We start from the raw sequence: 57671 nt of genomic DNA, 5'->3' as shown, positions 1-57671 counted from the left end.
GGCAAGCCTGACGATTAACCCTATACTGGCCAAATCATGACTTCAAAACTCTCCATCACGCCATTTATTCCCTAAAAATCTGCGCTTCAACGGCATAGAATTTTTGACATGGTGAACCAGTTAAATCGTCAATCAGCATAGCTGGCAAGGATGGCGCCCGCCGAAAATGCCAACACAATCTGGCGTCACATGGCCGTGACACCTATGATATAGGGAGCGGCCATTACCTATTCTTTGTCCGAAGCCGGTGATGGTTGATCTCGATTTTCCATAAAATCGTCTGAGACGCCTTCGGTTAATGGTTTGCGGAATGCATGGCATCAGGCCACAGCTGCCTCCTTATCCTTCAGCGTCAGCTCTACGTGGAAGTTCGCCGAACCGGTCAGGTTGACCAAGGCGTCGAGGCCAAACTTGTTGATGCGGCCGTTCAGCAGGTCGTTCAGGCGGGGTTGGGTGACACCCAAGCGCTGCGCCGCATCTTTCTGGGTGACGTCTCACTCCTTCACGCGCCTGGTGATCTGAATCATCAGCTCGGAGCGCAGGCGCATGTTCAGGGCTTCTTCAGGGGTGTCTTCAATCGCATCCCACACACTTTCGAATCGTTCGTCTGCCATGTCTGTCACCTGGTTGGTATGATTTGGGACGTAAGATTTTATCCTTGTTTTTTCCGGGGTCTGCCCCCCTTGAGGCCATTCGCTCTGGCGGCGTTGCTCTTGGCTGAGCTACGGCTTTTTCCGCCTGCTGCACCAAGTTCGCGAGCCATCCACTCCTTGGTGCCAAACTGCCCCTCTAGGAGCGCTGGCACATAGAGATCAACATCGAGTTGAGGCCAGTGCAGCCCGAGCCCAGAGGGCGATATTTCGATCTCGGATAAGGCATCCGGCGTCGCATCGGCAAGCCCTTCTACCAGGTGCGGGGGAAGTGCGAGCTCAAGCCCTGTGTGAAGGCTGACAATTACTCGATTGTTACGGCGATTGTATCGGGCTGCCGTGGCGTGAGCATGGCTGCGTTCGGCGGCCATACGGTCTTCTGCCTGCTTGATGACATCATCAGTCATAGCCATGAAATTCCCTCCATTTGGCGCATAACGCCAACAGTTCTGCCGATAGTGCAGGCGCAATACGTTTGAGCTCGGGTGAGTTGAAGCGATAGCTTTCGCGCAACTCCGGTGGCCCACTGTGGCAGTTCAGAATAAATACTGCCTCACCGCCTTTGCCGATGACATGGACGTGCGCCGGTCGATGGTCGATGGTCGTTGGGATAGATGACGGCCCTTAAACCATCGAAGCGGATGATAGTTGGCATGGCGACAGCATAGCATAAACCCAAGCGGTTAGGTTTTAGGCCAGTGGTCGCAGAATGTCTGTTAAGTAACTTGTATGTAAGCAAAGTTATTTCTTGGGAATGTCTGCGAGGCGAGCATCGTAGTTAAAATCCATCACATCACTGGTGGTGACTGCGTGGAAGTCGGGATGTTCGGGGGATATAAGAATGTTGCGCTCTCCGGGAATCAGGGCACTGGGTACCGACAGGGCTAGGGATTTTCCGGATTCAATCCATTGATCTCCAATAGCCTCAGCATCTTTACTAAAAGGCTCATTCCAGCCATCGCCCAGGGCGCTATCATCTAGCACCATTATCAACTCTTCAGGGACATAAATCTCTATGCGCTTGAACGGCTGCAGGACGCTGAGAGGTACGTGAACAAGCTGCTCGTAAGCCGCCAGTGAAAGGCTCTGAGAAAGATAGATAACGTGATGGCCGGGCGTGTTCCAACGCCCCCCGTGAAGGTACGAACCCTCGCCGGAGAGCATCTGGCGGGGGTTCTTAGCGTACTCAGGATCGCTTATACGGTGAAAAGTCTCATCACTCATGTTGGGATGCCGTGGCGTATCCGGCCAGTCAGCTGCTCGACCTGGTCAGCACCGTATTCTGTTCTGGCTCGCTCAAGGGGCGTTTCACCTTTGAAAGCATGGGCCGGCGTCTTCAGCCAGCCCCGGGCGGCTTCCTTATCACCGTGAAACATCTCGGCCGCCAGTCTGGATAGCTTTGCGTAGCGATAAACCCGATCAGATTCCGTTGAGTCCAGCTTGCCCTTCACCTTTCTTCGACTGTAGGTGGCAGAGGTCAAGCTTAAAAGATGAAGGCCCTCAGCGTTACTCACCCCGAGGAACTTGAAGAGCCGTTCGATTGAACCGACAGGCAGCCCTTCCCGGAAAAATGCTGAATACTCACCTTGCTGCTTGCGGATCTCAGCTCCACGACGAGCACCGAAAATGATGACGGTCTCAAGTTTGAGCTCGGACTCATCCTGATCAGGTCGAAAAACTTCTTTTTCTAACCTTTTTTCGCTACGCCCAATAGTTATCATTTGATAGGCCTTAGATTTTCATTTGAAACCATTGTGCGCCGGAAGGTGTGCCCAAGGCAACACGCAGGCGGAACGTGTCAACCTCATTTGAACCAACTCGTTGCTAATTAAATTGCTTTCAGTATAGCTCTCTGCAGCGTCGGGAAGTTTACTCCTTGCTCAGCAACAGATGGTTCGGCATCGTCTGGTATTGGGTTGATAGCCACTTCTTGTGGCGGTAGTTTGACGAGGGGTCGTCCTCGACTGAACCGTTCTGGATGTATGGCAAAGGCTTCATTCAGAGCGTCTTGACGCACTCGGGCAATGTCTACATATTGGCCTGTAAACACCTGTGCTGGCGTAAATGCGTATTCCGGCGAACGTGAACACTCATTCCGGCTGAACGTGAACACCTTTTTTCTTAACGCATTACCCACCGAGGTTTGTACCCCGGGTGTTCACGTTCAGTCAATTTCCTGAAGTCGTTTTCTCATCGATTCTCCATTTAGTGCCCAGCGATGGGCGTTATGCATCAGCCGATCCAGGATCGCGTCGGCCAGGGTGTTGTCACCGATCGCGGCATACCACTGATCGATGGGCAGTTGGCTGATGATCAGGGTTGAGTGGGTGCCGTGCCGATCATCCATGATCTCCATCAGGTCGTTTCGGTGCGCGGGGTTCAGGGCTTCCAGCCCCCAGTCGTCCAGGATCAGCAGGTTTATTTTGGCCAGCTGGCTCAGGGTCTTCTGGTAGGTACCATCTGCTTTGGCCTGAGTCAGTTCCAGCATTAATCGGGAGATTCGATAATACCGAGCACTGAGACCGTTCAGACAGGCCTGATGGCCGATGGCACAGCCCAAGTATGTTTTGCCGCTCCCGCAGGGGCCGGTGACCAGCAGGTTCTGTCCTCGTTCCAGCCAATTGGTCTGGGCCAACTGTGCCACTTGGGCTTTTTTGAGATTGCGCGGGTGCTGGTAGTCGATGTCCTGGACTGAGGCCCGGAGCTTGAAGCGAGCTTGGCGAACCAGGCGATCCTGCTTTCGGTGCTCCCGTGTCTGGAACTCCCGGTCGAGTAACAGTTCCAGGCGTTCGGTGAACGATAGCTCGTCATAGGTGCCTGGCTGGTTTTGTTGATGTTCCAGGGCGGCGGCCATGCCGCCCAGCTTCAGGTCTCTCAGTCGTGTCAGAGTCTTGAGGGTGCTCATGGTGGTGTCTCCTAGTGGAAGCTCTTCGGGCCACGGATGTTCTCGTGGTGCTGGGGCAGTTCTGCGTGCAAGGGCAGTTGTTCCGGCAGCTTGTCGCGGTTGCTCTGGAGAATGGCCTTGATGTGTTTCAGCCGGTTCAGGCCCTCCCGATTAGCGATACGGCAACTGGCATTCAGCCGTGGACTGGGGTAGGCCTTGCTCAGGTTCAGCAACCCGAGGCAGACCCGGTAGGCCTGCTCCGGATGCTCCCGTTCATCCAGTCGGTCACTGACCCAGATCAGGGTGTCTGGCCCGATATCCCGTGCCCAGTTCTTGAGGCGTCCGGGCGTCCACTGTTGTTGCTTTCGGTGGCGGGTGGGCATGTGTCCTGACTCGGTGGTGATACCGAACTGGTGACTGCGAGGATGGCTGGCGATCTGCCGTTGCCGGAAGTAGATCTGCACCAGACGCTCACTGGCATGGATATCCACTCGTTCGCCCACATACTGGTGCGGCACCGAGTAGTGATGCTGCTGGAACTCGATGTGGTAATCGATGTTGACCCGGCAACGCCGGATCTCGACGTACTCATAGGGGTGTTTGGGTAGTGCCCTTAGAGCGGGCTGATCGAGCGTCTTGAAGGCTTCCTGCCGGTTCCCCGGAAGTCGTTTGAACGGCCGGCTGTTCAGGTCATCCAGCAGGGACCGGATGCACTGGTTCAGGTCGGCCAAGGTGAAGAAGGTGTGGTGACGTAATCGGGCCAGGATCCAGCGCTCAACGATTTGTACGCCCACTTCCGCCTTGGATTTATCCTTGGGCTTGTAGGGCCGTGCGGGTAGCACCGCGACCTGATAGTGCGCCGCCAGTTGCTGGTAGCTGGGATTCAGGTCCGGATCGTATCGACAGGCTTTGCTGACACCGCTACGGAGATTATCGGGGATTACCATCTCCGGAATGCCACAGAAGAATTCAAAGGTGCGCACGTGACTCAGCAGCCAGTCCTGCAATCCCTGGCTCCAAGTGGCTTCCGCGTAGGTGTAATTAGAGGCCCCCAGCACGGCGACAAACACCTGAGCCGTGCGGATTTCGCCGGTTTGCGGGTTGATGATGGGTACGGTGGGGCCGCAATAATCCACGAAGCACTTTTCACCGGCCTTGTGGATCTGGCGCATGGAGCGCTTTTGCTGCTTTTGCCAGTGCCGGAAGCGGTCACAGTATTGAGAGTAGCTGTAACACCGGTTGGGGTAACGAGCGGTGTACTCCTCCCACAGCAACTGCTTGGTGACGTCTTTGCGCTTGAGTTCCTGGTAAACCGTCGTCCAGTCAGGCACCTGATAGCGTGAAGATGAGGTGGGATCGGAGCCGGGATAGAACATGGCCGCCAGGCGGCCATCGTCCACATCCTCTGGCAATGGCCAGGTAATCTCTAAGGCATTGGCCCGAGACAAGAGCTTCTGGATGGCTCCGACACTGGTCTTGGTGCTGGCGCTGATCTGCCGGATCGAGAGCCCGGCTTCCAGCCGCAGACGAAGTACTTCTCTGATTTTGCGCATTGGCATTCTCTTAGCTGGCATGACTCCGATCCCCAAAAAAGGACTCAGAGTAGCAAGCGGTTGAATAACAATGCGTTAAGAAAGGTTCTGGTTGAACGTGAACACCGATTCCGGAAATGTGAACGCTGATTCCGGAAAATATCCCAAAAGTGTTCATCTTCAGCCGGAATAACTGTTCACGTTGAACCAGAATAGGTGTTCACGTTCGCCCGGAATGGGTGTTCATGATGGGCCGGAATACGCAGTAAATCCTTCAAGACTGCTGTGGTGGTGCATATGGTTGTACCACTCCACGTAATCGTTACACCAGCGCATGGCATGGTCATAATGATCAAAGCGTCGCGGGTAGTCTGGCTGGTACTTGAGTGTTTTAAATTGTGCTTCACTCATTGGGTTATCATTGCTCACGCGGGGCCGGCTATGACTGGCGGTTATGGCCAGCTCGGAGAGCAAGTCTAGGTAACAGTGGGCGGTCATGGGAGCACCACGGTCTTGGTGCAGCGTAAGATGGCCAGGCACGATGTCGTAGCGATGCGCGGCTTCGTCCATCAGTTGTGATGACAGGGCGCTATTTTCCTTGCGGGACAGCATCCAGGCGACAATATAGCGACTGAACAAATCCATAACTACGTACAGAGACAAGTACTCACCGCGCTTACGCGTCGGCAGTTTGGCAATGTCCCACGTCCAGACCTGATTGGGCTCTGTGGCCAATAGGCGCGGTATCGGATTCGATTGTGGTGCGCGCTGAGCGCGTCGTTCGCCCTGCAGGTTTTGTTTACGTAGCAAGCGATGCATGGTGCTTACCGAACACAGGTATCGGCCTTGTTGAAGCAGGTTGTGATAGACCTGTATGGGTGGCTGATTGCAGTGGCTTTCGCTGTTCAACACATCGAGTACCTGCTGCTGTTCTTTCGCGTCCAAGGCCTTGGGTTGCCTGGCGTCTTTTCTGCAGCGCAAAGGGGGTTCCTGAGGGCCGGTGAAGCTCAATCTCTGACGCACTGACCGAACAGTATTGCGACAAAGGTTCAAGACCTTGCAGGCCAATCGTTCTGTAAGGCCGTTGGGTAATGACGCTGCCATCATCACGACTGCGAGTTCTCTTGATCGAAAGCTTCGATGAGTGCCAAGGCTTTTTTTTGGAGTGAGATACAGCTGTCTTTAACGTCAAGCTGACGGCGCAAACGTCCAAGTTCTTTTTCGAGCTGCTCAATGCGTTTTTGCTCAGCCGTTTTGGAGGCCGCAGGTCCTGGCTGAGACTTGTTCAAACCCGCAACGCCTTGTTCAGCGAACTCTCGGCGCCACTGGGCAAGCTGGTTTGAATAAAGCTTCTCACGCCTTAACAGAGGGCCTAGCTCCCCATGCTGGCAGGCATCGGCTTGCTGTAGGACAGACAACTTATACTCTACAGTGAATGAGCGACGCCCCCGCTTTTCCAGCTTGGGATTAGGTAGAATTTGTGTCATCGGCTTTGGCATAACGGTCTCCTAAAGCACCCTGATTTCTATGTTAACTCAAAATCAGTTGGTTCATGCTTAGGTTGGCACACAGGGCAGGTACATTACGTATAAGGAGTTGCCCGAGTAATAGGGAAGAAAAACGTTTATGGATTTACTCATTTATCCATTGATTGACCAGTTCGTTAATTTTCCGACCTTCTTGCGCAGCCAATTGCTGATTATCACTAAGGAGAATACACAATGACTCGTAATGGTATGCGCCCTATTCATCCGGGGGAGATTCTTCGAGAAGAGTATTTGAGTCCGCTGGAAATGAGCGTCAATGTACTCTCCATGGCGCTGCATGTTCCGGCAACTCGCATGAATGAAATTGTCCGAGAAAACCGAGGTATTACTGCGGATACAGCGCTTCGGCTTGCGCGCTACTTCGGCACCAGTGATCGCTTTTGGCTGAATCTGCAAACAGAATATGAGCTTCGCCGAGCCCAGATCAGCAAAGCGGAGCAAGGCGGCCCTGGCACAAGCAGACTATCCGAGGCAGGGTGCCAGTGATGGCCGTGGCCCCTTGAGCCAGGAGCGCTTAGCACTGTTCTGCAAATTTATGCTCAAAACCGCTCTGGGTCAGATGAAACACATTGGCCTGGAAAACCAAGAGCTGACAGCCTTGGTGAAGGAGCGAAGTGCAGAGCTAAACATTCGGGTCGATCTGGACAAGCTTTAAATATTCGCCTTCATCCAAACCATCAACCCTAACGGAATGTGAAAACTCCCATCGGCGAGATAGATGTAGGATCATAATGAAGTCCGTAACAAGGTAATCAAGTTGGTAACTCGTTCCACTGGGAAACGCGAAGGATGAATGCCGCAAGTGCAGCTTTAAGCGCCGCCCTTCGAGTGTTACTATGTACTTTTCTTGTAACACACGAGGGATAAGCTATGAATGAAGCAACAGCAACCTTCACCTTCCGAGTAGACGAAGGTCTAAAATCAGAGTTTTCCATTGCGGCCAAATCCCGCGACCGTACCGGAGCCCAACTCCTGCGCGACTTTATGCGTGATTTTGTGCGGCAGCAAGAAGAAGCCGCCGCACATGACGTTTGGTTTCGTCGCCAAGTGCAAGTCGGCTTGGATTCAGCCAATACCGGCAATTTGGTTCCCGCCGCCGAGGTAGAAGCCAAGTTTGCAGCCAGGCGAACTGCAACGCGCCGTCGGCTTGAAGCATCTAAATGATGGAATTATTCTGGACGCCAGAGGCGATAAAAGACCGCGATGATATTTATGATTACATTGAGGCCGACAATCCCGCCGTCGCCTTAACGCTCGATGAGTTGTTGTCGGAGAAGGCTTCGCGCTTGGTCGATCACCCGAACCTTGGTAGGCCCGGTCGTTTAACTGACACACGTGAGCTGGTTGCGCATGAAAACTATATCCTGGTCTATGACCTAGCCGGAGATCTGGTGCGCGTGTTGCGTGTCCTGCACGCGGCCAGGCAGTGGCCATAAATTAGTTACCGACTTTATTTTTATTGTTCTGAGCTTTGAGGCAACAGAATGCGGCCTGTAGAGATGTTTAGTTACCGATTTTATTAAGACCCCACAATAGAAATTCTGGTAGTTGATTGGAAGTTCATTTCTGTAGTTCTTACCTAAAGTCTTCGGTTTCTAGCCAGGCTCGCATGGCAGGCCCTCGCCTCAGTCGGCCAGATTTCTCCCAGTCTGATACCCAACCCAGGACGCGACCGAAGTCCACAACGTCATTAATATCCGACGGCTGCACGTTTGGCACCACTTGATTGTTCAGTTCAATGTGGTTGTGCAGAAAATCGAAAACGGCTCGCTCGTAGCTGGCACTGATACACAAAGGCGTCTCAACGTCCCATTTAGCCAGGATTTCGGACACATCAACCAGCTCTTGACCCCCAAAAAAGGAAGAGGTATCCGGGTAATTCTGGCCCGCAATGTGCCATTTATCCGGTGATCCGACAGGATGCCAAAACGGCTTGAACCGACGCCCCGGATGGATGAGGCACAGAGCAGTGACACTTGTGATGTAGGGAGTGGCCATTACCTATCCTTTGTCCGGATCCGGTGATGGTTGATCTCTATTTTCCATAAAATCGTCTGAAGCGCCTTCGCCGGACTCAAAGTACTCGTCCCAAACGGGATCGGTTGGCCTGTCATAGCGTTTGACTGACCCTTTGAGTCGTTCCAGAGGCGTAAGCTCCTGCGACAGGAGTTCTGCAAGCTCATCCGAGTGTGAGGTTTTTGCATCGAGTCCTTCCAGCAGTTCCTGTTCAGTAAATCGCTCAATGGACATACTTCGCTCTCCTCAGCAGCATGAATAATCAGTGCTCCTGCTAATGTAACAGCTAGTCAGCTTCGGCAGTTATTCAGAAAAGCCTGCATCCACTTATTTTTAGCAGGCGGCGGCCTGTACAAAAATTAGGCACTGAACAACCGAAACACTTAGACCCGGATACAAAAACCGCTCAGAGTCACACGCCCATTAATAGAGATTTGAGGTCCGAATTATCCAGCCGTCAGCAGCCATCACCGATGGAACTTCCTCGTAAGCGCCCGCATGCTCACCTATTACTTGAACGACAGACTGCGTCACATCTATCATCTTTTCAGCGGTCAGCAATATCATTGTCCAAGTTGCGTTCGGATATGCTGCCTTAAACTGGCTACCCGTGTATTTTAAAACGCAGAGCCTTTCATTTTCAGACAGGTAGATGCTTGGATCATTGCGGCGAGATGACTTCACTTCTACCAGCAGCAATCGAAACCCATCATCATTGTGCTCAAAATCTAGATAGTCGTAACCTAGTCCATCCCAGCGACTGGCGAGGTGTAGGGCTTCATACCACGTTGCTTCGGTGCAGGGAGCCTCCGGCAACTTCAAAAGTTCACCGATTGCTCTAGGGTATTCTTGCGTAATTCGAGCATATTCACCACGTACTAGGCCCAAGAGCTCTTGCTGTTCTTCTACTTCTAGGGCTGCTGCACGCCTTGCTGCAGGGAACACAGTTAGCTTTTCCGCGAGGCGCCCACTCTTAGATCTATTCACCTGGTCTTTAATTCGATCTTCCTCTGACATGGCCTCAAATATCCGTCCAGGCGAGCGAGGAATCTGAGGCGACCACTTGATCAGCGGAGCCTTCAAATCAGAAACAGCACCCCTGGGGATATGCAAACCCATTCGCTCGGCTTCCCGCTCCGCCTTTCTTAGCTCTCCATTTAACCGGCCCTTTAAGCTGTTGAACTGCTCCTCAGTCAGAGACAAGGCATCCAAGACCCACTGGAAAGGCTCAAAATTATAGCTAAGCCTAACACTGTCTTCCTGAAGCAACGTAATCCAGTCATCGTCATCGTAATCACCAAATTTCTCAGTCGCTGCAAGCTGCGATTTGTGCTGCTCTACGAACTCGAGCAATCGCGATTGATTGGTGAACTTTGGATCTAAGGGGCCCAGATAACCTTTCAATTCATCGGGTAATTGATGAGTGATTTGATCAAAAGATACTTGAAGCCCCTTCAACAAGTTTTGATCGCGCCAATTGGTTTTGCTGAACTCAATACCTGTGATTGCAGAAAGTTCGCTGACGAGCGCATCAAGCTTAAGGTCGGGGAGCCAGTCGCGAATCAACGCACTCGCATCGGCAACCGCATTTCTGGAGAGATCGACGGTTTCTGTCGACATCGACGATTCAACCAATTTTTTGAAATGAAGAGCTAACTGAGGTCTACGGAAGACCTCTTCTGAGAACCAATCACATAACTGATATTTAAATTCAGGAGCGGACTGGTCTGCTCTGCTCCAAATGTAGAGAGCCAGATTACGACTAGAATCAGCTCTTAGTGGCTCCCATAACACTCGCTTCTTGGAAAGCATGGTTGATGTAGACTGCACCTCAACTTGGTTGGTACCTATCCTCTCATCTTGTTGTGCGTGCTCCCCCCGCAGCACTACCAATGTCTGCCAACGCTTCTGAATGGTTGATTCCTGAACCTCAACCAATCCGGGTAAATCGCCATAGCAAGCAAGCGCAAGAAAATAAGGCAGGTATTCGGTCTCCAAAAGGTGCCGCATATCTTCGCTTTCAAGAAACTCAGATGCCGTAGATATGGGACTTCTTAATGACAGCGAGTGGACGCGATCCAGCCTGCTTGCCAGAGTCCCGAGATCACCATTTGCAAGCCACCAGTAATGTGCAGCACTACTGATTTTCCCCCTCGTATTTCGTAGCGCTTCTGATACATACCAGACTGCATCCGCGGGGCCTGCCATACCGCGTTTGCGTGATATATTTTCCTCATACAGCAGAGGAATTCGATTCAACATACTAGGCGCTGGCGGCTGCTCTGAGTTAATAAGCAATTTATTAACTTGTTTTATTATTTGCCTATAAACCGACCTGATACTTCCAGAAATATTCTGGGCGTGCGAGCAGTTCACCGCAATATCTTCTAAGGTTCGAACTAGCTTTTTCAAATCAACAGTTTGCTCAACAGAGCGTACACCGAGATTTTCTAAAAAATGCTTCTCCGAAACACCGAGTGCATCTGATTCTAGTACTGGAAAGCCAAGGACATCTCCTTGAACCAATCCAAAATACGCCATAGAAGGCGACACTAGGCCTCGAGAGCCGGATGCTACCTTTAACCAAGGCAAGTCCGCCAAGTCCTTTAATGCTTTTTTGACCTCATCTCTCTGGAGATCACTACTCATCCATACTGAATAAGATATGGAAAGGAGTTTTAAAGCACTATTTCCAGATAGTAACGTGCCGTCTTTAATAGGCACCTGCCACTTGCCGCCCGTATCCTTACTTGAAACCAAAGGAACGACATCCCACACACCCCAATGTCTCAGTATTCTCAGGTAATCAGACCCTAGAATCTGCTCGCAAACCGCATCGTCGATTTGACTCACTCGCTGCAAGTCCAGGTAGGCTGAAAGATCAGGTGCCAAGAAGGACTCTCTAACCTGAGCCCAGGAACCAGAAGGCAAAACGGGTATCAACAATCGCTGAGAAGGAAATGCATCGTCTCGCGCAAGAAATCGCCAATTAGTATGCCCAGAGGACCCTTCCTCCTTGCGTGGGGAGTATATGTCGCGAGCCGCCCTCAGAAATCGAAGCTTCAGATCTTCACAAGTTTCATAACGCAGACCTCGAACAATCGCGCGGAGGACAGAAATGGCTTCATATTCCGACCAGACGCCGCCTTCCCTTAAAGTTTCAGCGAGCTTAGCGTCTCCCGGAAATCGCCATTCCGTTACAGCAATGCCGGGGAGATCGATAGGATCCCCTTTCAAACCGGTACTTGCCCTCCCTCTACAAAAGAGGCCAGCAATAGAGCCGTCTCTTTTGGGGCGTGGTAAAGAACAGGCGCTTGTCACGAGCGGATCTTCTTCAGTTCCTTCGTCGTTGAGACTTGTCGGAACTATTTTTAGGTCATCTTTTGCAAAAGAAACAAGGTAAGGGTCAAGAGAGTCACGGTAATAAGTCTTACTGTGACTATAGTCAGCCTTTGGAGGAATATAGGCTGCAATTAACTGATAAAGCTCATCAAAATAGCTCTTACGGCGTTCGCCTGCGCTAGAAACAGCAGCACCAATTAACTGAGAAAGCAGCTGACCATTCCCTATCAGGCGTTTGGAGATAGCTTTGGCCAATGGGCCGCTACCTCGAAGCAGCTGGAAAACATAAGGAAGTCGCGCCACATTGCTATTCTCAATAATACTAGAGAACAAGGCATCGACGGCTAGCTCAAGCAGTAGCTCGTTATACCTATTGTTCTGGAAATCAATGTGTTTCCTCGATTCAGAGAGGTAAAAATCGCCTTGAATATGAAGCGGGCTCCCTGTGTCCACCTCCGTTGGCAGGTAACCATGAAACTTGCCAGCAGCAAATTCTTCCCCTTCTTTTGGCAGTTGAAAACCTAGCACCAGCTTCGACAGACGTTTAAGCTCAAAGCCCAGACTGTCCCTTGCATTCGTAAGCTCGTCGGCAAGATTACTTGTATCAACCTCAACACGGATCCACGCATCAGACGCGGTGAAGAGCGGTTTGCTCACGTTTCCGCTTCCAGACTTAATAATAAGGTTTAACGGCGTTTTGTCAGCACGGACGTCACAAACAAACTCAAGAGAAGCGGCTTTCAATTCCTTCAAAGGGCCCGACACGAGCCTTTCAAAATCTTTGTGTTCAATATCCTCAAGCTCTATCGCTGTAACTGCCCCTTCCTCTTTCCAGAGGGGATTAGAAGTAAACTCGGGGAAATAGAATGAGGGAGCTAACCTCCGAAATTGCTTCTCTATACCGGGAGTCTCTAGTGCATCTAGGATAAGGTCAGCAGAATGCGAATCCTCCCAGCGGTCCAGATGGCCAGGCGTGAAGGGCCGACGCAACCGAATCCCCCAGCTTCCAATATCTGTCTCTCCTCTCGTTCGAATCGAAACAGCACTACAAAACTCCCAGACAGATTTAAAACCGACTCCCTTATTTCCAATCGACTCACCAGGTTTCTTGTTGCTGGTATCGATAGAGCAAAGGGCAGCCAGATCCGACCGAGGCTCTCCTCTCCTTGGGTGCGCTTCAAATGGCTGCCCATCATTTGCCACTGTAAGGGATCGTGAATCGGGGTCGACGACGATCCAAATGGTCGTTTCCGCCCGATCTACGGCGTTCTGCAAAAGCTCATATAGAACCCTGCCACGATAGTCATTGGTGACTGCACGCTCGTGAGCAATATGTCCGGCTACCGTATCGGGGTGCTCTTGATACAGCTTACATTTCTCGCGAATCATCTCTTCAACAATGGACTTTATAGACATAAAACTCTTCCGTGCTTTCTAAAATCCATTAACGACCGAATGTGGTCTAGTCAACGCCCAACGCCTTAAATACCGCATCCACCGGATCGGCATAAAAGCTCGTCTGAAACTTGGTGAATAGCTTTCCTGGCACAGTGGGGATATCTGCCGCGCTGGTAATCGGGAGCGCCACACGATTGCCGCCTCCGTCAAAGGTTACCTGCAGGCATTCAGCAAGGCTTTGAACAGGGTTTACGCTACCGCCTAGGCTCATATCTCCAAGAACTACCGACTGTGCCTGTGTCGGCTGAACGGCATACGCGGTCAGTGAGAATGTCGAAAGGCAAAGAGAGATCAAGCAAATCCTACCAAAGCTAATTTTTTCACAGCCCAATCTCTGATTGTTGTGTAACAGCACAAAACCACTCACTCATCTGCCCATACCCATAAACAAACGCCAGCTTACGCGCTCTAGTCAGGCTCACATACACCAATGCTCGTTCTTCATTCTCCCGCTGGCGCTTCGTTACAGGGTCAGCGGCTGAGTTCACTACGAAACTAAGAGGCACCAAACCTTGATTAACAGATGCCAAAAATACAGCATCAAACTCCAGCCCTTTCACCCTGTGCATAGTGGCAAGATTCAGCGAGCTTTCAGGCGTATTACCACTGCGGCCATCGAGCACATGGCAAAGCTGCTGGCGGCTCTCAAGGCTGCTTTTCAGCTCCCCTACTTCCTTGCGAGTACGGGCGATCACGCAGCAGGCTTCTGGTGCCAGTTTATTTTCACGGATGGCGGCGAGTATCGCATCGGCTTGTTCGGCCATGGTGTTAAAACCACAAACTTCGGGCGCGGGGCCATGCATCAGGGAATGATAAAACGTCTGGTTATCCTCGCCACCGTCGAGGTCATCAACAGCTACCCCTTCAAGGATACTAACCGCCAGCTTTCGGGTTTCATCGGTCGTGCGATAGTTCACTTTCAGCCGGGCACTGCGGCCACGAATATCAATACCGCACTGGCCCAGCACCACTTTATTCTTGCCATAGATTCGCTGGTGGCCGTCGCCCACAATAAACAAATCGTTAGGCCCGGGGGGCACCAGTGCACGAATTAACATAAACGCCTGAGTACCCATATCCTGAGCTTCGTCCACAATCACCGAACAAAGCTTTGGCCGAAGTTCAGGCTGTGCTTCTAGCAGGTTGCGGGCATCACGGTAGGCGTCATCTGCCTCTTTCAGGTAATTACTGGCCAGCAAATGTCGATAGCGCTCAAATACCGGCCAGATATCAACTCGCTGTTGGCGGTTCAGGCGGGTGCCACGCCCAATGCGGGATGCCTTTTTATAGCCTTCCACACTGGTAACAGATTGGGGCTGAATAACCCGCGCCCACTCCTCCTGGAAGAACGCCATACTCAGATCAGAGCCCGCGGGCTTTTCTGAGTAGGCTTGCTCCCAAAGGCGACGCTCTTCTTGGCTATCCATCAGCAGGCCGTAATCGTAGCCTTTCTTTTTCAAGAAGCTGATCACCCAGGCATCTAGGTTCATCACTTCTACGCGCGCTAGTGCATCCTGACTGCAGATCTTATTCAGGTTCTGCTGAATATCAGCCGCCAGGTTCCGGGTAAATGTGGTGAACAGCACTTTGCGATCGGCCGTAGCAACGTTTTCAGACAGCCACTTTGCTCGGTGCATGGCCACGACGGTTTTACCGGTTCCGGCACCGCCCAGCACGCGCACTGGGCCGTTCTTCTTACCGTTCGCCAGCCTGCGCTGAGCTGGGTGTAAAAATACTCGCCATTTCTCGATGGATTGGTTAAGCACTGCCTGCAGTGCTTCTTCATTTTCCGCGACAGCGAAATGAGCCTGGGATTCCGGGCGTGCCAGTGCGGTATTGAAGTCTTCCGTATCCACTTCTTTAGATGCAGCGGGAACAACCTCGTTATACGCCTCTTCAAAGTTGGCGCCCGCCATCAACATGAACAACCCCTCATAGGCATCAGGCGGAACCTGTTCATTGTCTCGGGCGTTTTCAAGATCCGCCTCGGTTTCCATGGCGCGTACCAGTGTCAATGCATCCTCTGGCAAACCCAGCTGTAGCAACTGACGATCACGAATGCTATCGAACAACCCAGGCTGCTGCTGAGCGGTAAGCTCGGCTGCCGTGCCTTCCAGCTGTTTCTCTTCAACTGTAAACACCTGCACAGTACCGGTGTTGGGGTTGATCTCCACCTTGCGCTTGGCTCCCCACGCATAGGCGTCATCATGATGATCCACGTACAACATCAAGTAGAGGTTTTGTTTTTCGGCGGCAGCCAAAATTATCCGCACATCCTGATTGACCCGAATAGAGCGCAATTTGGCGTCTCTACAGGCGTTCAACTTTTCATAGTGCAAGCCCCCGTGCTGAGGGTCCTGCTGGAATTGCATAACCGCCTTGTTGGCCTGGCTCTGTTCATTGGGCGTTAGCTTTAACAGGCTGCCAAAATACTTATCAGAAAACGCAACGCTGACCATCTCAGGCTCCTGAATTTGATTCATTGATAGCGGATTCCAGTTCAGTCACCGCTGTACACACCCGCCAACCTTCCGCTTCCAAGTGGGGCTTGCTGGCCATCTGATCCTCTACATCTTCGAGCAAGAACGCGATTCCCCGCTCGTTAAATAAAATTTCGGCCTCGCCGACAATCTCTTCGTTAGCGTTCATCACCGCGTCACCGACTTGGCCCTCTTCAGGCCAATCTATAGTCAGAGCGCTTAACGCTTCCGCCAGTTCTGGGTCTAGCTGCTCAAACCAACTTGGGGCGGCACTAGCTTCCCCCTTTACCTGCGGCTTCGAATTCAGGTCCGGCCACAACAAACCCGCAGCTGTGCCGTCATGCTTCGATGCCGGCGTCCAGGCATACATAACCGGCAAAAACTGCAACAGGTTTAGCGCGGCCCAGAACCTCTGCCACTGGTACCGTGCAGCTTCTTCGTTGCCCTGGCGCAAGTCATAACACACCGAAACCATGGCTTGGCTCAGGTCAAAGGCTTTCAATAAGTTCGTACCGGCGATCAAATCCACAACCACAGCTGCTGCACCCTTGCCGTCGTGCAGTTCAACTGAACCTGCCAACGCCACCGGGTCAGGGGTGAGGTCAGTAAAAGCAGCCGGAAGATCCCCCAGACGATCCAACACCTTTGTTTTTATAGCTTGGTCCGCCAGCACACCAGCAGGCAGGCACTGTATCGCGAAGAACATAGCCTGCTGAGCCAGCGCGGCAGAATCCTGCGTGGTCAAAAAGTGCATCAACAGTTCAAAAGTGGTTTTGTTCAGATGCTCAGCGGTGTTCCCAACGCTCGCCAATTTTGCCAGCCCAGCGATGGCAGAATGATTCTGCTCCGGTGAGGTCATCCCAGCAGGCAGAGGTACATCCATCGCCTTGTCACTCATCATTTTATTAACGTCGTACCAGTTCAACGACCACACCACAAAGCCAGCGTGCATCAACGCTTGCCGTTTGATCAGGTCTTCGCTGCCTTTATTGACATGGAATTTATAGCCATCCAGAAATATCACTACTGGCTTCAACCCGCTACTTGCCGGCCAAAGTACAAAATCCGGACGGCTAGCAAACTGCACGCCCTGGCTAGCGCCGAAATCAACTTGCGGCTCCATTTCATAGGCCATCGCCCCGATGGTAAGTCGGCAACCATGTTTCCCGCGGATAACATCCTGAGACACCCGAACCTTCTGGCCGCCAACCGATTCGTGACCAGAGAACGCTGCTAGCGCCTCCGGGAATCTCGCCTCCAGCTCACTATCAATCCAGGGATTTGCCGCCAGAGCGCTAAGTGAATGCTTATCCTGAACCCACTGATGCCCTGCATCCACGATATCTTTCAGCATCTCGAGAGCCAGCTCCTTGCTGGTGCTTTCCATGCCGTAGGCATTGCGATATTCCAGCAAGCATCGGTAGCAGCCATCCATGGTGCCGTCGTAACAATCACAGCCTTCCATAACCTCGTAAGCCATGCGGAAAACCGACTGCATATGCTCGGCCTTGCTTAGAAGCTCATGCAGATAACCGGTGCCGCCGGGTACAGAGTCATAGAGCACAATAAAGTGTCGGCGCTCATCGGTTTCGCCCACCGGCTCACTCTGATAGGCCACCCGTAGATGATCCACCTTGCCACCAAAACGGCGCTTCAAGCCTAACTGTAGAGCTGCGACAAACGAGTTTACTTGCTCTTCAGTGCCGCCTGTAGACAACCTGGGCAGCAAAATACGCAGGGCTTCTGATGAGAACTGTCGGTACAGATACAGGCAGTTCTCGATGCCAATATCTTCCTTACCATTGGCAAGTTTTTTTGGCCCCCGAGAATAACCACATGTTTTCATATGGCTGGCCTCGGCCTTCCCAGAAGCGGCTGCACGGGTTTGTACCGAACCACATTCCTTACAAATGGGGAAGCCCGCCCGCTGTATGTGCTCACCCGCCACATCAAAGTACATTTCCTCCCCTTCGCGGCGGCCAAAGTTCACCTCCAGGAAGCTAGCGGCGCGGATAAACTCAAAACCGAAGGGCCGGTCTTTGTCATCCAGAACCCAGGTGATGTCGATATCAGAGGGTTTGAAATCAATCAGCATCTGCTTGTTAAAAAATACCGGTTCCCGATCATCGGAACGGTCATCCAGCTGGGCATCTTTAGCATTGGTGAAAGCATACACCTGAGTCATTTTCAACATCTTGGTGCGCGCGCTTTCATCCCCCCATTGATTGGTGTGGCACCTCGGACAGGTTTTGTCACTGAAGCCCGAGCCGGGATCATCCGCTGCAGCTGAATAATGACAGCGGGGGCAAAAACGCCAGTCCTGAATGTTGCGCCCCTTGGCCGTTTCTACCCGTGAGATTTTTACCTTGCGATTACCCGCATAGAACACGGATTCCGGTGCCAACTCTGTCAAGGCAGCCTGTGCGGGACGCTGGTACTCGTACTCCCGCTTGATAAATTCACGCTCGGCGCCATCTCCACCACCAGCCGTTTTCTCAGAGCGGAAAATTACCGAGTGCAGCGTTGCCCCCTCTTCTGGGAAAGCGTAATTCGGCAGCAAGCCTTCGTCGGTGAAGAAGTTCAGAGTTTCGCGCTTGTTCAAACGAATACGCATGCCGCGATAGCCGCCTATCTCCCGCTCTAACTCCGTTATCTCGTCTTGAGTGTGCTCATCCAGAGGCTGCTTGCGCAGATGATTCAGCTGTTTCTCTAGCTCTTTAATCGTCCCCGCCATTTGCTTGCGATCATCCGCTACACGCCTCAACCTACCGAGCACATACAATCGTAAATGGTCATCCTTATGCTGCGGCCCGCCAAACAAGTACTGGCGCAGCAGTTCCAGGTCATCTTCACTCAACTCTTTAGCAACGTGACTGGCAAAACCGTCCCATATTTCCTGCATGTCGTGTTTAAGAAAATTCAAAAGCGTATAAGGGAAACGGTCTTCCTGCGTTTTCTCAACGGCATCCAAAACCGGCTGCATGTTAGAAGGTACTTGGTTGTCGCCTTTTGCCTTGCGTGTCCAGCAGTCCATGGCATAAGCCAATAACTGCCGCCGTAACACATGGCGCGCCTTGAGAAACACCGCCGGTGGCTCGACCGGTGTATCCAGCATGCGGCTCGGGTCCGCATAGAACACCAAATCATGGGGGCGACCATTGGCTACGGTAAGCACAAAAGAGTTGCCATCCCGACGCCCTCCTCGCCCTACCCGTTGCAGGTAGTTGGCCTGAGCAGGGGGCACAGAACACAGCAACACACTGGACAGGTCACCAATATCAATACCCATTTCAAGCGTGGGCGTGGCTGAGAGCAGATTGTATTCCCAGGGTTTCTCACCATTGATAAAACTGTTCTCTACGCGAATACGATCGCTCGAAGCCAGCAGCCCCGTGTGCTCATGAGCAATTACTCGATGAATCTCGCCTTGGCGGTAAAGCGTGCGATACAACGAGTCCCGTACGGGAGCAGAGTGCTCATACACTAAGTTGGGGTGAGCTGCGTTCAGCAAAGGAATGCCACGCCAGTAATCCGCCTCGTTGGCTGGTACATGCATGGGCCGATACCCAGGGCATTCCACCGCCTGAACATCTACGGTAATGGTGATCTGCTCCGGGTTCAGCACCCATAGCGTTATCCCACGCTCACTTATCTCCTGCTTCAGCAGACCTGAAACACACAGCGAATCCAGCGCCGCTACAAGCACATGCTCAAGCTGCTTTCGATCCACCATGGCATTGGGGTTCAGGCACGCCAGCCAACGTTCATACCAAGACTGCGAAGTGTTGGTATGAACCAACGGCTCATACCCTTCACCTTTACCCATCGCTGGGTACTTGGGTCTGGCAGAGGCCGGGCCGAGTGGCGGGGCATAATTCAAAAATTTCAATAGATAGGCTTTGCCGGATTTTTCGCGATAGTATTGCAAGCTGTCCAGGCCAACTGCACCCATATACACAAGGTGCTGCACAAGCCCTGTCATAAACCTCTGGGCTGTTTCTTCATCGATACGGTAACCCAGGGTGTTATCCACCGTTTGGGACCAAGCCGTAGCTGCGCTGTTTACCACCTGCATGGGCCAGCCCAACGCTGCAATTCCCAGCCGGTTTAGTGAACGCCCTACCTGTGAGCGCCAAGCAAGGTCTTCCAGCAGCTGCCACAACATGCGTTCGCGAATCAGCTTGAGTAACGGCTTGGGCTCTTTGACCTCCCCAGACTGCTCAAAATACTCAAAAGCACCCTGGTAACGCTTATCCGGTGGCATGAACTCCCGCAAGTAGGACGTCAGTGGCAACCGGCCCTGCTGTCCATCGTGATTCAGCCACCAGGCTTCAAACAGTTCGGGCAGCTTAAGTAGCGGCACCGGCTCAGGCTGACCTTCCAGTAATTGAGTCAACGCCATGCGAACGTTATTTTGCCAAGTACGGGCTGCGAAGAAACCGGCGCGGTGGGTGGCATCCTGCACAGAGTCACTGAAGGCCAGCAGCTTGCGGTCATCGTTGTCCCGGCTGCTGAACAACTGATGAATAGCCACTGCACTCAAACTCGCCGCTCGAGCACCGAACACCACCAGCGCAGACTTGGCCGAACAATACGGGCAGTTGTGTTCATGCACCACTCGATTCACATTGCCCTGGCGCACTTCTTTAAGCAGGTGCGGCTTGCTGACCCGCACCAGTGCGTCATTGCCCGCTTGGCAGCCTTTGCAATCGCCGCTGTAATCCACCGCAGCCGTTTTGCCACAGTCTCGGCAAACCCTGAAGTGCTCAAGCATTAGGCCGCCCACAGACTCAGCTTGCGCTTCCTGCCAAGGCAACAGCAGTGTCGTCTCTTCGTGATTGCCAAAAAACGCCGGGTAAATCTGCGACAGGTCGGCTTCTATAACTTGATCTGTGGGGTGCCCCCTCTCCATCCGTGTCAGCCAAGCGGTACCGTGACACTCACGACACTGCACCAAGGGTAAACGAATTTGCTTTTGATCCTTCGGCGGTTGGTCATCGCCAAATGAGAGCAAGGGCGATTGGTATGAGGCACCGAAATCCCCTTCAAAACCTTGATCGGCCACCCCTCCAGCTTTGGGCTCACGAAGCGTTCCAACAATCCGCCGTAGCTCGCGAGACCACAACTGCAGTCGCAGCTGCACAAACGGCTGCGTGTTCTCCGCTCGGGCGTGAGACATCAAGGCCAATAAAGCAATCGGTACCTGCTCGGGTTGCCGTTGAAACCGCTTAGGGATTTGTGCCGCCAAGCGCTCTACCAGTGCACGGAACGTGGGTGTGCCTTTGCCCAGATTCAGCTGGCGCAACAGGTTTGCCAGTTGGCCGTGTTGCTTCAGCTCCTTACCCAGAGCAATGCGGCCCTTCATATCCGCCAGGCTTTCAACTGGTGCCTTGCTGAAATATAACTCGTAAGCTGCCTGTAAATACTCCTGCAAACTCTTACTCAAAGCAGCACTCAACTCTTCCGGACCAATCTCCGGGTTCAGGCCCAAATAGGCCATATTATCCAAAAAGTCTGAATCGCTTTTACGATGCTCGAGAATGACCGAGTTGGTACGAAAGACACTGGAGAAAATATCCGAGGCATACTCGAGCAAACCTCGAATGCTGTCATCACCGCCCAGAGTGGCCGACGTACCCACACAAATCAGCTGCTCCGCTGCCATATCAAATCTGGCACGCAAGCGCCGAATCAACAGCGACAAATCCGTACCCTGAGCGCCATCGAAGGTATGCAGTTCGTCTACCACCAGATAACGCAGGGTATTCGGCCCGTTGTGTGCCCACAGCTTTTGGTCTTGCGGTCGCATCAACAAATAATCGAGCATTTTATAGTTGGTGAGCAGTACATCTGGCGGGTTTGCCCGCAGAGTGTCCTTATCTGTAATCACCTGTTCCGGCCCCATGACCTTGCTACCGTGACCATCACCGCCCACAAACAACCCAACGCGGAGCCCTTTCAGTGCTGGCTGGCTATGGATAATCTGGGCGAAACGCTTGGCCTGATCCGTAGCCAGCGCGTTCATTGGATAAATCACAATCGCCTTGATGCCCGGAGTCTGTTCGCGCTGACAATGATCCAGAACCGGATACAAGAAACACTCAGTTTTACCAGAACCGGTACCCGTAGCAACCAGCGTATTGGCCGCCTGTTTTTCAGATGCCAGCCGTTGCCATGCCTCTTCCTGATGCGCATAGGGCGGATATTCGGTCGAAAACCCCTTGAAGAAATCCCGACCAGCGGAACCATCCATAAACGGCAGGCCCACCGACACATAGGGGCCTTTGATAAAGGCCTCCCCGTCTTGCTGCTCCTCCACCAAACGGTAAAACTCGCCTTTAAAAGGGGCGGTTTCCGTTTCGTAACCGGTGACAATGAACTCACGCAGGGCGGCTGAGACTTCACTGGCTAGTAGGCCGGGGATCATGTGCTCTCCAAATTCAATAAATACAAGAGGTTAAACTTAGTTCAAAATTAGTGCCCATGTCGTGTCACTTGCCGGGCTCTAATCTAACGTGAAACGATTCCCTAGCAGTGTCCTCTCGGCTACTTTCGATCCCTAAACTCACGTAACGCTTCCTCAAGAGTAACGGCCTTCCAAGCCATCGACTCCAAGTTACGTTTATCATCAGGATTTCCGACAACGGCAAACTTCGCAGAGGGCCAAGCAATTTCCGATTCAGCGACAACAGCACCACTGGCGCCAGATACCTCATAACCAATTTCGGGTTTTGCACTGCCTTGTTTCTGATACAGCCTAAGCAAACCCTCAAAGGCAGAATCCACTAGCTCAAACAAATTATCCCAGCTCGTTGTGCTACCGATAATATTCTGAGCTTTGCGAAACTGCTGAATAATCGCCATGTCCCGTTGCTTGATGTACATGTGATCATGCAAGGGCTGCTTTCGGTGGCAGTCGGCGCACAGTGCCTGAAGGTTCGCTTCGCCGTTATTCCGTTTATTGCCATCTCTGTGATGGGTATGGAGCAATCCCTTAGCTTGTTTCAAATCGACCTTACAGCTTTCACAGACGAAATTTTTGCTTTCCCTGAACTTTGCCGAAACCTCTTTCCAGTTCTTGGCATAACCGCCCTTATCTTCTATGAACGATTTCGGCAGATAACGGAAAAGAGAGCTGTAATGCGCAAAGAAATTTTTCAAATCAAAATTGGAAAGAATTTCTCCTTTCCGCGCAGGAGTCGAAACATACCCCCGATAGTTCAGATGCTTGAGACAATTGATACACACTCTCAAGCGAGCGCTACCCTCAACTGAACTGAACGTATTCTTCGAATACCCGAAGACCTCGAAGTCTCCCGATGTATTAACCAAGGCTCGATATCTTTGAAAGCGATTACGCTGCCTCATCTGTTCGAGAGTTTGGCAATCTGCCACATGCACTTTTTTGCCATCGGGGCCGTTCTCCAACACCTGATCGATGTTCTGCCCCTGGTCAGGAATATAGAGAACAATTTGAGCCCCATTGCTGCTTAGCAACCCGCCCATGGTCTCTACGTCTTTCAGCTCAATTTCGGCACCACCCTCATTGAACCGATTAACGATGTCTGGCAGAGGATCCGCTAAGGCGACATTCAGCTTATAAGGGCGTTCCGCCGCCCCCATTTTTCGAACTTGACTCCAGAGCTGATCAATGGGGAAATGCAGCTTCATCCATCAATCTCCAGAATCTGCTTGATGCGAATATCTGCATTTGAAATCACGCGAAAGGTGACCCGACGACTCTTATTAAAATCCTCCTCACCATCGGCACCAATGATGGGCTTAGCTGAGGAAAAACCGACTGCTGCAATGTGCGACTTAATCCAATCCTGATAGGGCTGAATGTCATCCAGCCTGTAGATGTACTCAAGAACACTTCGGGTTCTACCCTGCGACAACTGCATATTGAGAAAGTAGGCATCCGTGGGGCTAGTGGAACGATTCCAGATACTGCTAGTGTGCCCTTCTATCCGCACCTCATTGATCGAATCCTGGAATCCACCGAGAACGCCCATATAACGGGGGAAAAAGTCGCCCAGAAGCGCTCGATAATCTTCGCTCAGCGCAATATCTCCGCGCCGAAACAGAACATCTGGCGACTTAAAGGTGAATGTCAGAGTGTCCTTATCGATTTCGGCGTTCCAGCGTGGTAAGTCCTCGGCAAACTCATCCACTAGGGCATTATAGATATCAACCTGAGTTTCCTGATAGGCGACGGCTACCTCCTTGATGCGATCTCGCTCGAGCAGCGCGTCACGCATCAAAGCTATCGCTATAAACAAGAAAACCACCATCAAACCTGCCATCAGGTCTGACACGGAGAGCCAGTGATTCTCATCCTGTTCGGACGCCTTTGGTTTTAAAAAGTGAGCCATAATCTTCCCTTATTAGGCCCGCGCCTGAACAACCTGATTCATTTGATCTACCAGACCTCGATAGTCCTCGGTAAACTGACCAGTAATGGAAACCAGTGCTTGTCCCATTTGCTCCATAGAGCGATTGATCTCCGACTGCAGCGCCTGATCCAAAATCTCAATACTTCCCTCCACGGACTCTGCACTTCTGCGAATCGACTGCTCCATCGCTTCTTTCAAACCAGTGACTAGGCTCTGGAACTGAGCAGCTTGCTGATCTGCCATTTGCTCAAGGTTGCTATTAAGCTGATTGCGCATACCCTCAAGCCCAGATTCAAAGGACTCTCTGCTGCGCGCCGCCTCCTCAACAACCGACTTACCGGATTCACGCAACGAATCGCCAATTGATTTCGTTTGGTCGTTCATTTCAGCCGCTAACGTGCGGAAATTACTGTGCAGGTCATCAGCCATATCAGAGAAGAGCTGACTGGTTTGCTCGGAGCCTTTTTGCATGGCATCCGAGGTGCTTTGAAGGGATTGATTTACCTGGCGAGTACCGTCCGTAAATTCGGCCACACCCTGCGAGATGACTTCCTGATAGCTTTCGGTGACCTTGGTTATGCCTTCCACCAACTGTTTAGATGCGTCCTGTACGCCATCCACCGTTAGTCCGATCTGCTCTTTCAAAGAAGGCACAGCTTCAACAGCTTTATCACGAACGTCTTTAAATGCTTCAAGGTGACGGCCCAGCTCATCAATCTGATGTTGATTTACCGTCATCACTTCGCCCAACTTGGTCATGGAGTCAGGGATTTGAGTGGTATGCTCCTGAATCCTGGAAACCGCCGACTCTGTTTCGGTGATCGCGGTAACGCCCTGGGCATACTGCTGCGTCATATCATCAAGCTGGACTTTATAGTTATCCTGCCATTCAACCAGCTTCTCAACAGCCTTGTTCAATTCTTTGAAGTTTTCGCCAAACTGCTCGGTCAGATTTTTATTAAAATCAGTGATGACCTGTTTGAGCGCCTCAATAACGGTCTCCGTTGCAGACTTCGACAACATATCTGCGAAGTCCTGAAGTTTGATCCAGAGCTTTTCCTGAAATTCTGAAAACTCTTTGCGAGACTGTTTATCCGCATCATTGATGTCCGATCGCATCAGTTTCATCTGGCCAGTCAGGCTAGATTCATCACCACTACCAATGGCCTGATTCAGTGCACTGATGCCATCGCGCTGTTCCCGCATAACGGCATATAATTCTGCCGCGCCAATCTGGTCTTCATCAATTTCCTCGGAATCGGCGACATAAAGAATGCCCACTGACACAAGAACTTTGTAGACGATCGAGAGGAACATCCCCACAAGGCTGGTTATAAACGCGGTTTTCATTCCACCCAGAAGTCCCTCGATGCTTCCATCAATATTTTTAACATCAAATGCCAGAAGCCCGGCGACAATACCGAAGAAGGTTCCAAGAATACCCAGTGTGGTGAGCAGCGTTGGCGCGTACTGCGTGAACGAGTGATGTTTGTTCAGCCGTTTCCAAACACAAGCCAACAAAAACACAAACAGCAACAAACCAACAAATATATCAGTGACAAAACCAACCTCAACCGAGGCTACAGCGTTCTCCAGAGGTGCCGAGAACATAAGGACTCCATTATTACTACGATGCTATAGAACAACACCAACTTGAATCCTTCAAAATGATTGCTCGTCCTGAGCTTGGCTACAGTTTCAAAAATAGCTTTATTGAAATTGAAAACACTAAATTGCCGGCATGGCTTTTTCCTCTTCAGCCCAATCCCCAGGTTCCACACCTTCATACTTGTCTGGTAATACCACCGAATTAAACACCTGCGCACACAACGGTTTTACCTTCTCAAACTGAAGTTCAACCGACTCATACTCGCTTTCGAGAGAGCCGGCAGAGCAATGAACAGCAATCATCCGGTCTCTGTAGAAAAAATTGTACTGGCGTATTTTCTGATAAATCACTATGCCAGCACGCTCCTGCAAATGGCCAAAATCCATGAAATAACCCGGCAGATTTTCAACAGACACCATGCCGTAGTCTTCAAGAACACCCCCGCTGGGAACCATGCTTTCAATCTCGCCAGGCTGCATCATTTCAGCCACATCTGAGCGAGAAACATAAACACCCTCGGTTTCGCGTACTTGCAGCATGATTAACCCCATGCCGGTGCCCGCCTCGCTTTTCCATTTTTGAACAATATGCGGGCGGTAACCTTCTGCGGCCTGCCAAGAACGCGGCACCTGCATTTCCAAAACAACGCCTCTAGACTTGCCAGAGCCATCGGTTCGATATTTCTGCCGAAATCCTTTTGCATACTCATCTGCGGGAAACTCGCTAAACCTGATTGCCAGCAAAAATTCCAGAACCGGGCTGTGAATATTGCCTTCACCGCGACTTCGAACCTCCTCGAGAAAGTTTTTGGCCATCTCCCTGGTCAGTGGTTCACTCTGGATTTGCTCGGTCAGCGCTATCTCAAAGGCAGAACGAAGATTTTGATACTCAACGATCCCTAGAGCCTCTTTCAGCATTGGCTCTACCTTGGCCGGGATGTCACCGAACGCTCGCTCGAATGACAGCTGGGCGAGCAACGCCTCCCTCGCAAGGTCAGGATAGAGGCGTGAAATTCTCTCCAATGACATCTGTTGGCCAAACACAAAGCCGTAAGCCTCTGAAATTCCGCCATGATTGCTACGATTCAGCTCAATAGAGTAGGCGTTCACACTAAAAAAGAGCGTCATCAGCCAGACGTATGCCAGAGATTTAATCATCACACTACTCACAAATAACCGATGACTTCGACGAGCACACCCAGGTTTGCGAGTACGCCCAGCCACCCCAGCACGGCTGCAATTTTTGCAAGAATTGCCCAGGCCTTTCGCCCCTGATACTTATCCACAGCACGCCATACACCGAGCAAAACCGTTACTTGGTAAGGGATAGCCAGTGCAAGAATTACTACAAGGGCACCTAAAGAAGGAACAATCCGTGTGATAAGATTGATAACCAGCCCAACCACGAAGCCATAGAGCCAGTAAGTTTTTGCTAATCCAAAATCGCCGTCTATTAACTTTGAAAAGAATCCTTTTTGCTCCACCGAGCTAAACCTATTTTCGATCTCGGGCATTCCTATCTCCTTGATCAAATAATCCAACGTCTATACCCAACGTGCATCCTCAGATTTTTTGATAGCTTGCCCTACGGAACCCTTGCGTAGGGCAAGCTACTCTCATTCAGATTTTCCGTCTGTTCCGTTCTCCACAACGCGCTGGTAATACCCATCGTAGCCAGGATGATATGGGCCCAGCGGAATTCCCTGGTTGCTGCTATTGCCTGCGGGCGTTACCAGAGCCCGGGCATGCACTGTTTTGGTCAGCGGAATATAGGTAGGATCAGCTCTTTCTACGGCTGCTTCTACTGCATTTACAATCAAGCCGATAAGGCCGCCGCTGCTGTTATTGTTGGGCGAGTACTCTGCCTGCAATCGCTCCTCCCACAACAACGCTCCATCAGCGGAAACCAGTTTGTAACCAAAATCGACCTGGGTCGTGGTGGCAAAAACCATATACTTGGCTGTCCATTCATGGATGGTCACGTACAAAATTGCATCGGCTTTAAACAGATTGGCCAGCTGCTCTGGCGGAGCCGCATGGACTTCCGCAGGCTCGTAATACCCTTCATACTCTAAAAGCGTTTTTACCGTGTTTACCGGGAAAACATAGAAGCCTTTCTCACCAAGGAAGTAAGGCAAGGTTGCCAGAACAGAAGTGGTTGCCTGAACATCTGTTACTTCATTCATTGGTGGAACCACCAGAATGGATGTCGGCTGGGCATCATGAAAGGCATTGAGCCGGTTAGGATCACTCGTTGTGGTGGCGCAACCAGAAGCGACTAACGAGATGAGTACAAGCAATGCTAGGTTCAACTTATTCATTGCTGCATCTCCAGGTTTTCGATGAGAATACCGAGCATCGGCCGGCTTTCTGGCCATCGTTCGTACTCCATTTTGTAAAAGTCGACAGCACCGCTAACATCGCCCTGTTCAAGCAGGAAAGTACCGGCTTCTGCATACAAACCGGGGGCAAGAGTACTCTGGCCGTTATGTTCCCGAACAAAGGTCAAGTAGTTGTTCAGTGCCTGCTCTTTGTATTCAGGTTCGTGGTAGACCACAAACAGCGTTTGCTCATAACCGCCCCAGTCGTACAGTTGCTTGTTCCCTGTTGCGCACCCAGTCATTAACAAAACAACTAACGCAATCGGTATTAAACGCTTATTCATAATTGCCTACCTTCAAAATCCGATTGCTGCCGGCACCAAGGTAAACTTTCTGTGTGAATACCACATCGCCGTCTTTTTTTAGCTCCACCAAGTGACTGCCATCAATAATACGCAAGCGGTTTTCACCAGCGAGATACTGCCCAACGCGGCCATAAGAGACACCGTCCACCTTTAGCTCATAAGTCTCAGCCAGAGACGATGAAAGCTCAAAAGCCAAACCCGGCCGATCATCAACCACTTGAGTATTCTGGGTAGGGGTCTGAACACAGGCTGAGAGCATTAACGCAAACACCGATACAAGTAGAAATCTCATTACTTTTGCTCCTTAACTTGGAGTTCGTTCAACTTATAGCCATCAATAGAGCCGCTGGTAATCATTGTTGCCGCACCTTGGTTAAGAACATCTTCACCAAACAAGCTCATAACGTTAATTTCAGCCACTTTCTTACCAGGCAAACTGATCGTTGTACCGGTAGTGTTAGACTTCACTTCGCGGCCTCTGGCTTCTATATCAAACACCATATTCGGCTTAACGCCCTGGCTTTCACCGCCACTGATGAACAACATTCCGTCTTCCTGAGCCAAAAGATCCGCCGTCCAGGGCTTATCCATAAACAGTCGGGTCATCTTATCGACAGCTGCAGTTACCGCAGCGGCAATGGCCTGATCATTCAGGCTGCCGTCATACCCAGCCGCGGAGCCAAATCCCATAGTGCGGGCATACTCGGTAGAAGAAGAACCTGATCCCGTTACCGACTCAAATACTCGGCCTGTTTTTACATCTACCAGGCGAATATCAACGGTTGCGGTTGCCTCTTGCTTCTTGGAAGACGACAGAAAGCCGCGTTCGCCAGTAGTGGCACGGCCAAACTGAGTAAGAGAACCGATAACCAGAGTATCCACGCCAACAATATCTATCTCTTGGCCCGAAAGACTTGCTTCTTTCTGCAGCAGGGAGACATCAGGGCGCTCAAACACCAGGAAGCTATCGCTATTGGTGAGTGCCTGAAGGAACATATCAGTCACCTTTCCGCCTAGCTTATCTTCAGCGTTCTGGCGCAGTAGACTGCGGCCATAGTTGGTTTCGTTGGAAAGACGGCCAACCGCTATTTTTCGCTTCAGTGCAAGCTGTTCCGGTGCCGCAGCTTCTTGCGATTCAAGCTGAGCCGCACGCTGCTGTTCCGCCGTCAAGCCTGGTTCCACGTCCTGCATTTGTGGGGTTTGTGTTGCACAACCGGTAAGGGTTAAAGCAACTGTCAGTGATAGTATTTTTTTCACAATCTACTCCCGTTCATAGTTTTACTCGGTAGTTTTGTTTTTTTACTTGCATTTAATTTGAGCAAATACTCATATCCTTCCCCCGATCAAGCCTAAAGAACGGCGTTTTATACTCCACCGTACGCTCGATGGGGCCGCCGGGTAGCGTGTCGTCTATGCAGGTTTTGTAAACGTTGCAATTCTCATAATCAGCAATTGCGCGCTGCTGGTCATAAACCCATTAATTACCCAATCTGCCAAATTAACTCGCCGGCGCAACTACACTCGAGCCGCTGCGTCCGCGTCTTTCAGATTCAGGCCTGGGCCGGATTCTCACCGAATCGAATTGCCAGCAAGTACTCAAGGACCGAGCCCAGACATAATCCCTTCCCTTAAAACCTGATCCATTTACCTAAGGACAATTCGTTGAAGCAACCTCCAATTCAACGGAATGACCAAAAATGTATTCGGAATCTATGTAAGCGCTGACCTTCTGCTGACACCATTTCAAAGCGAGATTTTGTTCTTTGTAGTTAACCCCGTCCCAGCATTGCTTAAGGTCATTGGCGCGATCGCCAGCAAAAGCTGCCTCGGATTTGGTAATGGAACAAGAACTGTAAGTGGATTTTTTGGAGCCATCAGAGTTTTCACTGCCACCGCAGGCGGTGAGGATAAGGGTTGTGGCGAGTACTGTAATAAGACGCTTCATTTTTCGATCTCCTTTGTCTCACCACATTCGATATGGGTGAGCTCCATACCCACCTGAATTTCCACCTGCTCTCCCACAAGGCACGGCTGCAGCATCGCTATCCCGCTTCTCAACTCCCTGTACTCTCCGTTCACCCACAGATCCACTGCGCCTTCTGAGAAATTGAGTACAGAAATTGACTTAGGATTCTGGCCAGGATCATTGGCCATAGCGGCTGAAGATAACAACAACCCGACACACAACACCTTGATTTTCATTACATTCCTTAGTTATGTCATTAAAAAAACCAAATTGACACCCAATTGCCGCCTCGCACTCTAACAAGTGCACGGTAGTTATTTAGCCGTCACCTGCAGCCCCCTCCTCAAAAGCACCCGCTCAAAGACATACAACCCATGAGGTACAAAATCGTTTTCTCTAACGAATCGATTGATCGTCTTGGACCTCATAGGGAGCGGGATAAACGAATCGACCTCTAGCTGTTTATCCCGCGCGATGAGCGGTGCGATATCTTTCTCAAAATCTAGCTCAAGCTCGAAAACGGCAGAAACACCGATTTCAAAGTTATTCTTTTCAAGGAAAAAATCGTAGAACGCAGATTTTACGGCAAGCTGATAAATGCTTTCGCCAATACCCAGTTCTTCGAGCAGCCCGCGTTTGAAGCAGAGTTCTATGTCAACTTTCCCGAACGGATCCTTATCTGTTCGGGAGAGCCCCTCGTTCATTGTGATGTGATACTGGGACTTGCCACCGGCCACTCTGGCCGACCTCTTACTCAGCACCACTTCCTTTCCATTTCCGCCGTCACAAATCAGTAGGCAATTCACGCCAAACGAGGTAAAGAATGGCCGATACTTTAAAAACGTATCTGAATTCGCGTTGGCGATTTCATGTCCGCGCTCTTTCAGCTCGTGATAGATAGAACGAAAAACTCGGTGCGTGAAATAATCTGTTTTGAAAAGATCAATCTCGACACCCGGGTTTCGGTGATTTGCAACCCAGTTGTCCAAATAGCTGCGTTTAAGCAGCCTGTTTATTGCGCTCAATTTCCTGCAACTTTCCAGGGTTGAGCGATACGGCTCCGGCGACTGCCCAGTTTCGAGTATCACCAGACCAACGCCTAGGATTCAGACTCTTTGCTCGTTCATAAACCGCTTCACGTTTGGCTAACAACTCTGCATCAACACCCTGGTGCCGTTGTGCGGGCGTCACGAAGTTGATGCCGCTGTGCAGGTGCTCCTCGTTGTAGGCCTGCTCGAACAACAGCATCCATTCACGCACGGTTATCAGTGATCTAAAGCCTTTGGCGGGCCACTTCGGGCAGTACTTCAGCGTTTTGAACAACGACTCTGAGTACGGGTTATCGTTGCTGACTCTGGGTCGGCTGTGAGACATCAGCATACCCAGGTCTGCCAGCCGCGCTTTCAGCGTGTAGGACGTCATCGGCGCGCCGTTATCTGAGTGCAGCACCGGTGGGTTTTGCCAACATCTCTCGCGTAACAGAGCTCGATCAATGAGCTTTTTGGCAAGCTCGCCAGACTCTGATTCGTGGATTTCCCACGCCACGATTTTGCGACTGTAGATGTCCATGATCAGGTACAGATACCAGTGCTGACCGCGCACCTCTGAGGGGCAATAGCTGATGTCCCAGCTCCACACCTGGTTCGGGCCTGTGGCGGTAAAGCTGGTGGGCTCAGGGACCTTGCGCGGCGGTTTCATGCGGCCCCGATGATTCACTTGCTGGTACTTTTTGAGCACTCGGTAGAATGAGGACTCAGAGGCCAGGTAAAGCCCTTTATCAGCCAGTCGAGGCACGATCTGGGACGGTGGCAAGCTCTGGTACTCCCGTTCATTGCAGGTGTCTAGAATGGCCGCTTCTTCAGCGTGAGTGAGCTGGTGTGGCTGCACAACGCGCTCCGCTTGCGGGCGTTGATCTTCCGCTACAGCGCCATTAGCCTGTCGCCAGCGCTTCAACGTGCGCTGACTCAGCTCCATCAAGTCGGCCGCCTTGTACCGGGCTGCGCCACTGGCGACAGCTTCGTCATAGTCGTTTAAAAGCCTTGTACGTTCGGTCAGCGGTGTTAACTGTCCTCGCTGTCCGGGTCCTCGCCGTACAAGGCTTCGAGCTTTTTTGACAGCACCAACAATGAGGTCGTTTCTGCCAGAACCCGATCCTTACGGCGCACTTCCGCTTGCAGCTTCTTGATGGTTTTGCGGGCATCACGCTGCTGCTTCTGAGCGGCTTTCCCTTGCCCTTCTTGCAGACCGGCACCGTGTAGGCAGGCGTCTTTCCAGCGTTGTACCTGCTCGGGATACAGACCTTTCTGGCGGCAATACGCACTCAGTTCAGCTTCGGACATAGACGCCGTTTCGATCACGACGGCTAACTTGGCATCAGGAGACCCATCGTCTCCAGCATTACGATAACCCGGCACAGGCACCCCTTGTTGTCGACACTGTTTTAACCAATTGTACAGAGTCACTTCGGATATGCCTTCCTTTGCGGCCACCGACACCACACTGCGGTTCTGCGGAGGTAACAACTTCTTCAACACGGCCGCTTTACGTTCCTCGGAATAACGTGGCATGACTGCTCTCACTCCGCCCAATCTGACATGAATTTAGGCGAAATCGCCAACTGGACAACTAGGCTGGCAGAGGGGGGTTTTCTTCTTCACCAAAGCGTGTAAAGCGGAGATTGAAAACGCCGTACTTCTCACCGTTGAAAATCATGCCCTCCACTGCGCCCAGAAACTTGCGCCCAACCAGTACACGGTGTTTATCAATTAGCGCAGGCAAATCCTCTATACCGGTGATTTCGACGAGGTCTTCAAATTTTTTGCCGCCATCGAACGAAGCGTCCTCATGGAATCCAGTAAACTGGGAATCCATATACCCCAGTTCTTTTTCTTTCGCCCGAAGCTTGTCCCGTAGGGACTTTGGCATATTGACGTAAAGACATCGTTTGTCCCCAAAACGGGAGATTTCCCGTGAAAATATATTCCGTTTTTCAAACTCCGGGTCGCCGGTCGCCAGGTCGACAACATTGATGGCGTCTTTCCGCTCTCTGTAGGCCAATATCTTCGAGCGAACCCGTCTGCGAAACCAGGCCTTGCGCACTGCGGAATAGGTTTGCTGAATGCAGAGAAGGATGACCGAGCCCGCCAACAGAAAAAACAATTCCGACGTAGCTTCGTTAGTAATCCGATCAAAAAGGGACTGAAGCATCTATCATTCAGCCTTACGCTCGGAAAAAGCGGCCTTTTCAGACAAAGGCAATGCCCGCAGTTTCAACTCAATCTCTCCAACTGTCCTCTGATTGCGCCGAATTTCTTTTGCTTGTTCATCAAGGTCTTTCATCAGGCCATCAAATTCCTTCAACTCCGGGGCAAAGAAATTGAGCAGCTTTTCGTCGTCTGCAATCACATCATAGATGTCTTTAAAAGCCGATTTGATCAGCTCACCGATTTCATCTTTGGTTGTCTCAAGCTCCTGTTCGAGCTCGTGCTCCTTGTAAGCACCATAAAGATCAGAAGTCACTGTTATTGCTGCACCTACCGGCCCTGCCCACTTCGTAATGCCACCGGCCAGTTTGGTGGCACCCCAAGGCTTGAATTTATAAACATGTCCGGTCATTTTCCCGAGAACATCGCGGGCAGCAAAAATGGATTTCTTGATTGTGTCTGGGTTGACTTTCGACAGTTGACCAAGCGCTTTACTGCCCATCTTGAGCGCATCCGCACTCACGCTGTTCAGAAAACTTTCACTTGAGTCCCACTGACTGCTAATTTCGCGAAACAGCCTTGCGGTAATCTGTGTCGTCTGATCACAGTAGGAGTCAACAAGGGTTTTAATTCGGGTACCAAGCTTGTAGCCGACACCACCCTCTTTGCTGTAACCAATCTCATCCTCTAAGAACACCCGAATATCTTCCAGAGACAGTGGCCGCAACTTGCCCATTAACTGGCTCTCCATGCTTTGGAGCTCCCGGAACAGCTCCCCGGCCAGCCGTTTGACCTCTCGTTGGCCCCGTTGGATATCGTCGTGAATCCGCCCGGACTCCTGTTCGCGCTGGCGCGCAAATACATCGAGTTCCGCAAGTTGTGCATCTGCCGCTTTTACTCGCTGAATCACCAAATCTGACACAACATCCAGGCCTGTTTTGGCTATCATTGAGTCGCGCAGGTTGGAATCCAGAATTTCGCCGGTAGCCTCTTTCAAATTGTCAATTCGCGACCGTTGCTTGTAGATATCCGGCTTTCCAAACCAGAACGGCAGGCCACGCCCGTTTGGATTGGATGCCAAACATACAATCCGCAAACGAGACAACTCGTCATCGTTCAATGAGATTGCCCGTTGCAGCTTTCCTTGTAGGGTCTCTGTCTTTATTTGCGCCTGCTCAGTAAACAAAACAGGGTCGGTAAGATCCGTTACTTCGTCCATTTTGTTGATAATAAAAACAGTAGAATCAAGTTTGTTCAGGTCCCGCAAAACCCATTTTACGATTTCATTGTGGCTATCCTTCAAAGGGTTCGTCGCATCGACAACATAAAGGATAAGATGCGCTTCTGAAATATACTGGCGCGTCACATCCTCATACATGACCTGAAGCCCGTTCACTTCTTTTTGTTTATCACCAAACAGCCCGGGTGTATCAACGATTTCACACTTTTCAGGCAAACCTTCAGGCGTATAAATCGCCAATTTATCGGAAGATTCATCCATATCGATGTTCATGTCCTCCATGACCTTACCTAGCCAAGATGCAATAACACTGGTTTTGCCATCTGAGAATGCGCCAAGCAACGCAATACGAAGAACATCATCTTGAAAAGAAGCCACGGCAGACCCGACTTTGGCCAGATCACCCTCGACCTCCATTCCGATATCTCCTAACTCTTCAAGAATTCCTTTTAAATCACCAAGAATTTTCAGTGTGTGTTGCTTCTGAATTTCAAACTGCTTTAGTTGATCCATAGGGCATCATCTCAATTGTGTTTTTCACGTGGCTCAACGCCGAAATCTGCTTATCGATGACTTCTAGTGGCGCGTCCAAACTCTTTTCTAAAACGTCGACCTGCTGAACAACGTCCTCTTCAACACTCTTGCGAACGGACTCCATCAAGGCGCTAATCTCAGGCTCTATGTCTGCAAGTTTTTTATCTCGCAAACTTTCAAATTTCTTGCGAACCTCAACTTGAGACTTTCGAATTCGGCGGGCTTTGCTCATAAACAGGTTCAACAAGGCCATGGCGAGACCCAAAGCTGCACCAACGGCACCACCAATAATGGTTCCCAAACCCGGTAAAAAAGTGCCAACAGCGGCACCGCTTAGTGCATAGCTGCCTATTTGAAAGGCAAAAGACCCAAAGTCACCCAGGCCCAGATTCCAACCCAAATCATCGGAGTGCTGAAAGCTCCAGCGTGATGCCTGATCAGCCCGGACTTTCTGTTGAAACTTCACCCTTTCAACATCTTCAAGCAATCGCTCCACGCTTTCTTCTAATTGGGACTGCAAACCACCCATGTTCTTTTCCAGGCTCGCCTCCAGCTCAGCCTGAGCGTCTTGGCTGTGTCGTTCAAACGCTGATTCAATCTCTCGTTTGATATCCGCAGCCTCACCGAAGTTATCCGCGACAATATTGTCACTGTCTTCAACCAGCTTATTAAAAAGCTCGTTATATATATTTCGGCGCGCTGATGTAACGAGACGCTCAAAACTGGAAACGGCTTCGGTAATGGCCGCTCGACACTTATCAAACTCTGGCGCGACCCTAGCGACAAACTCTTTATGAGACTCGAGGGTTTCTTTCAGAACGTTCAGATTTTCGGCAAGTAATTCACGCACCTTTGCCTTGTTGCTCTCAACAATATCTTCCCTGAAAGTCGACAACTTACCTGTGAGCACCTCGACCACAGACTCCATCTGACTGAACCGATACATGGCATCGGAATCGTCAAAATGGTTAAGGAAGTTACGTTGGTGACGAACAAGATCCGACTCTCTGTCGGGATGAACTGTGCTGGCACTAAGCTCATGATCAAAACTCAGAGATGAAAAACCGATGAGCCCCTGTACACAATGTCCCGGCAACAAAACATGTTCACCTAGCGCCGAAGCAAGCACTGCCTCGGTTTGTTTCAGAATTACACCTCCACTTCCTTGATCAAGAGATTCCCTGTCTTCCTCAAATTCATAGCTGTCCGCACTGCCGCGAACGTTAACCAGCGGGCATACACTGCTACCCCGCCTTAAGTAAGAGCGAATTTTTGCTGCTGTCGCTTTTTCGGGCTTTTTGTTGGTGCCATTAACATAAAACACCAAATGGGCCTTTGCGACAGCTTCCTGAACCAAGCCAATAAATCGCGACTCATCCCCCTCAATACCTGGTACATCAATCAGCTCAAAGATTTTACCTTTATATTTAAGTGCATAGGGCACGTTACCTTGGGTAAAATCACTCTTGCCAGTACCGATAATGAGGCCATCAACTCGACGAATGAGCGCCTTCTTTTTTTCACAATCAATTATGGATTGGGCAAGCACTGGCAAGCGACTACTGGCCTGTTGAACCACCTCATTCATCATTTATATCCCCACAACAATCAACGCGGTGGCAGCAAGTCCTGCGCCGACTAAGACGCCTAAAACCCCGGCTAAAATCCTCTTATTTTTTGTTCGAGTATCGGCTTCACTTTCTGAAATCCTTAATCGCTCCGCCGCCTCGCGCTCGGCAAGATCTTTACTTTCCGCTGCCTGCAGCTCTGCCATTTTCAGGCGCGCCTCTGCTTCACGCACAGCCAATTTTTTACTTTCTGCAGCCTGCCGTTCTGCAATCTCCAAACGCGCTTTTGCCTCCCGCTCAGCTAATTCTTTACTTTCTGCGGCCTGACGCTCGGCGATCTTGACGCGCTCTGATGCCTCATCATTCAAAATTTTTGCCAGTTGGTTGCACTCACGCCGAGCGACCGCCAGGTCATCAGCATGCTTTTGAAAAGCCTGAAGCAACGCTTGCTCTGCGTGGCCTGCGTGAATGTTAATTAGCTCGGCGAGCTTATCGACATCCCCCTGGTTTTGATCGATCAGTTGCTGCCTTGATTCTTCGTTAAACAGTATTCGGAGAGATTCGATGATCGTGCTTTTGCCTGCATTGGTTTCCCCAAAAAACGCCATAGTGAACTTCTCCCACTCGGCGTTCGTTTCAAGAAACTCTAGCTCTTCATCAAAACCTGCCTGGATCTCTCGGAGTTTCCCGGTGATATTGAAAAGCCGCTCCTGACCTTCTTTGTTTTCAACCTTCAAACCGCCAAGGTCTTCCATGGCCGATGCCATGTTTTTAGAAATATCACGATATAGCCGGTTAAAATCCTGATTAGCGTTCATCCAGTACTACTCTCCAAGTTTGTGAAAATCTCCCAAGCCACCGCATAATCCTCTTCCCGATCCGGCCTGAAGAACGGCGCTTTATACTCCACCGTGCGCTCGGTGGGGCCGCCGGGTAGCGTGTCGTCCATATAGGTTTTGTAGACGCTGCCTTCTTGTAGGTGCTGGATGTCTTCCCAGCCGAGGGCGGTGTTTTGTTGTTGGTTGTCGGGGGCGTTTACGCGGTAGTGGGTGCCTTCGCCGAGTTCTTTTTTGCTGGCTTTGCGGGGCAAGCCTACGCCGACCAGGCCTTTGCTGGGGGTGAAGACGATGCGGCCGGTTTGGTCGTAGTGGGTTTCGGCTTCGTACTGGCGCATGACCGGGAACTGCACGCGGTAGATGGTGAGCAGTTCTTGCAGGGTTAGGCCGAGGGCCAGGGCGACCAGTACGTCGATTTCTACCAGTGCCTGGCGGCGGGCGTAATCGCTGCGCAGGGCATTGTTGCGTTGCCAATCTGGAGTGAGGTTGGTGAAGAAGTCCTGGGGCAAGGCGTTGTTGGGTTCGGCGATGGCCCAGCGTTGCTCGCGGAAGCTGTCTTGCCAGTTGGATTGCCAGAGATCGGCGTAGTGGTTGGTGAGGCTTACCAATGCCAGCGCTCGGACATGCAAAGTCCCACGCTTGCGGTCATCCGTCAAAACAGGCAACTGATTGATCAAAGACGTATTCGCATGACCCATGCCTGTGCTTTTCACCCGATAATCTAATACCACTGACAACGTCATGCTGAAGTAGTCGAGCATGGTTTGTTCAGATTTGAATGCCGAACATAGGCAGGTGTTAATGTGCGCTGCGCCTTTTGGGATGATCGTTGTCATCAATGTACGTTCGGACGATGACCCGATCATTTCTCGATTAACCAATCGATAGTAATCGGTTACTCTTTTACGAATAAATCTTGGCCACTCTCCGTATTCTCCACTTCTATCAGCCTCCTCAGGAGTCATCTGTCCCCAATGCAAATTAACGATGACTTCCTCTTCCCAGGTCACCCTCGGGGTGCGGTCGCGGTAGGTGTCGGGATCGCAGGCGGGGACGTAGTTGGTGCGCGGCAGGTAGTCGTCCGGCAGGGTTTGCAGATCGAGAATATCGTAATCTTTATTACTCTTGCCCGTGGTTCGAGGGCTTTTGAAGAAAGGGTTACCAACGAAAAAATGCGGGCCCGATAGAACCCACTCCTGCGGAGAATCAGGGAAGCGAATATCCCTCTCGATGGTTCCGTCTTGTTGCGCGTTCGTTTCATGCCACATTTCCAGTGACAAATACTGCCCTTTTAGATCCCCTAGCCTGCGCGGCTGGGCGGCAAATTTTTCCAGCACGTTAGTCAACTGGCGAGCATGCAGTGCGGGTAACCGAGCCTCCAAGGGATCGGTGCCCGCTTCGTCATATAGCTGGGCGAACAGGGTCAGTTCGTGTTCGCCGATTTCGATAACCCGGTCACGGTGGCCGTCAAAATTCCATTTCACCTTGACGCGACCATCAGGTAGTTCGATTTCTTCTTTGATGCCTGGAACTTGCCCTTTTCCATCGTGTAGAAACGACATATCAATGGTGCTGGGGACAAACAGGTTCGAGATATTCTTAAACGCTGGGGGTTGCACCGGCCCATGAATATTAATGCTGAAAAGCGTTTGATTGTGAACCTCGGCAAACAAGTTCGCTTCATTGATAAACTGAAAATGTCCCCGTAGGCGGGGATAGAGCTCACGTCGAAACGCACCTCCCTTGGGGTCATCATAAATCCCTTCCGGATGCAGAAATCCACTTACGCCTTGCGTGTTCACATTGGCCCAAGCCACCGGCAAAAAGCACTTGTACAGGTTGGTCTGTACGCCTTTGAGCTGCGGGTAGTTCTGCATGGCGTTCAAAAACGCCTGCGATCCTTCCGCTTCCACCAGTTCGGCAAACCAGTTGGCCTCTAGCTGTGCATCGCGGGCGAAGGCGGCTTCGCGCTCGGCGGTTAGCTGCGTGGCACTGAGCTTGTGCAACACAAAACGTGGATTGTAGTCGCCCAAGATGCCGCCTTCCTGCCACTCCACTTTGCGCCAGGGCGGGTTCCCCAGGGTTATGTCGAAACCGCCGCGATTGGCGAAGATGTCGGCAAAGGCCAGTTCCCAGTGGAAGAAGCGGAACTGTTCGCCCAATTGATTGGCGATGTTCAGGGTGGCGAAGAAGGGCTGTTTGAACAGTTTGTCTAGGTTGAGGTCGCCGTGTTGGTTGCTTACTTCGCGGGCGGCTTTGGTTTCTTCGCGCAGGGTCAGTTGGTCGTCGTCTGCGGCAAACATGTCGTTTTGGGGTTTTGTGAAGGGGGACTCCTCACCCTCACCCTCTCCCTCGATCCCTCTCCCGTCTAGGGAGAGGGAAGAATGCTGGCCCTCTCCCGTCGAGGGAGAGGGTATGTTTGTCTCACCTTCAGAGAAGAGGCCTTCTTGTTCTGGAGCGAATTCGAAGGTGCCGGCGCTGTTTAGGATGGTATTCAGGTCGAACAGCCATTTTTGCCGGTCTGGCAGTTGGTCGACTTTATCCAGTGGCCAGAACCACAGGGCACACCAATAATCCATGGCCAGTTTCAGGCGGCGATAAGGCGATGCGATGCGGGCATTGGTGTTGAAGATGCCGTGGCGGTGTATGTCGTCTTTCTCGCGGGTGCTAATAAAGACTTCTTCGTCTGGCCCCTGTCCCCAAAGGTGGAAGTTGTCTTGAGTGCGTTTGCGGTCTTGCACCAGCATTTGGGTGTGTTCACGCCACAGGCGGTCGACGGCTTGGCTGAGCAGTTCTAGGGTGCGCAGTTCGTTGTCGTCCAACGGGGCGCAGAAATCTTTTTTCCAGTCTTTGATTTGTTTGAACGCTTCGGGGCGCAGCTGTTTGGCTACTTTGTCGTTGTAGCCGGCCATACCCGGATCGGGTAGTAAAAAGTGGTATATCTCACCGGCTTTGCGGCCGCCCTCGGCTGTTGGTTGCAACAAGGTTTCCGGTGGCAGGCGGCGGGGAGCATTGTTGTACCAGAGGCCGTCTTTGTGCTGCTTTTTCAAGGCACTGTTGGCGTACACTTCGCGGCGGGCGCCTACCAAACTGTTGCCGGTGAATAGCTGGTAACCAAACCAGGGTACGTTGTGGCCGCCGCTCAGGGCGTTCAGCCACAGGGACACTTCTGCCAACTCTACAGCGATAGGGTTTAAATCGACGCCGTATACGTTGTGGTCGGCGATGTGCATTTTTACCCGCTGCAGTTCGCGCTGGTAATCTTCGTGGGGTATGCGTTCGCCCAATTCCTGCTGTTTACGGCCCAGGTAGGCTTCGGCCAGTTGGTTTACGGCTTCGTTCAAGAAGGCCGCGCTGCCCATGGCGGGCTCGCAGACGGTGAGGTTTAGGATTTCGTCGGCAGATATTGGAGCTAGCTGCTCCCCCCTCTCCCCTAGCCCCTCTCCCGCAAGGGGTGAGGGGGATACATCGCCTAGGCATTCTTTTAGGGTGTATTTCACCAAGCTTTTGGTGAGCACTTCCGGGGTGTAGTAACTGGCAGATTTCTCGCGGTCGCGGCCAGCCATGCGGTAGATAAACTTGCCTTTAGGGTGCAGGCGCAGGCTGAGCTTGCCGTCTACTTTGTCGTATACCCGTTCTTTTTCATAAAATTCGTCCAACTGCTGGCGCGTTACAAAGTAGCCGGTTTCCAGCGAATCCGGGTTTATGTTGCTGCCTTTGGCGGCGACTTCGTAGAGGTCTTCGATGGCAAAAAAACCACGGTAGCTGAGCAGGGCTTCGTACACGGCGCCTAATTGGTTAATGCCCAGCTGGGTGTAACTCACACGACCACGGCGACGTTTGCCTTTGGTCGCGCGAGTCAGCGACATGGACTGCACCACTTGCTGCAAGGTGGCGTTGCTGAATATCACGCGGTTTAGCAACGGGGTTTTGGCGGGGTCGAACAGGTGGCTGTCTAACCCTTGCAGGGTGAAGGCGTTGCTGGCGCTTTCGCTCTCATGTTCGTTGCCAGAATGGTAATGGGTTGGGTTGTAGCCCTGATAGATCAAACCGAACATGCGCTGCAGGCTGTGGTGAAAGTAGGTGCCCTGCTGGCTGTCTTCGGTAGTTAGCCGCACCATTTCCAAATCGCGCAGGCTGTCCATGCTGTAGCCGCTGCGCCAGGCGCTGTGCTGGTGTGGCAGGTAGCCCAATTCTGGCCGTGCTTCGATGTAGAACAGGAACAGTATGCGGTACATGTAGCGCAGGCATTCTTTGGAAAGCTGGTCTGGGTCTAGCGCGCGACTGCCGCTGTAAATGCCTTCTTTGCGGTCTTTGGCCTGGGCGATCAGCTGAACGGTGGCTTCGTTACCCAGTTCTTCAATGGCCTGGCGCAGGGCGTATTTCAGGTCATCAGACACCGCGAAGGCGTGTTTGTGGCTGTTCTCGTCCAGGTTATCCAGTCGGCATTGGCCCTGCCCGGCTTGATCCTCCGGTGCCAGGCTTTCGCGGTGCAGCAGTACGGCGCTGGCCTTCAGGGTTTTGTCGTCACGGCGGCCAAGAATTTCTTCCCAATCGAAGCGCAGCATGCGGTTCTGCGACCATTTGTAGCGGTCGATGAGTATGCCTTGGCGATCACTGATCAACAGTACCCAGCGCGGTGGGCTTTCGTTGTGGGGCGAGTGCTGGCGAAACACCGCTTCGTTGAGAATGCTGTACCAACTGCTGTTACTCAGGCTGTCATGATGAGGGCCGTCGCCATAGAACTGGTTGCTGTGCAGGTTTAGAGAGAGCGGGTCTTCGCCATCGTTGTCGGCATCCAATGCACCAAGTACCCACAACTGATCGCCCAGCACACTGAGCACGGGTACTTCGGTATTAGGTGCTACGTCGCGGTTGTGCGGTTGCCAGGGAATACCCAGCACCGCCATCAGGTCTTTATAAAAATCCCGCTGCAGGGCGATGCGCGTTGTGGCACTGCGCTCGGTTTTGAGCTTGTGGCGCATGGCAAAATAACGCTGGTTGAGGTTGCGCAGGCCTCGGTGCGGGCTGGTAAAGTCTGTTTGCTCTTCGCGGCTGTCCCAGTCTTTTACCACCTCGGCAAAATCACCCTGAAACACTTCGGCCAGGTAATGGGCGCTGAAAAAGTCGTTATCGTTGGTCAGGCCAATAAACGTGGCGGCGGAATCTTGTACGACCATGATGTTTGTCCTGTTTAACCGTTGCTCTGGTCACTGTCGCGGGTGAACACGGCAATAATCTGTATATAGGGCACCGGCTCGATAGTGAGGGTGTCGCGTACCCAGGCCTGATAATCGTTGAACACGGTTTCGATGCGGCCGGTGCGTTCTTCACGGCGGGCGGCTTTGAAGTGTTCAGCCTGGGCCGAGCCTTGCAGTTGTTTGTCCAACTGGGCGATTTGCCGGTCTTTCAACGCTTGCAGTTCGGCAAGCTGCTGCTGCAGTTGTGGCTCACTCGTGCTTGCGTATTCCTGCTGGCGCTTGGCCATTTGTGCTTTCGCGCTTTCGATAACGGAACCGCGCAGAGCTTCCAGCGGAGTGATGTTGACCGGCTGGCCCCGATTGGGAAGGCGGTTATCTAGCTGCAACTCTTTAAGCCAGGCTTCTGCCGGCTGAATGTCTACCACGGCGTTGTTATGGCAACGAATGGCGAACCACTCCCAAATCACCGGATGGGCTTTGCGGTTGGGGATCAGGCCGGAGACCAAAAATACCGATTCATTTGCTTGCAGAGCGTTTGTCACCGCGTCTGTGTCTGGCAACACCAATACCGGTGCACTGTGGCGGGCTACTTGTGCCAGCAGCTTATCCTGCAGCCATTGAATGGTTGGGTGTTGTGGCCACAGGTAATGAAGCTTGGGCCAGGCGTTTTCATCTTGGCGGCTGCGGCGAATTTCATCCTCAAAGCGCTGTTTGTCGGCGGTGAGCACCATGCTGCCGCTATCTGCGTTGATTTCTGGCGGCAAAAAGCGAAAACGGTATTCCAGATCGTCTGGCGGCGTAAGAGTGATGGTTTGGCGTTCCTGGTTAACGGTAAAGCTAACCTGCCTGCGCTCGCGGTTAATCGCCTCCAGTGCTTGGCGGGCAAACTCAAAATCACTGGGGAACAAGCTGTAGCGTTCTACTGTTTGCGCAACCACTTCTTGTTCGGGCTTGGGTTGTGTTGCCTCTGGGTTGAGGAACATAGCCAGCAAGTCGTCGCCTTCGTTGCTGTCGTCTGGCTGGTACTGCTCATCAAAAGCGTTCGCCTCAGTACCTGTGGCCATAGCTTCGGCGGTAAGGCTTTCTTCCTGCTCTGGGTCGTGCACCTTCATGAAGGTGGCCGGGTCGCCGATGTTCTTATAGGCCTGCTCGTCCTTCTCTTTAAGGATTTCCAGAATGCGCTGATCCCCTTTCACCGTGGGGTTGTCGCTCTGGTTGATCAGGTAAGTGATGATCGGAATTTCTGTTTGGCCGTAGCGGTCTACCCGACCATTCCGCTGCTGGAACACCATCAGCGACCAGGGCAGATCAAAGTGCACCAACCGGTGCGACAGGTAATGCAGGTTGATACCTTCCGACGCAACATCGGAACACAACAGTACCCGCAGTTTGGATTCAGTCTTGCCGAACTCTTCAACGATTTTCTGCTGATCCACATCGCTCAGACCCCCGTGCAGAAGTTCTACGGCGTCATCTTTTAACTTCATATCTGACTTTAGGTTTTCCTGCAGCCAGTTAAGAGTTTCGATGCGTTCGCTGAAGATGACCAGTCGGTCTTGGGTATCGGTTTTCTTCCAGCCGTAATCGGCGCTTTTCAGTAGTTTGAGCAGTTGCTGGTATTTATTAAAGTGCGCTGGGGTGACGTTGCGCAGAGCTAGCAGCAGCGATTGCAGGTACTCGCCTTCCAGCAGTTCGTCTTCGGTAGGTTCGTCTCTGGCTTGCAGCTTTTTGATGCGCTGCTCAACCGATGTTTGTGCCGCTGCCGGTGAGCTGAAGATGGACTTCTGCAGACCCACACGTACTAGCTGACCGTTTTTGCTTGGACTGTGCTCGCCACGATAAGTGAACGGCACTTGCAGCAGTTCTTGGTACGCGGCCTCTTCTTCTGACGAGGCATCCAGATAAATATCGTTGACTACCCGCTCTTTGAATTCCTGCGTAACCTGATCACGAATGTCTTTCTTGAACCGACGAATCACTAGGCCTTTATCGCGGAAGTCTTCTTTGGCGTAGTCGTCTGGATCGCTGATGGCGGTGGGGTCGAGCATATTCATCAGGCTGGCGAAGGAACGCGCTTTGCCATCGTGAGGCGTGGCGGAGAGCATGATCAGCGAATCCGACCGGCCCGCCAGCAGTTGCGCCAGCTTTGCCCGCTGGGAGCTGGAGCCGCGCTCGGCGACGTTGTGGGCTTCATCAATCACGATGATATCCCAGTAGGCTTGCTCCAAATGGCGACGGTATTCGTTGTCTTGCTTGAGAGTGTCGATGGAGATGATCGACTTATCAAAATAGTAAAACGGATTGTGGTTGCCGGGGATGTTATTACGCACCCGCTGCAGTCCTTGAGAATCAAGCCGGGTAAGCGGGATGGTAAAACGGTTCCACAGTTCTTTCTGGAACTGGGTCATCATACTTTTGAGGGTGAGTACCAGAATGCGCTTACCCTTACCTCGACGCATTAGCTCCGTCATCAGAATGCCGGCTTCCAGAGTCTTACCCAGACCCACTGCATCAGCAATCAGAATACGCTGACGGTTTTGCTTCAATGCCTGCAGGGCCGGATCGAGCTGGTACGGAACCGGATCCATGGCCGCGTGGTGGCCAAGGTGAATACGATCATCCGCAGGGGTAATCTGGCGCAGCTGGGTTTCAATAAACAGGCGGCTTTTCTCAAAGCCTGGGCTCATGTCCTGCTCAAACCGAGTTTCGGCTGGATCTAATACGCGAATGGCGTCGGCGTCTTCTTCCAAACGGGTAAGAAACTGGGCACTTTTGCCGCTCACCAGTTCAGACAGGCCATCTACGGTGAGAATGTAACCGCCATCGTCACAGGGGTCTGCGCGACGAACGATCCATTCGCAATCCCGAACAACGACGCGTGCGCCTGGTGCGTAAAGTGCTTGCATGCCTGGCCCCTGAGAGATTCCGCGACGATTTTTATTAATTCGGGCGGGATACTAACCGCAAGCCCCGACATCCGGTGTCGCTTTATACGAAATTACATTTTGGTTAAGAGTAGGATGATGCGGCAGATTGATGTAAAGAGAAAGGGAGGGGCTGTAAAATCTTGTTATTTAACTGCTTGATTTTTGGTTGTTTGCATAAGTGAACTAATTGCACGCTCTGCATTCATTGCTGATTTTTAGAGAGGCCCTTCTCAGGGCCTCTCTATTTGCCTCAGATCTGACATGCTGTAAGTCTAATCATATTCGTGTCCTCGCAAACTGCATTGCGCTCATTAACCGGCGACTAGCTTCAAACGTGTCTACAAAGTACACCGCGAGAGAGTGATCCAGTTCATCCACGGCCTCTTTGAGCGCTGGAGCTGGGGTATGGAGATCCCAGAAAGGATGAACGATCACAAACGCCTCGTGTGATTCGGGGTTGCTCTTGTCGATTACCGCAGGCAGGCCGATACGCCCAATCGATACCACCCTGCAATGATCCGGATTCAAACGGCGGATGTTTTCAGCCGCCATTTTTGCTTGGCTGTGCCAATCCTCTAGCTCAGGATAGCGATGGAATTCCCCGTCGAGTCCCGCCTTGTATGTCGGGTCAACCAGAGCTCGAAGAAAGCCAATGCCGAGTCGCCAATCGAGCAAACCATGGTAACCCCGGTTACCGTATCGCTGGATACAGCGGTAACAGGATCGGATACATTCCCCCTTATGAGTTTGCTCAAAGAAAGCTCCAGTCATCGCATCGTCGGGGTTGTCGATCAAAGAACGGATTAACTCGACAACGAACGGCTCAGGCCCTTTACCTGCTTTAGCTAATCGACGGCAAAATCCTGCACCGTTAACCAAAGTGTCCGCGATTTGTAAGTATGGTTTCCCATCGCGCAATCTTGGTTCAAGCGGCTCAAACTCTTCAGGTGCAATATCCATAGCCAAAGATGCTCTTTGCACGAGCATATGAGTTGCACTTAATGCAGCGGCCCTCAGGCTAGTCCCTGACTGCCTTCTTGGCCCAATACGATCCATTGAAAGCCCATCGGCAATACCGAGCATACCTATACTGATCGCATCAGTTCGCTTACTGGAGAAAAGTCTGACTTGCGCAGGGGCCGGTCCTTCCGGCTGCTCAATCCAGTGTTCGCGGCTTTTCGCTTTCTCCGCAAGAATGGCTTGATTGGGCAGCTCGGTGATGGATTTGAACCCCTTCACTGGTACGAATACTCGGCTCTGTGCCCGGGTAACGATTTCATAGGTTTCAGGCTCTCCCCCTACTGCAATCGGGCCGCGATTGCGCCTGATCACATAGGCTTCAGTTCCACTGGCAACGGAGAGGTTGGTATCGCTGACAATAGTCGTTTCCATAGGCTTTATGATTGCGCCAGTCTCACGCCTTACCATGCTTCTCGGTGGCTCTGTGCCATCAGAAGTTCTTGGTATGAAGTCTGTGCGAAATGCGGCTGGTGAGAAATACAGTTCAACATTTTCAGCGGGAATATCTTTGCCGCAGTCATCGCAACTCAGGTTTTTTGGCTCTATGTCGCCGTCCGTCCGATTCAATGCACCACAACTTGGGCAATCTGCAATGCCTGCCTTTTCAGCCCACCAGTTCTCACTGGGCGAAGGTAAAATCTTGGATCCGCCCTTTGACCGTTGTACATAACCTAGCTGGTCTGTAAACCCGATACTCTCATGGAGTCGTTTGTCGCGAACAACCACCTGGCCAGGCGCAAACTCATAGATCGCGACGTCAACCTCTCTGTCGACCAAATCCCACTCAACGCCATCCTGCCCGGCAGATTTAAGCCCAAGGTACATGGGCCGAACTCTTGTTGGCATACCGAACATAGGCAACAAACCGCTTTCCGCAAGGAACTGAGCCAACCCGATATCTCTGCGCGCCCCTTCAGCCTCCAAAGCTATTATTTCTTTCATAACAAGTTCGGGCTGCATATGCCCGCTCAAAGCTTCTGCTCTTCCCGGTATGCCTGCACCCAGCACACTACAAATTTCGTCAGATACATGGATCGTTCGCAATAACGCTGCCTCCAAGCGCACCGGCCAGCTGCTGTTTTGTTCATAAAAATTTCTTGCCGGAAGATACTCACCATGAATGTCCGGCGGTGCCTGATCTCCAGGAAATTCAGCCCCTTCCTCCTGACGCAAGAGCCCAAAAGCTTTAGTCAGCCAAGCCTTACGCACCAGCCGAAGAGCGATGTCTATATGATCCTGAGTGAGGAATGGTGGCGGTGGTGCATCGCCAGTAATCGCCTCTGGATGACGAAAGTAATGCATATCATGACTTCGCCCACGGCAGAGTGTCATGGCCAAGGAAAAGGCTTGTTTACGCCGCCCCGCCCGGCCAACACGCTGCTGGTAGTTAAATCTCTGGGGAGGCATGTTCGCCTGGTAGACCGCTTGGAGCGAGCCAATGTCGATGCCCACTTCCATCGTTGTGGTAACCGAGAGCAGATCTATTTCCTCAGCAAGCCGTTTAAGGCTGCCCGCCTCTTCATCCAGAAATATTCCCTGAAAGCGACGCAGTCGATCCGCAGGCGAACTGGTCTGGCCTGTCAGTTCTTCGCACCGGAGCCTGAACGAAGATTGTTCATCCGAGAGCGCTTTCTCAAGTCGCAAAGAAATGTAATTCCGGCGGCGTAAATCACCTGCGGTAAGGTTCGGCTTTTCAGGCAAAGGATCATGACAACGAGTACAAACACCGGTTCCCCGGTGCAGGTGCGCCCTGCCACAGGTTTGGCATTCAAACACGGGCGCATCCGGTTTAACTAGGCGAACACGCAGCCGTTCAAGCCGAATAATCCCCCCTTTATGGCCAAGGTTCTCGAGTTTTTGTAAAACCCCGGTCATACCTGAGGCATCCACTGCTGACGCCTTCATGAACCCCTTCACGCGACGATTACTGACGGAATGGCCATCAACCCATTCTTTGATGTCATCTTCACGAACCCACTTATTGGCCAGTACCCGGTAGTTATCAGCGAGAACGCGAAGGAACGCATCAAGTTCCTCTGCCTCAGCCTCGGCTCCTGCCCCTTTACCGACTTCGACACAGGGATAGCCAAGCCCGGTCTCTTCCAGTGCGAAATAGTTCCGAGAAAACAACACATCTTCGATTAGTGTTCTCTGGGCTTTGGCCACTTCTACACGCGCTGCGTTGATATCAAGTGGATCAAGGTCTGTGTTCCAATGAATTGAACCTTCTTGCCTCTTGAAGAGTTCGGGCCAATCAAACTTGGCCCATTTTCCGTCGGCGCCTGCTATCTGCTCTACACCCGTCTCATCTGTTGGGTGAACACCAATATTGATCATCCCCTGCAGAAGCGGATGAGCTTTAGTGCCGCTCCTCGGTGCGCTGAAATCCGAAATCTCGAGGACGTATTCCAGCGGAATGCGGTCGGTAGCTCCTTGATTTCTAGCCCGCCTTATTAGTGCGGTCAGCTCATCTGACAATTCATAATCACCATCATCTTCTGCTGTTTGTTGACGCTTCCTCAGTGTAGGAAGATCCTCTGTCGGTTGAGCCGCTTTTTGTAAAGCATCCACCAAAACCTTCCGCCGAGCGTCATTGTGATGATGCCTTTCTATATCAATGGCCGTTTTCGCCGCATCTTGCCGACTATCAGAAAACGCAACAACTTTGGGAGCGTTGCCTGAGCGCTTCAAAAGCTCAAGAACCTCAGTAGCCAGAAGCTGAGAGGTTTTAGCAAAGCCGGTTCTGAAGTTTCGAATCGGTGAACGACGGTACTGATCACTTCGCCTAAAATAATCAGAACCGCAAGCCGGACAGCAATTTGGAGCTGCAGTCTTCGGGGCCTTCGTATCTCTTTTACCGCCTTTTATGATTGAGAAGGCGCTTCCACTTATAGTCCCTACTTCACCCTGAGCCGCAGGACCGCGGCGCAACTGCCCATTTTTGGTATCTAGCCACATTGGCACCCAACTTTCGGCGTCATTGTCTCCCTTCCTGGGATCCTTATTGGAAGGCCAGAAAAGAACGAACTCCTCATGGCTAAGGTCCTCAAAACTCCGGCCTGCACCAGACTCTGGAAGCTTCTCAAGATCCTGAGTATGAGGGAGCAGCTCTATCGGTGGATTTGGCCCACGATGGCCTCCATGCCCCCTTAAACCGCCAATAAACTCCGAATGGCACCCTTCACAATGAAACAGCTCAAACAGCCGCTGCGCTCCCTGAGACGTTTCGACGTGACTGGCGCCCCGCTCGACCGTCAACCCTTCGTATTGCAACCCCTCTTCCGTCATCAGTGGGGTTGCAAATAGTCCCTCCAAGCTTCGCAAAAAAAGGTGCTCACGAAATGCAATACTCTCAGACCCCACCTCATCCCCAAGGCCTCTGATCAGCGTCAAACCTCGTACTGCAGTTATCGCGCCAGGATCGCCAAAAATTTTCCGAGCTAACTGGGATAAAGGTCTAGCCTTGATTTCACCACTGTCGTCAGCGCACCCATACGTGAGCATGGCTGCAGCCTCATCTACGATGTTCGGTAATGAAGCATTGGCAGATAACCCCAGCACCTCACCGCAAATGGCTATAAGTCGATCAAGTTCTGGGTCTTTTCCAGGCTCACAGTTAAGCTTGCCGATGTATTCAGCACTCGGACTCAAATGCTTGGTCAGTGCCTCGAAGGGACTTGGTGAAATTTGTCCTGAGACTGAAGGTTGAGGTAAGGACACCTCACCCGTTACCACTGAAGTGGCCCAGTCGTCTGGGCTGGCGTTCCCTTTGCTTGACGGGTTTACAAAGCTTCCAAAAGGGCCAAAAAAATCATACAAATACTGCAGGCTTGCCGATCTCTCGTCGCCCTCTATTGGTAGTGAGGCGCTCGAAGCCAGAATTCGTAATTTGTGACGAAGTTCAGGACGATCCAGTCCAAGTCGATTAATTAAAACTCGAATCAAAGACGCAACTTCAGAACCAGTGGAGCCACGTATCAAATGAAGCTCATCGAGAACAAGGAAGAAGTAAGCCTCTGGATCAGTTTCCAGCCATAGCCGCGTCTGTTCAAAGATTGGAGCGTCTACTTCGCGCGAAAGCATAGCGTTCAGCATCGAAACGTTTGTCACTAAAAGGTCTGGTGGTGTCTCCTGCATATCCCACCGGGTGATCAGTTCAGCGCCTTCCGGTGACGGGAAAAGGTACCGGGTTGGGTCTGAAGACTCTCCGGAAATAGCATCGAACCGCTGTGCCTTGTTCTGGTCTTCGGCTAGGCCACAAAGTGCGATACGTGCCCGCTCCAAACGCCTTTTTCCGCGTGTTCTCTCCTGCTGATCAACGCGCCGGGGATGCATCAGATAACCCGGCACCGGACTAGCACTGGTGTACCGACCAAAAAATATCCGATTACCATTAGCACGCTGATTCAAAACCGTTTCAGCTTCGGGAGAATCGAGCATCTTCCGTAACCGAACCATCTGGTCTTCAACCAAGGCATTCATTGGATAAAGTAGCAACGCTCTTACGGCCTTAGGACGGGAGCGAGACTCCTCTTTTCTATGCGGAGCAAAAGCATCACCGTCTTTCCACCAGCGGGTATCAAGGTAGCCAGAGCCCGGTGCTGGCCAGCGAGTAGCCTCTGCCATAAGCTCGGCAAGTATGGGGAGCAGAAAAGCTTCTGTTTTCCCTGACCCAGTACCCGAAGTCACTATACCGGGATGCCCGGGCCTCAAGCCTCGGCGGAGCATATCCATTTGATGCTGGTAGGGTTTAAATAGGCTGCTTCGCCTCAGGTCGCCTTCTGATTCTTTGCCAGGGAACAAGCCAGAAAGGGTCATCTCTATGATGGCTTGGCGCTCATCTTTCGAAAAGCGACAAAGTGGATTCTCATCCGACTCCTGATCAAACAAACACTCCATAGAGTTCTCTGCTGGACGATAACGCACAACAGGCTCAAGGAAAGGTTCTGGCATCAACGTACCCGGCTGGGATAGCAGTTTCATGCGCTCCTGCCGCAGATCGTCGCGTCTGAGTCGATAAACTGTATCCAGATAGGAAAGATAGAGTTCCTGGATATCTTTATATGCACCTATAGGGTCTATCATCACAACGCCTCAGTGTTAATTCTCAAAAAGTGCTTTTAACCAGCTACGCCCGCTATCACGCAGTGCAGTGGTTTGTTTCAATATGTCAGTTGCCGAGGTGTTACCTTCGGCATAATGGCATGCAGCTCGAAACATCCCTGCCTCCAGAGAGATGACGCCCTCTTCCTTTTCTTGCACATCGTCGAGGTAGTCCAGTAAATCGGCACTATCCATCTCAGATGGCTGGTCAGTGATAAGAACCGTATTTTGAGGCGCTGCGCTATTGTTTCCGGTAAGAAAATTGGCAGGCCTAAGCCCACTCAGAGAAGGAGTCAGCGAAACAGCTACCTTGTCCAAGTTCGGGAAAATGCGATCGCGATCAAGAAGAGGAGCATCAAGGCTTGCGGCTATAAGCAAGTTTTTCGGTCGGTGTTGACTAGCAAGCACCCCAACCAAGCTCGGCAACCAGACATCCATCGGCGTCCGCTGCAGGCCATCAAGCCATACAAGGTAGAAGCGTTCACTATTTTTTAGGGCCGCGTTCCAGGCCCGAGCAAATGCGGTTAAAGCTCCCCTAACCGGTTCAGTCCATAAGTCATCTAGGCTTAAAACGCCTGGCCCAAGCGGTTGTCGCACAAATTCGCCGCCGGTAGCCGCGTTGGCGTAAGAAGGGAGCACAATCTCTGCGGCAGCTTGTGGCAGTATGGTGAGTGCACCAGATCGCAACGCTATATCCAGCGAAGATAGGTCTTCAATGTTTAGACCAACCCTTCTCGCATCCACCGACAGGCGTTCAGTGAATGCTTTGAAGTCTACTGGCTGCGCCACAGCTGACTGGTCGACACGCGCCCAAGGGGGAAGTGTCTGGTCAACAGGCTGAATCAGAGCTCCTGCTGAACCCAGCGACTCCTTTAAGCGGTCAACCAAATCTTGAGAACTTTCACTATCCGGCTCACGAATATCACCCAGCACACCGTTTAGCTCTGCAACTTCAGTAAAAAGTTGTTGCCTGAAAGTCGTTAATGTTTTTGAAACATTTTCATACTCGTGAAGGACCTCTCCCAGCTTAGTTTTTTCTTTTTCTAACTCTTCTTCCACCGTGTCCCATTGATCGTAAAGCTCACTCAGATCCTTCTCTATTTCAGCTCTCACAACAGGTTCAAGGTCGCAACGTAGCTCCTCAGCTGCACGCGCTCGAATAAGCTCTAGCTCATCCCGCACTGGTGCAAGATCCGAAAGAGCCACCGCAACTTCCTCTGGAGAGTTGAGGTGTTCTTGAGCGCGGGCAGAATAGCTCTCTAGCCACTCATTTAATGAGTCCCACTCAGGTTGTTCTTGGGCTAATGCGGATGCCCGATTCAAAACAGAAATAATTCGTTCACGTTCAGTTTTGGAAGGTCCCTTTTCATCGAACTTCTTGAGGCGTTTAAGCACCGTATCGAGCAGGTCCTGATCCATCTGCCAATGTATTTCTTCCTGAAACTCACCAACAGTTACCCCTGGAATTTCCAGAAACTGGTCATCGAACTTATCACCTGAAAATACTTCAGGGTTTAACTTGAACAGCTTTATCGCACCGGAGGGCGCTACCAGCCTTCCAGACACCGGATGCTCGGAAAGAGTTATAACAGCGCATTGAGTATCTGAAATGGCAGCAATAAGCTCAGAAGACCGGGGAGCCACTCGGACTACTCCATTTTCAAGTAACGCCGCTCTTGCTGCCTCCATTCCTCTTTTCCTGAAATCAACCACTTGCCTCAAGGACTTTGCCTGATCAACGATAAACTGGTCTTTATTTTCATCAAGAGAAGTTCTGGGATTCAAGACGGCCGTAATGGCCACGGGCTGATTCAACTGTAACCACGACAAACTGACGGCAAAAGCCTTCCCAAATGGCGGCAGGTCTGCGGAAAAATCTTCGTCTCGCCGCCATTGTCCTGCGACGGCCTTTGCTACACAGGTAATTCTTGTATAGGGATTGGGAAGATAATCTGAGTAACCGAGATAGAGTCCGTTAGCCATAAAAACCTGCACCTCCATGCTTATAAATACTCAATCGTTCGCCCCTTCGCCGCTGTATAGCAAGCGATGCTGCAGCCGGCTTATGGCTCTGTAATCCTTGCAGGGATATGGCCTCCCCAAATATCGTCGTCAGAACGTTTACTTGGCTGAGGCTAACACCATACAAATAATGTGACTGGCCGGATTCAACCAGAGCTGGCCCTGTTTGCACAAAGGACGCCCGCCTTAACCATTGGGCGACTGGTAACGGAAGGTGTCCTCCAGGGCGTTTGCTGCGGAGAATCGAATCAAACCACTCAAATTGCGATTTTCTGGAAAGGCGGGAATATTCCAGGAACGCAACAACGCGCTGAGAAGCGACAAACTCGTGACTCTTTCCTCTAACGCTATACACATCTCTATCATCATCTCGGATAAAGCGTGAAAGCGCCCAGGTGACCGCTTTGTTTACATCGCCCGGTATGAACTTTTTTAACTCAGAGTGCCAGATTCCTGCACATTCACGACCTTGCGTTGTACGCTTCTCCTCCAGCCAACAAGCGGGAGCTGGTCGAAGTTTCGGAATTTTTGCCTGATAAATTTTGTAATCTAGCTTTTCGGCCACCTCAGGAATACGATCACCAACAAGCCCAACAACAGGTACAGCCCAGGGATTTTCTGCGTTTATCATAATTGCTACTGAGACTTTTTTTGCTTCAACCGTCAGCAGATCCAGCTCAGCGCTGCCCAAGGCCCCCTCAACCAGCGCCGTTTCGCCACCCGTCAGTACAATATGAGGTGGCATCACTCTCCAAAATCGCCCCCGCCATTGCCGATTTAGATCCTGAGCAATCCAGCCAGCCTCCTCCAGCGAGCGCTGGATATCCCAAGGGGACACTGAGCTAGGCACTACTCGTTTGATGAGCTGAACTATCTCGCCCTCTGGGCGTGGCGATCCAGCACGTGCATATATAGCTTCTAGAACGTCAGCGAAGCGATTCGGATACAAACCCGCGCTAAAGGGATGTGCACCATCCGTAAGAAATGGCCCGCCTTCAAAGCGCACCTCCACTGACTCCTCATGACGTTCAGATCTCGCTGCCCATCGAGTTGCTAGCGGAGCATTGCGTAGTAGCTGAAACGATGTTTTAAAAATGGATGCGTCGCTGGCTGAGGCATCCATTCGTCGTCGACCATCAGTTGGCGAAGAGTCTTCCATTATGGCCACGCCTCCCTCATACCTGAGGGCTACTTCCGGAATGATGGTGAGCTGTCGACAATCATGAAGTCGTATGTAGGGCAACAAACCGGGCCTGTTAAGCCACTTTCCCCGACCAAGCGGCACTCCGCCTTCTAGTTGAACACTAGGCTGTGAAACCTCTTTCTTAACGATCCCTTTCCCTCTGGTCAGCTCAAGCGCTTCAGCCAGGGTCATCGGTTCCGTGACCTTCCAGTATCTGCCAGCAGTCAAGATAGCCCGCATAGAAGCGACGACATCATCCAGACATGAAAGGACTATGACTCTGCAGTCTTCCGGTGCTTTTCGGTCATCTTGAACCCACAGACCACCGGGAATTTCATGTAAGATTACAACACCAGAATTGAGTAGTTTTTTTACTTGAAGAGGCGCGTTGGAATAATTCAAAAGCTCTTCAAAGCTACCAGACCAATATGAGTAATCTAACTGAGACCTCCGGTTTCCCCGCGCCAACGAAGCTTCAATTTCGTCGCCATCCCAGCCGGTAAAAGCAAGAGATAAACACCACAGCAGAGAGGATCTTCCGGGCTCACTTTGCGAAAGCTCTGCCAGTACATTCTCGATCAGCCGCCAAAATGAATTCTGCTCAAAGGAACCGCTCTGCCGATAAAGCATCTCCAATTCGCGCAGATCATTCTGCATGCGCTCCGGAAGCTGAGCGCTTTCTCTAGATAACTGCTGAAAAAGGACATAGCGGTTTTCCAGAGCTCGTTCTGGCAATCGTTTCAGAACGCTTTTCAGCTGAGATCGATCATTTCTTGATGGATATGCTAGCCGAACTGCATACCCTATCTGGGTCATGTTTCCTGGCTCAGGTAGAACGATCCGTCTAAATGGCTCCCCTTTTGAGATTTCGTTATCGATCCACCTTGCTAATGAGCGCCAAAGAGAGTTGACGCCTTGGACCTGCTGCTCCTGACCATTACCATCATCAAACAGCACGCCTAAACGCTCACGAAAATTACCAGAGTCGCCGGCTTCAGTTGTTGTTGCGCTCACAACACAGGTTAAAACGAGGAAGTGGAAACGGTGGTACACATGAGAACCTACATATTTGGACACTTCCGTACCCAGAACTTTTCTTACAGTATCCCGAGAAAAAATCGCCATAAATGCACTAAGAATCTCTTCGTCAGACAGATCCTCAAGGCCGGCCGCTGTGCGAAGTTCTGAAGGCGTAGCATCCAGCGAATCCAGAGGCGTGCTTCCACTCGGCCCATCCGTTCGCAAGTAATGGTGTTGTAGGCATTCCTCCCACTCTTTTGCTGTAAGTATTGAACGCTTGGCAGTCATAACGTCACCTCGCAACCACCTAGCAATCCAGTCGAACGAAGGATGCGCGGCAAAGGATCCATTCCAAACCTCGCACTAAAATGCGCGCACTTGGTGCGTTCAGTATTTGCATGCTTGGCCCCTGAAAAATTTCGCGACGATTTTTATTGATTCGGGTGGGATACTAACAGTGAGACCCGACATCCAATGTCGCTATATACGAAATTACAATTTAGTTATGAGTAAGATAATGCGGCAGATTGATGTAAAGAGAAAGGGAGGGGCTGTAAAATCTTGTTATTTAACTGTTTGATTTGTCGATTGTTTGAATATGCGGACTAATGCATGCACAGTGCCTATTGCTGTTTTTTAGGCAGGCCCTTCTCAGAGCCTGATGAATGTATAAAATATCCGGGGCGATTTAGTCAGCTGAGCACAAAAGACTGTTCAAGTCATATTCTTTACCAATCACAATGCAATAAGAGCCTCCTACCCAATGTCATCAACTTAAGCCCCAAAAGTCCATCATGACCTTCTGAGTCACCAAGATTACCAATCGTGAGACAGCCTACTATTGAATCGACAGGCGATTAAAGTCAGAGTCTAACCCGAAATCAGCTCCAAAGACCGTCAATGGTGCATTTGCAGGTGTGTCAGAGCGATTTAAGCACTATTCAGGGCGAGCGTCATCCGACCGGTGGCCAGCACAGTCTGTCAGGAAATCTCGTTAAACGTCGTCGAGGTTTGGTGTCGGTCAGCGAGTCGGCTTGTACCCTTCACAGCCTTTGGTGGCCGGTCGTTTTCGGCGTCGTGGGCTACTCCGCCCGGGGCGCACCGCACTCAGACTGTTACCCATCAGACGACACAGATTATCCAGGGCCTCACAGCTGGGCCGCACCAGAAGGGCGACGAGGGTATGCTTCAGGCGGGACACGCCCTGAGTGAAGTTAGCCTTCCAGGCCAGTTTCCGGTGTGCGGTTTT

41 protein-coding genes and 2 pseudogenes (2 of these 43 cut by a window edge) are annotated in these 57671 nt (G+C 51.5%); 5 read left to right on the top strand and 38 right to left on the bottom strand.

The genetic code is table 11. The features are described from left to right. Nucleotides 1-11: the 3' end of a nucleotidyltransferase domain-containing protein gene (locus CPH80_RS01480; protein ID WP_096275283.1), read on the top strand. The gene continues 451 nt to the left of window position 1, outside the view; 11 of the gene's 462 nt are visible here — the last part of the coding sequence; the start codon falls outside the window, past its left edge; its stop codon occupies nucleotides 9-11. A gap of 309 nt (nucleotides 12-320) precedes the next feature. On the opposite strand, the pseudogene CPH80_RS01475 reads toward CPH80_RS01480, so the two are convergent. From CPH80_RS01475 to CPH80_RS01435, 9 genes and pseudogenes are all read right to left on the bottom strand, one after another. Beyond that, a pseudogene (locus CPH80_RS01475) lies at nucleotides 321-614 on the bottom strand (helix-turn-helix domain-containing protein). 38 nt (nucleotides 615-652) lie between these two features. Further along, nucleotides 653-1063 (bottom strand): DUF2442 domain-containing protein, encoded by a 411-nt coding sequence (locus tag CPH80_RS01470; RefSeq protein WP_096275282.1) that lies wholly within the window; start codon nucleotides 1061-1063, stop codon nucleotides 653-655. Next, nucleotides 1050-1250, bottom strand: a complete 201-nt coding sequence (locus tag CPH80_RS23245; protein WP_227520556.1) for a DUF4160 domain-containing protein — start codon at nucleotides 1248-1250, stop codon at nucleotides 1050-1052. Before CPH80_RS23245 ends, CPH80_RS01470 begins: the two co-directional genes overlap by 14 nt. 141 nt (nucleotides 1251-1391) lie before the next feature. Next, nucleotides 1392-1874 carry an RES family NAD+ phosphorylase gene (locus tag CPH80_RS01460; RefSeq protein WP_096275281.1) on the bottom strand — a complete coding sequence of 161 codons (483 nt, stop codon included), beginning with the start codon at nucleotides 1872-1874 and terminating at the stop codon, nucleotides 1392-1394. Continuing rightward, nucleotides 1871-2371: an antitoxin Xre/MbcA/ParS toxin-binding domain-containing protein gene (locus CPH80_RS01455; RefSeq protein ID WP_096275280.1), complete on the bottom strand. Its 501-nt coding sequence runs from the start codon at nucleotides 2369-2371 to the stop codon at nucleotides 1871-1873. The genes CPH80_RS01460 and CPH80_RS01455 overlap by 4 nt, the downstream gene beginning before the upstream one ends. Nucleotides 2372-2814: 443 nt before the next feature. Continuing rightward, a complete protein-coding gene (gene istB / locus CPH80_RS01450) occupies nucleotides 2815-3555 on the bottom strand; it encodes an IS21-like element helper ATPase IstB (RefSeq protein WP_096275279.1) in 741 nt (246 codons plus the stop codon). 11 nt (nucleotides 3556-3566) lie between these two features. After that, a complete protein-coding gene (gene istA, locus CPH80_RS01445) occupies nucleotides 3567-5108 on the bottom strand; it encodes an IS21 family transposase (RefSeq protein ID WP_096275278.1) in 1542 nt (513 codons plus the stop codon). Nucleotides 5109-5309: 201 nt separating this feature from the next. Next, nucleotides 5310-6170: an IS3 family transposase gene (locus CPH80_RS01440; RefSeq protein ID WP_227520555.1), complete on the bottom strand. Its 861-nt coding sequence runs from the start codon at nucleotides 6168-6170 to the stop codon at nucleotides 5310-5312. Nucleotides 6171-6172: 2 nt separating this feature from the next. Next, nucleotides 6173-6565, bottom strand: a complete 393-nt coding sequence (locus tag CPH80_RS01435; protein ID WP_096275276.1) for a hypothetical protein — start codon at nucleotides 6563-6565, stop codon at nucleotides 6173-6175. 222 nt (nucleotides 6566-6787) lie between these two features. Between CPH80_RS01435 and CPH80_RS01430 the strand changes: the two genes are divergently transcribed. The 4 genes from CPH80_RS01430 (at nucleotide 6788) to CPH80_RS01420 (ending at nucleotide 8049) form a co-directional block, all read left to right on the top strand. After that, nucleotides 6788-7099, top strand: a complete 312-nt coding sequence (locus CPH80_RS01430; RefSeq protein ID WP_172898576.1) for a HigA family addiction module antitoxin — start codon at nucleotides 6788-6790, stop codon at nucleotides 7097-7099. Between the two features lie 13 nt (nucleotides 7100-7112). Continuing rightward, nucleotides 7113-7268 (top strand): hypothetical protein, encoded by a 156-nt coding sequence (locus CPH80_RS21915; RefSeq protein ID WP_197703591.1) that lies wholly within the window; start codon nucleotides 7113-7115, stop codon nucleotides 7266-7268. A gap of 215 nt (nucleotides 7269-7483) precedes the next feature. Continuing rightward, on the top strand, nucleotides 7484-7777 hold the full coding sequence (locus tag CPH80_RS01425; RefSeq protein ID WP_096275275.1) for a CopG family ribbon-helix-helix protein: 294 nt from the start codon (nucleotides 7484-7486) through the stop codon (nucleotides 7775-7777). Further along, on the top strand, nucleotides 7774-8049 hold the full coding sequence (locus tag CPH80_RS01420) for a type II toxin-antitoxin system RelE/ParE family toxin (protein WP_413772256.1): 276 nt from the start codon (nucleotides 7774-7776) through the stop codon (nucleotides 8047-8049). Before CPH80_RS01425 ends, CPH80_RS01420 begins: the two co-directional genes overlap by 4 nt. Nucleotides 8050-8188: 139 nt before the next feature. On the opposite strand, the gene CPH80_RS01415 is transcribed toward CPH80_RS01420, so the two are convergent. The 29 genes and pseudogenes from CPH80_RS01415 to CPH80_RS01275 form a co-directional block, all read right to left on the bottom strand. Next, nucleotides 8189-8611: a hypothetical protein gene (locus CPH80_RS01415; protein ID WP_096275274.1), complete on the bottom strand. Its 423-nt coding sequence runs from the start codon at nucleotides 8609-8611 to the stop codon at nucleotides 8189-8191. A 3-nt stretch (nucleotides 8612-8614) separates the two neighbouring features. Further along, nucleotides 8615-8863, bottom strand: a complete 249-nt coding sequence (locus CPH80_RS01410) for a hypothetical protein (RefSeq protein ID WP_096275273.1) — start codon at nucleotides 8861-8863, stop codon at nucleotides 8615-8617. A gap of 189 nt (nucleotides 8864-9052) precedes the next feature. After that, nucleotides 9053-13387, bottom strand: coding sequence for a sacsin N-terminal ATP-binding-like domain-containing protein (locus CPH80_RS01405; protein WP_096275272.1), 4335 nt, complete (start codon nucleotides 13385-13387; stop codon nucleotides 9053-9055). Nucleotides 13388-13433: 46 nt separating this feature from the next. Further along, nucleotides 13434-13697, bottom strand: a pseudogene (locus tag CPH80_RS01400) (ATP-dependent Lon protease); the annotation flags it as partial. A 52-nt stretch (nucleotides 13698-13749) separates the two neighbouring features. Beyond that, entirely contained in the window at nucleotides 13750-15912 is a 2163-nt protein-coding gene (locus CPH80_RS01395) for a UvrD-helicase domain-containing protein (protein WP_197703589.1), read from the bottom strand. Continuing rightward, complete coding sequence (locus CPH80_RS01390; RefSeq protein ID WP_096275270.1) at nucleotides 15890-22336, bottom strand: DEAD/DEAH box helicase; 6447 nt, start codon at nucleotides 22334-22336, stop codon at nucleotides 15890-15892. The genes CPH80_RS01395 and CPH80_RS01390 overlap by 23 nt, the downstream gene beginning before the upstream one ends. 119 nt (nucleotides 22337-22455) lie before the next feature. Next, entirely contained in the window at nucleotides 22456-23580 is a 1125-nt protein-coding gene (locus CPH80_RS01385) for an HNH endonuclease (RefSeq protein ID WP_096275269.1), read from the bottom strand. Next, a complete protein-coding gene (locus CPH80_RS01380) occupies nucleotides 23577-24284 on the bottom strand; it encodes a flagellar motor protein MotB (protein ID WP_096275268.1) in 708 nt (235 codons plus the stop codon). The genes CPH80_RS01385 and CPH80_RS01380 overlap by 4 nt, the downstream gene beginning before the upstream one ends. A 12-nt stretch (nucleotides 24285-24296) precedes the next feature. After that, entirely contained in the window at nucleotides 24297-25916 is a 1620-nt protein-coding gene (locus CPH80_RS01375) for a MotA/TolQ/ExbB proton channel family protein (RefSeq protein ID WP_096275267.1), read from the bottom strand. 117 nt (nucleotides 25917-26033) lie between these two features. Then, complete coding sequence (locus tag CPH80_RS01370) at nucleotides 26034-27071, bottom strand: hypothetical protein (protein ID WP_096275266.1); 1038 nt, start codon at nucleotides 27069-27071, stop codon at nucleotides 26034-26036. Nucleotides 27072-27079: 8 nt separating this feature from the next. Next, nucleotides 27080-27427, bottom strand: coding sequence for a hypothetical protein (locus tag CPH80_RS01365; RefSeq protein WP_197703588.1), 348 nt, complete (start codon nucleotides 27425-27427; stop codon nucleotides 27080-27082). Nucleotides 27428-27529: 102 nt separating this feature from the next. Next, nucleotides 27530-28234, bottom strand: a complete 705-nt coding sequence (locus CPH80_RS01360) for a DUF799 domain-containing protein (RefSeq protein ID WP_096275265.1) — start codon at nucleotides 28232-28234, stop codon at nucleotides 27530-27532. Beyond that, on the bottom strand, nucleotides 28231-28578 hold the full coding sequence (locus CPH80_RS01355) for a DUF4810 domain-containing protein (RefSeq protein WP_096275264.1): 348 nt from the start codon (nucleotides 28576-28578) through the stop codon (nucleotides 28231-28233). The genes CPH80_RS01360 and CPH80_RS01355 overlap by 4 nt, the downstream gene beginning before the upstream one ends. Then, nucleotides 28571-28891: a hypothetical protein gene (locus CPH80_RS01350; RefSeq protein WP_096275263.1), complete on the bottom strand. Its 321-nt coding sequence runs from the start codon at nucleotides 28889-28891 to the stop codon at nucleotides 28571-28573. Before CPH80_RS01350 ends, CPH80_RS01355 begins: the two co-directional genes overlap by 8 nt. Beyond that, nucleotides 28891-29856 (bottom strand): CsgG/HfaB family protein, encoded by a 966-nt coding sequence (locus tag CPH80_RS01345; RefSeq protein WP_096275262.1) that lies wholly within the window; start codon nucleotides 29854-29856, stop codon nucleotides 28891-28893. Before CPH80_RS01345 ends, CPH80_RS01350 begins: the two co-directional genes overlap by 1 nt. 391 nt (nucleotides 29857-30247) lie before the next feature. Further along, nucleotides 30248-30544: a hypothetical protein gene (locus tag CPH80_RS01340; RefSeq protein ID WP_096275261.1), complete on the bottom strand. Its 297-nt coding sequence runs from the start codon at nucleotides 30542-30544 to the stop codon at nucleotides 30248-30250. Then, a complete protein-coding gene (locus CPH80_RS01335) occupies nucleotides 30541-30801 on the bottom strand; it encodes a hypothetical protein (RefSeq protein WP_096275260.1) in 261 nt (86 codons plus the stop codon). The genes CPH80_RS01340 and CPH80_RS01335 overlap by 4 nt, the downstream gene beginning before the upstream one ends. 78 nt (nucleotides 30802-30879) lie before the next feature. After that, complete coding sequence (locus tag CPH80_RS01330; RefSeq protein WP_197703587.1) at nucleotides 30880-31590, bottom strand: hypothetical protein; 711 nt, start codon at nucleotides 31588-31590, stop codon at nucleotides 30880-30882. Next, a protein-coding gene (locus CPH80_RS01325; protein WP_227520310.1) for an IS3 family transposase occupies nucleotides 31565-33132 on the bottom strand; the annotation gives its coding sequence in 2 pieces (ribosomal slippage) (nucleotides 31565-32644 and nucleotides 32647-33132; 1566 coding nt in all). The genes CPH80_RS01330 and CPH80_RS01325 overlap by 26 nt, the downstream gene beginning before the upstream one ends. A gap of 58 nt (nucleotides 33133-33190) precedes the next feature. Further along, nucleotides 33191-33772 (bottom strand): hypothetical protein, encoded by a 582-nt coding sequence (locus CPH80_RS01320; protein ID WP_096275259.1) that lies wholly within the window; start codon nucleotides 33770-33772, stop codon nucleotides 33191-33193. A 3-nt stretch (nucleotides 33773-33775) separates the two neighbouring features. Beyond that, complete coding sequence (locus CPH80_RS01315) at nucleotides 33776-35521, bottom strand: LeoA/HP0731 family dynamin-like GTPase (RefSeq protein ID WP_096275258.1); 1746 nt, start codon at nucleotides 35519-35521, stop codon at nucleotides 33776-33778. Beyond that, a complete protein-coding gene (locus CPH80_RS01310; RefSeq protein WP_197703586.1) occupies nucleotides 35499-37133 on the bottom strand; it encodes a hypothetical protein in 1635 nt (544 codons plus the stop codon). Before CPH80_RS01310 ends, CPH80_RS01315 begins: the two co-directional genes overlap by 23 nt. Further along, nucleotides 37134-37928, bottom strand: a complete 795-nt coding sequence (locus tag CPH80_RS01305; protein ID WP_096275257.1) for a hypothetical protein — start codon at nucleotides 37926-37928, stop codon at nucleotides 37134-37136. Beyond that, a complete protein-coding gene (locus CPH80_RS01300; protein ID WP_096275256.1) occupies nucleotides 37925-43126 on the bottom strand; it encodes a class I SAM-dependent DNA methyltransferase in 5202 nt (1733 codons plus the stop codon). The genes CPH80_RS01305 and CPH80_RS01300 overlap by 4 nt, the downstream gene beginning before the upstream one ends. Nucleotides 43127-43140: 14 nt before the next feature. After that, nucleotides 43141-46053 carry a DEAD/DEAH box helicase gene (locus CPH80_RS01295; RefSeq protein ID WP_096275255.1) on the bottom strand — a complete coding sequence of 971 codons (2913 nt, stop codon included), beginning with the start codon at nucleotides 46051-46053 and terminating at the stop codon, nucleotides 43141-43143. 297 nt (nucleotides 46054-46350) lie between these two features. Then, entirely contained in the window at nucleotides 46351-52179 is a 5829-nt protein-coding gene (locus CPH80_RS01290; protein WP_096275254.1) for a DEAD/DEAH box helicase, read from the bottom strand. A gap of 15 nt (nucleotides 52180-52194) precedes the next feature. After that, a complete protein-coding gene (locus CPH80_RS01285) occupies nucleotides 52195-54180 on the bottom strand; it encodes a hypothetical protein (RefSeq protein ID WP_157746835.1) in 1986 nt (661 codons plus the stop codon). Beyond that, nucleotides 54173-56710: a hypothetical protein gene (locus CPH80_RS01280; protein WP_096275252.1), complete on the bottom strand. Its 2538-nt coding sequence runs from the start codon at nucleotides 56708-56710 to the stop codon at nucleotides 54173-54175. The genes CPH80_RS01285 and CPH80_RS01280 overlap by 8 nt, the downstream gene beginning before the upstream one ends. Nucleotides 56711-57443: 733 nt before the next feature. Next, nucleotides 57444-57671, bottom strand: partial view of an IS4 family transposase gene (locus tag CPH80_RS01275; protein ID WP_096281295.1) — the 3' portion only. The gene runs 1044 nt beyond the window's last position; only the last 228 of its 1272 coding nucleotides appear in the window; its start codon lies beyond the right edge, outside the window — the gene reads right to left on this strand; it ends in the stop codon at nucleotides 57444-57446.

It is taken from the genome of Marinobacter sp. LV10R510-11A (genome assembly GCF_900215155.1).
Classification (GTDB): domain Bacteria; phylum Pseudomonadota; class Gammaproteobacteria; order Pseudomonadales; family Oleiphilaceae; genus Marinobacter.
The sequence above is the reverse complement of the archived record's forward strand: the minus strand, read 5'-3'. Positions and strand labels throughout refer to the sequence as shown.

Excerpts from the sequence above, each read along its gene's own strand:
- CPH80_RS01470 (WP_096275282.1), bottom strand. The coding sequence starts at position 1,063 with ATGGCTATGACTGATGATGTCATCAAGCAGGCAGAAGACCGTATGGCC.
- CPH80_RS01460 (WP_096275281.1), bottom strand. The coding sequence starts at position 1,874 with ATGAGTGATGAGACTTTTCACCGTATAAGCGATCCTGAGTACGCTAAG.
- CPH80_RS01455 (WP_096275280.1), bottom strand. The coding sequence starts at position 2,371 with ATGATAACTATTGGGCGTAGCGAAAAAAGGTTAGAAAAAGAAGTTTTT.
- istB (WP_096275279.1), bottom strand. The coding sequence starts at position 3,555 with ATGAGCACCCTCAAGACTCTGACACGACTGAGAGACCTGAAGCTGGGC.
- istA (WP_096275278.1), bottom strand. The coding sequence starts at position 5,108 with ATGCCAGCTAAGAGAATGCCAATGCGCAAAATCAGAGAAGTACTTCGT.
- CPH80_RS01440 (WP_227520555.1), bottom strand. The coding sequence starts at position 6,170 with ATGGCAGCGTCATTACCCAACGGCCTTACAGAACGATTGGCCTGCAAG.
- CPH80_RS01435 (WP_096275276.1), bottom strand. The coding sequence starts at position 6,565 with ATGCCAAAGCCGATGACACAAATTCTACCTAATCCCAAGCTGGAAAAG.
- CPH80_RS01430 (WP_172898576.1), top strand. The coding sequence starts at position 6,788 with ATGACTCGTAATGGTATGCGCCCTATTCATCCGGGGGAGATTCTTCGA.
- CPH80_RS01425 (WP_096275275.1), top strand. The coding sequence starts at position 7,484 with ATGAATGAAGCAACAGCAACCTTCACCTTCCGAGTAGACGAAGGTCTA.
- CPH80_RS01420 (WP_413772256.1), top strand. The coding sequence starts at position 7,774 with ATGATGGAATTATTCTGGACGCCAGAGGCGATAAAAGACCGCGATGAT.
- CPH80_RS01415 (WP_096275274.1), bottom strand. The coding sequence starts at position 8,611 with ATGGCCACTCCCTACATCACAAGTGTCACTGCTCTGTGCCTCATCCAT.
- CPH80_RS01410 (WP_096275273.1), bottom strand. The coding sequence starts at position 8,863 with ATGTCCATTGAGCGATTTACTGAACAGGAACTGCTGGAAGGACTCGAT.
- CPH80_RS01405 (WP_096275272.1), bottom strand. The coding sequence starts at position 13,387 with ATGTCTATAAAGTCCATTGTTGAAGAGATGATTCGCGAGAAATGTAAG.
- CPH80_RS01395 (WP_197703589.1), bottom strand. The coding sequence starts at position 15,912 with ATGAATCAAATTCAGGAGCCTGAGATGGTCAGCGTTGCGTTTTCTGAT.
- CPH80_RS01390 (WP_096275270.1), bottom strand. The coding sequence starts at position 22,336 with ATGATCCCCGGCCTACTAGCCAGTGAAGTCTCAGCCGCCCTGCGTGAG.
- CPH80_RS01385 (WP_096275269.1), bottom strand. The coding sequence starts at position 23,580 with ATGAAGCTGCATTTCCCCATTGATCAGCTCTGGAGTCAAGTTCGAAAA.
- CPH80_RS01380 (WP_096275268.1), bottom strand. The coding sequence starts at position 24,284 with ATGGCTCACTTTTTAAAACCAAAGGCGTCCGAACAGGATGAGAATCAC.
- CPH80_RS01375 (WP_096275267.1), bottom strand. The coding sequence starts at position 25,916 with ATGTTCTCGGCACCTCTGGAGAACGCTGTAGCCTCGGTTGAGGTTGGT.
- CPH80_RS01370 (WP_096275266.1), bottom strand. The coding sequence starts at position 27,071 with ATGATTAAATCTCTGGCATACGTCTGGCTGATGACGCTCTTTTTTAGT.
- CPH80_RS01365 (WP_197703588.1), bottom strand. The coding sequence starts at position 27,427 with ATGCCCGAGATCGAAAATAGGTTTAGCTCGGTGGAGCAAAAAGGATTC.
- CPH80_RS01360 (WP_096275265.1), bottom strand. The coding sequence starts at position 28,234 with ATGAATAAGTTGAACCTAGCATTGCTTGTACTCATCTCGTTAGTCGCT.
- CPH80_RS01355 (WP_096275264.1), bottom strand. The coding sequence starts at position 28,578 with ATGAATAAGCGTTTAATACCGATTGCGTTAGTTGTTTTGTTAATGACT.
- CPH80_RS01350 (WP_096275263.1), bottom strand. The coding sequence starts at position 28,891 with ATGAGATTTCTACTTGTATCGGTGTTTGCGTTAATGCTCTCAGCCTGT.
- CPH80_RS01340 (WP_096275261.1), bottom strand. The coding sequence starts at position 30,544 with ATGAAGCGTCTTATTACAGTACTCGCCACAACCCTTATCCTCACCGCC.
- CPH80_RS01335 (WP_096275260.1), bottom strand. The coding sequence starts at position 30,801 with ATGAAAATCAAGGTGTTGTGTGTCGGGTTGTTGTTATCTTCAGCCGCT.
- CPH80_RS01320 (WP_096275259.1), bottom strand. The coding sequence starts at position 33,772 with ATGCTTCAGTCCCTTTTTGATCGGATTACTAACGAAGCTACGTCGGAA.
- CPH80_RS01315 (WP_096275258.1), bottom strand. The coding sequence starts at position 35,521 with ATGGATCAACTAAAGCAGTTTGAAATTCAGAAGCAACACACACTGAAA.
- CPH80_RS01310 (WP_197703586.1), bottom strand. The coding sequence starts at position 37,133 with ATGATGAATGAGGTGGTTCAACAGGCCAGTAGTCGCTTGCCAGTGCTT.
- CPH80_RS01305 (WP_096275257.1), bottom strand. The coding sequence starts at position 37,928 with ATGAACGCTAATCAGGATTTTAACCGGCTATATCGTGATATTTCTAAA.
- CPH80_RS01300 (WP_096275256.1), bottom strand. The coding sequence starts at position 43,126 with ATGGTCGTACAAGATTCCGCCGCCACGTTTATTGGCCTGACCAACGAT.
- CPH80_RS01295 (WP_096275255.1), bottom strand. The coding sequence starts at position 46,053 with ATGCAAGCACTTTACGCACCAGGCGCACGCGTCGTTGTTCGGGATTGC.
- CPH80_RS01290 (WP_096275254.1), bottom strand. The coding sequence starts at position 52,179 with ATGATAGACCCTATAGGTGCATATAAAGATATCCAGGAACTCTATCTT.
- CPH80_RS01285 (WP_157746835.1), bottom strand. The coding sequence starts at position 54,180 with ATGGCTAACGGACTCTATCTCGGTTACTCAGATTATCTTCCCAATCCC.
- CPH80_RS01280 (WP_096275252.1), bottom strand. The coding sequence starts at position 56,710 with ATGACTGCCAAGCGTTCAATACTTACAGCAAAAGAGTGGGAGGAATGC.